Raw genomic sequence first — 55,762 nt, 5'->3', positions numbered from 1 at the left:
GCAGCGTCCAGATCCTGCACCGTGGCCCCTACGACGACGAGGGTCCGACGCTGAGCCGCCTCCATGACGAGTTCCTCCCTGCAGAGGGGCTCGAGCCGAGCGGACCGCACCACGAGATCTACCTCTCCGACGCGCGCAAGACCGAGCCCGCCAAGCTCAGGACGATCCTGCGTCAGCCGGTGAGGTGAGGCTGCGGCGGGCGACGGAGCCGTGGCCGATGGTGACCCCGGGTGTGACGGTCGCGGCAGCGCCGATCCACACGTCGTCCTCGACGACGATCGGGGCGTGCGTGAGGGAGTCGAACCGCTCCGCGACCTCGACCGGGTGACCGCCGGTGCTCAGGGTGACGTTCGGACCGATCATCACGCGGTCGCCGAGCGTGATGCCGCCGAGGTCGAGGAACGTGCAGCCCTGGTTGATGAAGACTCGCTCCCCGAACGTCGCGCCGAGGCCGTAGTCGGAGAAGAACGGCGGGTAGATCGTCACCGAGTCCGGCAGCGGCCTGCCGAAGATCTCGCTCAGCAGCGCGTTGCGGCTCTCCACGTCGCTTTGGGGGAGGACGTTGAGTCGCGAGGTCAGCTCCATCACGACCTGGACGCGTTCGGCGAAGGCGCGGGACGCAGGGGTGCGGGTCGGGAGTCGTCGCTCGTCGAACATGCGGCCGATGCTCGCACGGAGGACTGACGCGATGAGTTCTGCCGCGATGCCCGGTCTGCCCTGGACCCATGACCGACGTGAGGAGCTCCGCATGACCGCGACGTACACCTTCGACGTGTTCTCGAGCCTCGACGGCTTCGGCTCGTACGGGGAGGGTGGTGACTGGGGCGGCTACTGGGGGAAGCAGGGGCCCGAGCTGCTGGAGCACCGCCTCGCCCAGTACGACGGCGACCAGCGGCTGGTCCTCGGCGCGAACACCTACCGCGAGTTCGTCCAGCTCCTCGCGATGAGCGAAGCCCAGCCCGAGGTGCTCGACCCGTGGGTCACCCGGATGAGGCACCTGCCGACGACCGTCGTCTCGAGCACCCTCGACGGGCCGCTCGACTGGCCCGACGCCTCGGTCGCGGGCGGCGACGCCGTCGACGTCGTACGCCGGCTCAAGGAGGAGTCCGACCTCCCGATCCGCTCCCACGGGAGCCTGTCGATGAACCGTGCGCTCATGGCCGCAGGTCTCGTCGACCGCGTGCAGGTCACGGTCTTCCCGGTCCTGACCGGCAAGACGGGGGCGCAGTCGATCTTCGCCGGTGCCGACGACTTCGACCTCGAGCTGCTCGAGAGCCGCACGCTCGACGGCCGCACCCAGGAGCTCGTCTACAAGCCGACCCTGCACCGCGCGGGACCGTAAATCGCTGTGCCAACGAACGCCGCCGTGTCACGATGCGAGAGGCTGACCTCCCTGGTGATCTCGGCGGCCGCATGAAAGTCGCCACGCCATGCACCCGCGGGTCTGAAAGCCTGCGAGGGTTTCTGGACAGGGGGATCCAGTGCTCCGCATCCATTTCACCGAGCTCGACCTTGCCCGCACCCGGCTCGCCGCCGCCCCCGACCCGATGTGGGAGATCGCGTCGAGCCTTCACCGCTTCCAGACCCGCGAAGGGCGCTGGGCACACGGCCGCTGGCACGACCAGGCCGTCCACACGTTGCGCCACAGTGCACTCGGCCGTGCCGTCCGGGGCATCCTGCTGCCGTTGTTCCCTCGGGCTCTCTACTTCCCGGACTTCCTGACCCCGTACGAGGCGCAGGACGGGCTCGAAGCCGGCCTGGAGGCGATCCTGGCCGTGCCGGAGGGACGCGCGGCCCAAGAGATCGGCAGGCTCGAGCCGCGACGCCACGGCGGGCGGCTGCGTGGGTTGGCCCGCCACAAGGAGCGTCACGCGCTGACCAAGGCACTCCGCGCGTACCACGACACGGTGATCTCCCCGGTCGCAGAGCAGATGCACGACCAGCTCGCGAGCGAGCGGGCGGTGCGGACGCGGCACCTGCTCGACGGAGGGGTCGACGGGATGCTGGCAGGGCTCGGTCCCGGGTTCCGATGGAGCTCACGCGTGCTCAGCGTCCTCGACCACGCCGACGACCGCGACCTCCATCTCGACGGTCGCGGCCTGCGCCTCGTGCCGTCGTACTTCTGCTGGCAGCAGCCGGTGACGTACGCGGACCCCACCCTCGCTCAGGTGCTGGTGTACCCGTTCGACCGCACGGTCGCCGACCACGCGGCGGCCGTCTCGCCAGGGGCGCTGGAGGCTCTGCTCGGGGGCAGCCGTGCCACCGTCCTCGCAGAGTGTGCGGTGGGTGCCACAACCACCGAGCTCGCCCGGAGGGTCGGGGTGTCGGCCGGAACGGTCAGCTATCACACCCGCACGTTGCGTGAGGCGGGACTGATCAGCAGCCGGCGCGACCGCGAGAGCGTGCTCCACACCCTGACACAGCTCGGTGCGGACATGCTGCGCGTCGCGCGTTGACACCGGCGGGCGTCACGCCCTCCGGCGGGCCGCGATCATGAACGCCGACATCAGCCCGCCGAAGAGCCCGAACGCGGTGGCGAGCGAGGCGCCGGCGGCCACCGCGCCGAAGCCGGCCATCGCCGCCGGCATCAGGCAGTCGTCGCCGAGTCGCTGGATCGATCCGAGGCGCCCGAGGAACTCCGGGGCCACGGTGCGGACGAAGACGGCGGAGAGGAGTGCCGACGCCGCACCGGCGGTGACGCCGATGGTCAGGCACGCGGCCGCCGCTGCAGGGATCCCGGGAGCCCCGAGCGCAGCGATCGCGAGCCCCTGGAGGACGAGCAGTGTGAAGCCCAGCGCTGCAGGACGACGAGGACGCCAGCGGATGAGGACTGCACCGCCGCCGAGTGCTCCGGCGCCGACCAGTGCCTGGAGCAGGCCGAGGGTCCCCGCGCCCCAGTCGGTGTCGCGGACGCGCAACGGCAGACCGAGGGCCAGTGCCGGTCCTACCGCGAGGTTGAGCCCGGACAGCGTGACCACGAGGATCCGCGTCGCGGGGAAGGCTCTCAGGTGGCCGAACCCCTCGGCGATCGCTCGTCCCATCGGAGCCGGTCCACGCCGGGGCAGAGGGAAGCGCACCCGCAGGGCGAGAGCCAGGTATGCCAGCACGCCGAGATACGTCAGAGCGTTGAGCGCCGCGCTGGCCGCCAGCCCTGCGACGGCGACGAGCCCGCCGCCGACCGCAGCCCCTGCCATGGTCCCGAGACGGGTGGCGGTCTGGCTCGCCCCCGCGTACGGGGACAGGTCGTCCTCGCGGACGAGCTGTCGGCCGAGGGTGACGGCAGCGGGTTCGAAGAGCGCGTCGCAGAGCCCGAAGGCGATCGCCGCCCCCGCGAGCAGGGCCACGGACTCGCCCGCCGTGACGGCGATCGCGAGGGTGACGAGGAGGACCAGGACGCGGGCCACGGTCGTGCCCGCCAGCACCCGGCGTACAGGGAACCGGTCGGCGACCGCCCCGCCGACGAGGAGGACGGCGGCACGCGGCAGCGTCCCGGCCGCGACGACCAGGCCGGCGACGGCGGGGCTGGCCAGCTGCACGGCCGTCCATGCCAGGGCGATGGTCCACGCGGCGTCGCCGGCATCGGAGACGCCTTTCACCACGAGCCAGCCGTGGACCATGCGGTCCCGGCTGAAACGCGGCGCCGTCACCGTCTCGGTCATGGCGCGCTGGGGAACCCGTGGACGAAGACGAAGACCGGCTCGCGCTCCTGGCCGTCGTCGAGGTCGAGGTCGTCGCGCCACTGCCGCCAGGTCCGTACGAGGGCTTGGTGGAGCGCGTCCAGCTCCTCGGCCGTGGCCGAGGCGACCAACCCGCTGTTGAACGCGGCGCGCCGCCACTCCTCGCCGGCACCCTCGGACGCCCGCTTCCACGAGGCGAGCTTGGCGAGCTGGTGCTCGATGTTCAGCCGCTCAGCGGCCTTCGCCTCCGCGCGGGCGGCAGGGCTGTCGTTGAAGTCGTCCACCGACCACGAGATCGAGCTCTGGACCAGCCGCCACCAGCTCGTACGCCCGTCGGTGGCCAGCTCGGGAGCCTGGGCCACGACGTCGACCCGCTCCAGCATCCGGAGGTGGTGGCTGATGCTCCCGACCTGCTGGTCGAGGGCGTCCGCGAGGGTGCCGACCTGGCAGGGCCCGTGGAGGTAGAGGTACTCGATCATGCGGCGCCGGGTCGGGTGCATCACGGCACGGAGCGTCTCGATGCTGGTCATGCGAGGGACGCTAAGAGCGTGCGCGGCAATCCACAAGGTTTCTTGTATATCTCCACGGCCGCCCCGCGGCCCTATCGTGGCGGTGTGAGGGAGTCCGTCGCGAACCGTCCCGTCCTGGTCGTCGGCCTCGACCCCTTCCGCGTGCCGGGGCCGTGGGACCCGACACCGGTGGCCGAGGCGATCGAGGCCGGTATGGCGGAGCTCGCTGAGCGCGGATACGACGCGGAGAGCTGCCTGGTCGCGCTCGACGGCAGTGAGGACATCGAGGCGCACGTGCGCCGGTCGCTCGTCGCGCGGGCGTGGGCCTGCGTCGTCATCGGGGGCGGCATCCGCAGGGACGAGGACCGGCTGGGGCTCTTCGAGTGGGTCGTCAACCTGGTCAGACGGCTCGCCCCCGGGGCCGCGATCGCCTTCAACAGAACCCCACGAGACCTGGCCGAAGCCGTCGCGAGAGGCCTGCAAGGAGGAGCCGATGGGTGAGCAGGAGCCCGTCCTGGCGGAGCCCGCCGACGCGACGGCCGTACGCGCGCTGGTGCGGGACGCGTACGCGCCGTACGTCCCGCGGATGGGCGGGGAGCCCGGGCCGATGAACGCCGACTACGCGCGTGCCATCGCGGACGGGGACGTCCACGTCGTCCGCTCGGGCGACGAGATCGTGGCGGTCGTGGTCCTCCGGGGTGGGGGCGACCACCTCCTGGTCGAGAACCTCGCGGTCGCCCCGGGGCAGCAGGGCCTCGGGCTGGGCAGTGAGCTCCTGGCCTGGGCCGAGTCGCAGGCGGCGGTTCGCGGCTACGACGAGGTGCGCCTCTACACGCACGAGACGATGGTCGAGAACCTCGCGTTCTACCGACGGTACGGCTTCGAGGTCACGTGCGGTGCCGACGACGACCCGTACCGGCGCGTGCACATGCGGAAGGTGTCCCGCCCGACCTGATCGACCTCTCGCCAACCGCCGCCGACCGGCTTATTTTGACGGGAAACGTGATCTGGACCACACCCAGTCCAGGTCCTCGATCAAGGAGACACGCGTGAACAGATCCACCCGTCTGCTCGTGACGCTCGGCGCCACGACTCTCCTGGCCCTCGGTCTGGTCAACCCGGTCGCCACCGCGACCGCGACGCCCAGGCCGGCGACAACCTCAGCCCAAGGTGACCTGGTCGAGATCCCCGCCAAGGCGGCGGTTCTCCAGGCCGTCGAGCCGAGCGAGTGCGCCAGCACCCTGCTCAACGACTACGTCGACAGCCTGATCGCCGACATGACGAACGAGCAGCTGAACTTCCTGCTCGCGCACTTCGACACGCTGCTGGACGTGCCGACCTACGACGCGCTGTTCTTCGGGACCACCGGCGACCCCGACTACGCGCTCGAGTCGCACGCCCGCCAGCTCCAGAACACCTTCCGCGACCTCCAGCGGTTCTGGGACATCGAGTCCGACGACATCCAGCTCATGGCCATGCACGGCGACGTCCTGCTCGACGCCGACCGCATCGCCGCCACGCTGACCGCGATGGTCGCGGCGGGAGAGATCGACCCGATGACGCCCGCCGAGATCCAGCTCGAGGCGCAGACCGTCGCCGACTTCATGCAGACACAGGGCGACTTCTCCGACAACCCGCTCTGGACGCTCAACGCGTACGCGTTCAGCGGCGAGGACGAGACCGATCCGGTGCTTTCGGCGCTGCCCGACAAGCTGGTGTTCGGCGACGGGATCCTCGCGGCGTACGACTCCTTCGGGCTCGGTGACGTCGGGCCGCGCGTGATCATGGCGCACGAGTTCGCCCACCACCTCCAGTTCGAGCTCGGCGTCTTCGACACCGGTCCCTCGGACCCGGCCGCGGCGACCCGCCGTACGGAGCTGATGGCCGACGCCATGGCCTCGTACTACGGCGTCCACAAGAAGGGCCTCGCGCTCAACAAGAAGCGTGTCACCGAGACCCTGCTGAGCTTCTACACCGTCGGAGACTGCAGCTTCGCCAGCCCGGGCCACCACGGGACGCCGCTGCAGCGCGAGCGCGCCGCCGACTGGGGGGCCGACCTCGCGGCGGCCGCCCAGCCGAAGAGCTACGTGCTCCCGGCTGAGACCTTCGTGACGCTCTTCGAGGAGGCGCTGCCGGGGATCATCTCGGGCTGACGGGCTCCGGCACCGGTCCTGGCGCGCGGTCGAGGCTGCGCGCCAGGACCGGGATCACCACCGCCGCGGCGACGAGATGCAGGACGACGAGCGTCACGGCCGTGGCGAGGTCGGCCGAGGCCAGCAGGGGAGGGACCAACGAGACCGCCGTCAGCGTCACGGTCGTCTGGACGAAGCGTCGGGCGGGACGGGCGCTCCACCGGTGCAGCGCGGTCGCGAGGACGACGCCGACGCACGAGAAGTACCCCGTCACCACGGAGATGCCGCCCAAGGGGATCGGCTCGCCGTCGGCTACCTCGAAGTCGACCCCGAGGGCACGAGCGAGCGCCCCGACGAGCGTCGTGACCACGACCGCGAGGAGCGCGGCGAGGACGCCGCGGACCAGCACCCGCTTCACGAGGCCCCTCCGTCGCCCGTCGCCGGAAGCGACTCAGGCAGTCCGAAGCGCGCGAACTGGTCGGCGTGGAACGTGGTGATCTCGGTGATCGCGCCGCCGGTGATACGGAGGACGTCGAGAGTGAGCGGTAGGTAGGCGCCCTCCGACTCCCGCCAGTGGTAGAAGGCGATCGCCGGCTGTCGGTTCGCCGCGGTGGGGACCGCGCGCAGGCCGGTCATCTCCGCGAAGCCGTCCTCCCGCCAGTCGGCGACCACGTTGTCGCGACCGATCTGCAGGCCGGGTGTCGGGGGCATCGAGCAGCGGACGTCGTCGCGCAGCAGCGTGGTGAGCGCCTCGATGTCCACCGCGACGCTCGCCTCGGTGAAGCGGCGTACGAGGTCGCGCGTCGCCACGTCCTCCTCGTCGCCCGTCCAGTCCTGACGCTCGCTCGGCAGGTGTGCGCGCAGTCCGGCACGGGCGCGCTGGAGCGCGCTGTTGACGGAGTTGACCGAGTCGCCGAGGAACTCCGCCACGTCCTTCGCCGGCCATCCGAGCACGTCCCGCAGGACCAGCACCGCGCGAGGGCGGGGAGCGAGGTGCTGCACGGCGACGAGGTAGGCCAGCTCGATCGTCTCGCGGGAGACGGTGGCGGCCTCGGGCTCGTCGGCGGCATCGGCGGACAGCTCGTCGAGCATCCGGTCGGGGTACGGCTGCAACCAGAGCACCTCTCCGCCGCTCGCCGGCTCCGGGCGACGCTTCGCCAGCAGGTCGAGGCAGGCGTTGGTGGCGATCCGGTAGAGCCACGCGCGGAACGTCGACCGCCCCTCGAAGGTCTCGCGGCGCCGCCACGCCCGCAGGAAGGTCTCCTGCACGGTGTCCTCGGCGTCCTGGAACGACCCGAGCATCCGGTAGCAGTGCACGTGCAGCTCGCGGCGGTGGCGTTCCGCGAGGCCGGCGAAGCCCTCTTCGTCGAGCGTGCCCAGGTCGCTCACGTCGACCTCCTCTGCCCACGTGTTCGTCGTCATGAGCCATCCTTCCGTCACTCGTGTCCTGTCGTACGTGTGACGGAGCGAGGGGCGATGACTCATCACTCGGGATGTCGGGCAATCAGTGATCACCCGGCGAGCGCTCGGTGCTAGCGTCCGTGGACCACCGCCGATGAATGGCGGCGCCGACGAAGGGACCCCCGTGACCGACCCCGTACCGCTCGACCTCGCCGGCTCGCCGCGCGACAACCTGTACGCGTTCGGCAAGACCTGGGGCACGTTCGGAGAGAACCCGCTGATCTCGACGTTCCACGGGACGATGTACGCCTCGATCGGGACGTCGCGGCTGCAGCCGTTGTTCGGGTACGCCGGCACGGGGATCACGAAGGTCCGGTTCGTCGGCGAGGGCTCCGACGAACGCCTCCAGATGCGCGGCAAGGAGACGGGGTTCTTCTACGACCTCCGTACGGGCGACGTCATCGAGACGTGGGACAACCCGTTCACGGGAGAGACCGTGGAGGTCTTCCCGTTCCTCAACGACAAGATCGGTGGCGAGCTCACCCTCCAGATGCCGCGGCTGTTCGTCGGCGACGCCGAGGAGCACGGCATCGCGATGAACGAGAACGTCGAGGCGGCGGCCGACGGGTCCTTGCCGTTCCTGCTGCCGTGGGCGGTGTACGGGGACGAGGTGCTCCTGGAGTGGGACTACGCCCACGAGTACCCCAACCCCGTCACGCCGCTGGGCTGGCCGAAGTCGTCGACCGGTCACACGATCAACCCGTCGGAGCACTTCGTCATCTACACCTCCAAGCGCGAGCTCGAAGACCGCGATCTCGCCTCGGCGCACTTCCGCGCCGGCTTCTCGCGGGTCTCGCCGTTCTGGCCGTGGATGCGGATGGGTGGCTCGGGCCTCGAGGGCGGCGTCATGACCGGCCGCCTCCACAGCCGCAAGACGATCCGCGGGCTCGACGACGTGCCTCCGAAGATCCGCGCGTACACCGAGAAGCACCACCCCGAGTACTTTGAGGCGCCGGAGGGCTGGGACGTCTCCGGGCCGATCTTGTCGTCGTGGGAGGCGTACGCGCGCGCCGTCCCGCAGGAAGCGTGACAGGCAAAGCCGCGACAGCTGAGCCGCTCATGTTCGGACAATGCGGACATGAGCAGTGCGTGGATAGGCGTCATCGGTGCGCTTGCTGGTGTGCTCGCCGGATGGGGAGGCAACATGATCGCCCAGCGGCAGGCGTACGCGCGTGAGTCGGCCGAGCGACTAACCGACGTCCGACGTCGCGCGTACCTCCAATGGGTGGCGTCCGTGCACCGCCTCTACGACGCGATGGCAGCCGCACAGCGCGCGCTCCGCGCGGGAGAGGCTGACGCGGACGAGGTCGCGCGCACGGTCCGCAACCTGCCGACGGGCGAGACCCAAGTGTGTCTGGAGGAGCTGCGCTTCGTCGCCGGGGACTCGGTCGCCGCCAGCGGGGCAGCCCTATGGAACCACCTGCGCCGTCAGAAGGTCGCGCTCGGGCAGGACGTCTCGGCCGCGGGGTGGCGTACGTGGCGCGAGCGCTACTGGGAGCTGCGTCGTGCCTTCGTCGACGCTGCACGCGTGGAGACAGGTCTCGAACCCCTCGACTGGGATGCGGCCAGCAACGCGGGCGGCACCCGGTTCTGATCAGAGAGGGCCGACGATGGTGGCGGACGACTGGCCGAGGCTCGCGGTGTTCGTCATCGCCCTGCGCGACCCCCTGCCGCTCCCTCACGGGGCGACCTTCACCCGTGAGCTCGACGAGCGGATCGGTGTCCTCCGACCGACCGCCCTCCAGGTAGAGGACGATCCTCGGTCGGAGCGGGTCCCGGCCGGGACCGAAGCCCACCAGATTGTCTCACTGAAGATCTGGCAGCTACGCCAGGAGGGGACGGACGAGGACCGCGAGCTGATCAGGCGTGCGTTTGCCGTCCTCGAACATCTCACCGGCGAGCCGGCCGCGGTTCACTCGCCTGCCGGCCCACCCGCCGAGGAGGACTACCGCACGGTCGTCGAGGCGGTGACCTTCGTCGAGTCACCGGACGATGTCGCTGAGGAGCGCGCTCTCGACGACGTGCTCACCCGGTGTCTGCGCACGCTCTTCGACGTGGTCCGGGCCTACCGGCTGGTGGGTCAGACGCCGATCTCCGAGCTCACGTACGAGCGTGTCGTGCCGGTCGTGCCGTACCGCTGGCGAAAGCTCGCGCCGCCGGAGTTCCTCGGCTCGACGGGACTCGTCCTGCTCGACCACACCAATGTCACCACCCCCGCCCCGGACCCGTTGACCCCGGAGTCCCTGGAGGCGTGCCTTCAACAGCTGGAGCGCCTGCTGATCGGGAGCCCGTTCACGCTCTACGCCGAGCGCAGGCTCGAGTCCGCAATCGCCCACGAGCGCGACGGGATGTACGCCGAAAGCGTCATCCAGTCGGCGATCGCCGCCGAGGTGTTGCTAGACGGCGTGCTGGGCATGCTGGTGTGGGAGGAGCAGCGCCGCGAGGGCATCAGCGACGTCGCCACCGCCGCGCAGATCCTCTCCACGCCCCTCGCGAAGCGGATCCGGTCCGCGTACCACCCGCGGCTGGGAGGTACCTGGTCGCTCGCGGACGACGGGCCCCTCCGCAGGTGGTACGTGGACGTGGCGGGCCTGCGCAACCGCGTCGTCCACCGCGGTTACCGGCCGACGCGGTCGGAGTCTGCCGTGTCGAGAGGCACGCTCGTTACCCTCGAACAGTTCGTCTGCGACCGGTTGGCGGAGCGTTGCGCGGACTATCCCCGTACGGCGCTGGCGATTCTGGGCGCTGACGGGCTTCGCAGGCGAGAGCGGTGGAACAGCGACCGGTTCGACGTGATCGGTGCATTGCCTGACGAGCTTCGCGCGTACGTGGAGTGGCGGTCGGAGGTCGACGCGGAGGTGACCCTCCGCCGGACGGCGTGAGTCCGCTACCGCTGCACGGCTTCCTGACCGAGGCGGCCGTGCGTCCGGAGTGTCTCCAGCGCGGCGAGGGTGACGATGCCGCGCCACTCCACGCTCTGTCCCGGTGACCAGTGCAGGAAGTCGAAGTCCCAGCCGCCGTCCTCGCGCTGCTCGGCCGCCAGGGCGTCGAGCCCGGCCTCGATCAGGTCGTCGGAGAACAGCGCACGACTGGGCGCGTCGGGCGTCGGTGAGAGCTGGAGGGCGGTGATCTTCTCACCGTCGACCCCGCCAGGGACCGGGATGCTGCCGTCCGCGCGGAGGAGCGCTCGGAACCGGTCGAGGGCTTTGCCCACGCGTCTCGGCTCCGGCACGGCGTCGAGGAAGGTGAGGGCGAAGAAGGCCTCGTACCCGGTGAGCTCGCGGGTCTCGATCTGCTGCCAGCACCACTGCGTCGCCGGGGCGAGCCACGAGTGGTCGGTGCCGAGGCGCCACAGGTGCGCGGTGATGCGGTAGGTGAGGAAGCCGGAGTCGTTCGGCTCCATCCACGGGGCTCGGGGGTACGCCGACGCCGAAGGGAGGACGTGCGGCACGCTCCCGTCGGGCAGCGACACCGACTGGAGCCAGTCGGCGGTCTCCGTGACGAGCGGATCGCCGCTCGCGCCGATCTGCGCGAGCACGTCCAGCGCGGACATCGCGGCGGAGACCTGGCTGTCGGGACCTCGTAGGTCGGGTTCGAGGGCATGGCCCCACCCGCCGTCGGCATTGCGGTACGCGCGCAGCGCCCGCAGGACCGGCTCCGGGGGAGCGCCGTCGAGGATCGTGGAGGCGAGGTGCCGTTCCAGCAGGCGTGCGTCGTCGTACAGGAAGCGGCGTGCGGCGTCGAGGTCGATGGACATGCGGCACACGTTAGGCGGCGGTCAACCGCGCGTCTTCCAGGAATCGGACGGGCGCCAGGCCGGTGAGTCGGCGTACGTCGTCGGACATGTGCGACTGGCTCGCGTAGCCGGCCGCAGCGGCGCGCTCCGCAAGCGGCAGCGGGGTCGGGCGTGAGGACAGGGCGATGAGGCGCCGCAGGCGTGCGACGCGCGCGAGCACCTTCGGCCCGTGGCCGATCGCGGCGACCGTACGGCGGTGCAGCTGGCGCTCGCTGACCCCAAGATCGGCGGCCACCGCAGCGACCGGCGCGGAAGACCGGGCGAACCTGTGCGCCGCAGCAGCAACGAGATCGTCGCGTGCCGCCTGCCGCTGCGCGACGGACCGCATCAACAGACCGAGGCGGTCGGCCGGGTCCGCGGCAGCGAGCGCGTCGCTGAGGGCGGCGGCCCTGGTCGGCCACACGGACGACACCGGCACCCGCGCGTCGAGCACCTCCGAGGCGGGGATGCCGAGCACCGCTCCCGCGGCGCCCGGGCGGAGTCGGATGCCGCTGACGGGCTCGTCCGTACGCGTCGGTGCGAACACCACCGGACCGGTGTCCGCACCTACGACGAGAAGCTCGCCGTCGCGCCAGATGAGATCGAGGCAGCCGTCCGGGACGACCCGCTGCTCGCGTCCGTCCGAGGGGTGACTCTCCCAGAGGCATGCGACGAGCGGTGCCACGCCCGTCGGTGGTGCGAACTCGCGATACCGGCCCACCCCTGCACCGTACGACGCGGCACTGACGCGGGGTCTGACCTCCGCCGACGCTGTTCACGAGGCGGGCTCAGGAAGGCAGGGTGACCACGATGTTCCCGCCGACGTCACCGAACGTCATACGAATGGTGGTGCCGGAGCAACCTTCCGTATGACGTCCCGAGAGGGTCAGACATCCGCCGGGTTCTGGCGTGGCGCGCTCAGTCGGGATCGTCGGTGTCGTCGAATACGTCTGGCCAGTCATCGGTTGGGCGGGGGAACGCGCTCTCGCCGGACGCGAGCCGGCCGCGTCTCAGTGCGCCCGCGCGTTGACCTCGTACGAGGTGTTGATCGACTCGAAGAAGTTGACGAGCTGGAGGGTGTCGTTCGCGGTCGCCATCCACTTCGCCGGGTTCGACGCCCGGTAGTGGGGCTCGAAGCCGAGCTCCTCCAGCCGCCGGTCCGCGAGGTACCGGACGTACTGGTTGAGGTAGTCGGCGTTCAGCCCGAGGATGCCGCCCGGGAGCAGGTCGCGGTTGTACGCCTCCTCCATCGCCACGGCGTCGAGGATCATCTGCCGGATCTCGTCGGCGAACTCCGGCGTCGCGACGTCGGGGTTCTCGTCGAGCACGGTGAGGATCAGGTTGATGCCGAACTTCAGGTGCAGGCTCTCGTCGCGGACGATCCAGTCGATCAGCGAGCCGAAGTTGCGCAGCAGGTTCCGCTGCCGGAAGCTCAGCGCCACCATGAAGCCGGAGTAGAACCAGATGCCCTCGAGGATCACGTTGTACGCCACGAGGTTGCGGACGAAGTCGCGCTTGCCCTCGGTCGCGGTGATGTCGAGGGACTGCTCGGTCATCCGTCGGATGTAGCGGACCTCGAACTCCTCCTTCGCCGCCATCGACGGCACCTCGACGTGGGAGGCGTAGGCGGCCTCCCGGTCGATCGGGAAGGTCTCGAGAACGTACTCGAACGACATGCAGTGGTTGGCCTCCTCCCACATCTGCTTGGCGAGGTACAGGTGGCACTCGGCCGCGTTGACGTACGGGTAGACGCCGAAGGCGAGCGCCTTGTTGACGAGCAGCTCGTTGGGGTTGAAGTACGACATGAGGAACGTCAGCGCGTGGCGCTCCTCGTCGGTCATCCGCTCGAAGTCGGCGAGGTCCTCACCGAGCTGGACCTCGTTGGGGAACCACGTGTTGGCGACGGCCTGGTCGTACAGTTCCATCGCCCACGGGTACGTGACGGGCTTGAGCAGGAGGCCTTCCTCGATGCCGGTGCCGAGGATGCTCATGGGTGTCTCGCTTTCGTACGAAGGGTGGTTGGTCGAGTAGCCCGGAGCGCGAGCGGAGGGCGTATCGAGACCAGGTCGGGTCACTGGCAGGAGTCGCACTGGAGGCGCTCTTGGGGATCGACGGGGCAGGTGTCGGCGAGCGGGAGCGCCTCGATCGCGGGCGGCCGGGTCGCCGCGCCGAACCCGCGCCGCGCAGCGCCGGTCGCGGCCGGAGCGAGCGCCGCAGCCTTGTTCACCTTGACGGTGCTCTGCTCGGCGGTGTGCCGCGGCATCATGTGCAGGTAGTACGTGGTCTTCACGCCCATCCGCCACGCCGTGGCGTAGAGGTCCTCCATCGTCGATACCTGCCGGTCGGCGAGGTAGATGTTGCGGCTGATCGCCTGGTCGATCCATTTCTGTGCCCGTGCGGCCACGTGGAGGAACGCGTACGGGGACAGCTGGAAGGACGTCTTGTACGTCGCGACGAGGTCGGCCGGCACTCCATCGACGCGCGACAGGTCGCCCTGTGCGGCGAGCAGGTCGTGCCGCACCGCCTCCCACAGCCCGCGCTCGCGCAGGTCCTCGACGAGGTTGCGGTTGACCTCCAGGAACTTCCCCGAGCTGGTCGCGCGGCTGAAGATCTGGCTGAACTGCGGGTCGAGCCCGGGCGTCGTGCCGGCCACCAGACCGATCGAGGCCGTCGGGGCGATGGCCATCAGGGTGGAGTTGCGCATCCCGCCGGCGACCTTCGCCCGCAGGGTGTCCCAGTCGAGGCGGGTCGTGCGGTCGACCTCGACGGGGATACCGCGGTCGGCCTCGAGCAGGTCGAGCGAGTCGATCGGGACCATGCCCTGGCTCCAGCGCGAGCCGTCGAAGTTCGGGTACGCCCCGCGCTCGCGGGCGAGGTCGGCCGACGTGTCGATGGCGTGCCAGCTCACGAACTCCGTCAGCGCGTCGGCGAGCGCGTACGCGGTCTCCGACTCGTACGAGACGCCGAACCGCTCCACGACGTCGGTGAACCCCATGATCCCGAGCCCGAGCGCACGGTTGAGGGCGTTGGACGACTCCGACTCCGGCACCGACGAGACCGTGATGTCGATGAGGTTGTCGAGCTGGCGCACGGCCAGGCGTACGGACTCGGCGAGGCGCTCCCAGTCGATGCGCGCGTCCTCACGGCGGCCGGTGACGTGGCGCGCGAGGTTGATCGACGCGAGGTTGCAGACGGCCACGTTGTCGCGGTCCTGCGGCAGGGTGATCTCGGTGCACAGGTTCGAGAGGTGGATCGTGCCGGTGTTGTGGTTGAGGGCGCGGGTGTTGATCGTGTCCTTCCACGTCAGCCACGGGTGCGAGGTGGTCTGCAGCGTCACGAGGATCGCGCGCCACTGCTCCCTCGCACGGATCTTCTTGTACGTCCGCAGCTCGCCGCGCTCGGCCTTCGCGACGTACTCCGCGTACCGCCGCGAGAAGTCGGCGCCCGTGAGCTCGACGAGGTCGGCCACCTCGAGCGGGTCGAAGAGGTACCACGGCTCGTCGCGCTCGACGCGCTTCATGAACTCGTCGGAGATCCACACCGCCGTGTTGGCGGTGCGGGTGCGCCGGTAGGGGTCGCCGGAGTTCTGGCGCAGGTCGAGGAACGCCGGGAAGTCGAGGTGCCAGTTCTCCATGTAGAAGCACAGCGCCCCGAACTTCTTGCCGCCGCGGCTGATCGCCCGCAGCGTCGAGTCGATCGTGTGCATGAACGGGATCGGTCCGGTGGAGCGGGTGTTGTTCGACCGGATCGGCGAGCCCTCCGAGCGCAGCTTGGTCACCGACAGGCCGATGCCGCCGGTGCCCTTCGTGAGCCACATGACGTCACGCACCGACTTGGCGATGTGCTCGATGTCGTCGTCCATCTGCATGACGAAGCAGTTGGAGAGCTGCGCGTACGCGGTGCCGGCGTTGACGAGGGTCGATCCGGCGGCGAGGTACTCCAGCCGCGACATCTTGGCGTAGAACGCGAGCGCGGCCGCCGTCGGATCCTCCTCGTGGAGCGCGAGGCCCATCGAGACCCGCATCCAGAAGAACTGCGGCACCTCGAGCGGCGAGCCGTCGGGCTCGGTGAGCATGTAGCGGGTCCGCATCGTCTGCGCACCGATGTAGCGCAGCAGGTCGTCGCGGTCGGGGTCGAGCGCGGACCCGAGCGTCTCGAGGTCGAAGAGCTCGGTGAGGCGCGTGTCGAGCAGCCCGAGCTCCACGCCGCGTCGCACCGACGAGACGAACGCCGGACCGTGGAACGCGTACACCTCGTCGCGCGTCACGCCCTCGCCGAAGACCTTCTTGTAGAGCGACTTGATCAGCAGCCGGCATGCGATCGTGTCGAACGCCGGGTCGTCCTTGACGTTCTGCAGCGCGACGCCGATGACGGCCTCGTCGAGCTGCTCGCTGGTGATGCCGTCGAACAGCGTGATCTCCAGCTCCGCCTGCAGCTGGGTCGCTCGTGCGACGGCGTCGTCGAGGCCGGCGGCAGCCTCCTCGATCGATCGTGCGATCGCGTAGCCGTCGTACGGCTCGCGCGTACCGTCGCGTTTGATGACCTGGATCGTCATCGGTTCACCCCTCGTGAATCGCAGATGAGACGGTCTGCGACCACGGGGGAGGGGTGGGGCCGGTCCGTACGGGACGCGACCTGCCTTGAGCCCCAGACCTTCCCACGAGGTCGCGGACCCGTACGGCACGTCGGGCCGTACGGCGCTGGCAGGTCTTCGGACTCGTGGGCTCGGCCAGTCGTGCCACCTACTGCTCGTCGCTTCCCGGATCGGCCGATCCAGTGCTCATGACGAGGGTCGTTCCCACTTACCGCTGCGGGGCAGTCCCGGAGTCACACCGGGTTCCCTCTTGCGACGACCCGCCTGGATAACGGGTCGAACCAGCTGCGTGAGCCACCATATACGTAAATCACACGCTTGTCGTTCACTACATCTTGTGGTCGGCGTGTCGCAGGGCGTCAGGAGTGGCTCAGCGGCTGACGCGCTTGGTGTCGTGTGCCCACATGGCGATCTCGACGCGGTTGCGGGCGCCGAGTTTGGTCATCAGCGAGGCGACGTGGGTCTTGACCGTGCTCAGACCGACGAAGAGGTCGGTGGCGATCTCGGCGTTGGTCCGACCACGTGCCACCAGCGCGAGCACCTCCTCCTCGCGCTCGGTGAGCGGGTCTATCGGTTGGACCGGCGCTGGCGGTGACTGGTCGGCGAAGGTCGCCAGCAGGCGGCGGGTGACGTTGGGGGCGATCAGGGCATCTCCGTTCGCCGCCGCGTGGATGGCTTGCACGAGGAGCTCCGGCCCGGCGTCCTTGAGGAGGAAGCCGCGGGCTCCGGCACGCAGGGCGCCGAGGACGTACTCGTCGAGGTCGAAGGTGGTGATCACGACGACCGCCATCGGATCCGCCACGTCCGGCCCCGCCAGGCGCCGCGTCACCTCGACGCCGTCGAGCCCGGGCATCCGGATGTCGACGAGCAGGACGTCGGGTCGCAGCCGGGTCGCCAGGTCGAGCGCTGCGAGCCCGTCGGCGGCCTCCCCGACAACCTCGATGCCGGGTTGCGCGCCGAGGATCATGACCAGACCTGTCCGGACCAAGTCCTGGTCGTCCGCGACGACGACACGGATGCTCATGCCAGCGCCGCCACCGGCAGCACGGCCTCGACCACCCAGCCACCTTCGGGCGCCGGACCCGCGGAAAGCGAGCCGCCGAGGAGCTGTGCGCGTTCGGCCATGCCCAGCAGGCCGAACCCGGGCTCCGGGGCCGGTCCCGGCTCGATCTGTCCGTCGTCGCTGACACGCAGCCTGACGGCATCGCCTTCCCGGCGTACGTCGATCCCGACGCGGGTCGCGCTCCGGGCGTGCCGTACGGCGTTGGTCAGCGACTCCTGCGCGAGCCGGTAGAGCGCGGCGTCTACGGGCCGCGCCAGCCGGGTCAACCCACCGTCGAGCGAGACCTCGACGGTGGGTGTCGCGTCGGCGCGCGCTAGGGCAGGCAGGTCCGCGACACCTCGCTGCGGAGAGTAGGCGACGGCTTCGTCCTCGCGCAGCATCCGCACCATCGATCGCATCTCCGCCAGGGTGCGCGAAGCCTCAGACTCGATCGCGGCCAGGACCTCGGCAGCCTTCTCTGGATGCAGGCCGGCGACCACGCCACCGGCCTGCGCCTGCACCGCGATGGCCGACACGTGGTGGGCGACTGTGTCGTGCAGCTCGCGCGCGAGTGCCACCCGCTCCTGGTTGCGGATCTCGCGCTGTTGGCGGCGCCAGAGGTCCGCGCGGATGCGGAACACCGCCGCGAGGGCGATGACCAGCAACACGAGGACGGTCCCGCCGAAGACGTCGGCCCAGCCTGCCGAGGTGGCGTACATCCCCAGCGCGACGACGACGGTCACGAACGCCGTCCCCCAGACGATCTCGCGTCCTGACCCCCAGCGCACCAGGGAGTAGAGCAGGATCAGGACGGCCATCATGGCGTAGAGGTCGAGGTCGCCGGCGTCCGTAATCAGCTGGAGGATCGAGAGCAGCCCGGCGACGCCCCACCCGACCAGGGCGGCCAGCAGGGGGCGGTGCCGCCGCCAGAGCAGGGCCGGAATCAACACGAGGGCGAGCACCGTCACCAGGGGCCGCCAGGTCAGGTCCGACCGAACGATGCCCTCGACCAAGGCCGCGAACGCGAACACTCCCGCCAGCAGCCAGTCGAGACGACTGACGGGTGGGGCGTCTGCAGGCCGCGGCTCGTGCCAGAGGGAGCGCCAGGCAGTGACCACGGCCCCAGCCTAGGGATCGGCGCGCCTCGGCGTACCGGCCGAAAGGACGAGAGCCAGACCATGCCATCGGCCAGGGGGACTCCGGCCCCGAGACGGAGGTGCCCCGCCGCTGGGCTCCGCGAGCGTGGACCTGCCGATCCACACCACAACAAACGGAGCCCGCGATGAGCACACGTCAACCCGTCACCACCACGTGGGACGACCCGCCGATCCCGGTGAGAGCCAAGCTCGCCGCCGCGTGGACGAGCTTCATGTTCCTGTACGCGTACGTGGACATCCTTGGCTTCTTCACGCCCGGCATCGTCGAGGACATCCTCGACGGCAAGGTCTTCGAGTTCGACCTGTCTCAGACCTTCTCGACCACCGCGCTGACCCTCATGGCCGTCCCGATCTTCATGGTCGTGCTGTCGATGACGCTGCCCGCCCGGGCGAACCGCATCACGAACCTCATCGTGGCCGCGGTCTACGTCCCCGTCACGGCCTTCAACGTGGCGGGCGGGTTCTGGCTGTACTTCTACGGGCTCGGCGTCGTCCTGGAACTGCTTCTTCTCGCCTTCATCATCCGGTTGGCCTGGACCTGGCCCCGCACGGCACCGGCGACAACCATGACCGTCCGTGGAACGGTTCGCGACCCCGAGCAAGCGTGAGCCCAGGAGCAGTCTCGTCAGGGCGGGACGTACGACGGAGGCCAGGCATCAGCGTGATGCCTGGCTTTCGCGTCGGGCGCCACCAGCGGCGGACTCGAGCGCCGGCCGAGCTGGGAAGCGGAAGGGAGTTCTCGACGTCCAACGCGGCGAAGGGACGCAGGTCGGTCGTCCCGACTGAGGACCGCCAGCTAGAGCATCTGGCCCGCTGGTGGGCGGGCTGGCTGGAACACGCGGAGTCGCTCCCCACGCGAGGTGTAGCATGCGGTGCTACCGTGTGACCATGAGTGTTCAGCCCGAGATCAGCCAGCGCGATCTCCGGCTGCGTTCGAAGGAAATCATGGACTCCGTCGAGCGAGGCCAAGCCTTCACAGTCACCCGCGACGGCCACCAGATCGGTGAACTGATCCCGCTGCGACGTCGGCGTACGTTCGTTCCGCGAAGCGAGTTCCTGACCTCTGCCGGCACCGGCGCGGTCAATCCCCAGACGTTTCGCGATGATCTTGATGCCGTGATCGACGACGACGTCCACGATCCATATGGCGACTGACCGTCGAAGCGGCCTCGTCGACACGAACATCGTCATCCTGCGGGACCGGCTGTCGTCAGTCGAGCTTCCCGACGAGATCGCCATCAGCGCGGTGACGCTCGCGGAGCTGTCTGCGGGCCCGCACGCCGTCGTGGGCGACGATGCTCCGGCCCGCGCCGAGCGCGGCCGGCGAATGGCGATCCTTCAACGCGCAGAGAGCGAATTCGAACCGCTCCCCTTCGACGCGCCGGCAGCCCGGGTCCACGGCCAACTGACCGGAGCCGTCCCGGCGCTTGGGCGCACTCCGAGGCGCCGCCATGCCGACCTCCAGATCGCCGCCATCGCGGTTGCCAACGGGTTGCCGCTGTACACGACAAACCCTGATGACTTCGCCGGCTTGGAGGAATGGGTCGCAGTGGTCCCCGTGACGCGTCCACCGATCCTGTGAGTGGGGCCGCGGCGCCCCGTCTCTTGAGAACGGCGAGGTCACGAAGCAGTGCGTCACGGGCGCTCAGACGCCGGCGACGTAGGCGGTGAGGGAGTGGACGCCGTGGCGGTCGAGGTTGCCGCGGGCGCGGTCGTAGTGCTCGGTTGTGCGTGGGTCGGCGTGACGGGCCAGGATCTGCGCGTCTCGCAGCGGCACGCCGGCATCGAGGGCGTTGGTGATCGCGGCATGGCGCAGTGAGTGGGGGCTGATGTGGCGCGGGATGCCGGCGCTCTTCGCGATGCGCTGCACCATCCGGTAGGCGTCGCGTCGGTCGATCGGCTCCCGGACATCGGTCGCAGCACGAGCGGCATGGTGGCGGGCTTGTTGCCCTTGCCGACCAGGTGCAGCACCCGGTGACCGCGGAGGGTGTCGGCGTAGTCCTCGATCCGCACCGCGGCGGCTTCGGAGGCCCGCAGGGCGTTGATGCCGAGCAGGTAGGCCAGGGCACCGTGGTGGACGGTGATGGTTTGGGCGACTTGGAGGAATCGGATCAACTCGAGTCGGTCGAGACTTTGGGTGCGGGACTCGTCGCGATGGGCCTTGGGTAGCTGGGCGTACACGGCCGGGTCGGCAGGGATGGTGCCGTCGATGTGGGCGAACCTGAAGTACCCGCGTACGGCATGCATCGTCGTGTTCACCGACGAGTCCGCCAGGCCGACCTCGCCGAGCTGGCGAATGTAGAGCTCGATGTGGGCCCGCTCGATCCCGATCAGGGGGTCGAGCCCGTTGGTCTCGCACCAGGCGAACCATCGCCGGAGCTGGGCGGAGTAGAGGGTGTGGGCGCCGCCGGAGTAGCGGGCAAGGAAACGAGACTGCGGCGACTTGGGCCGGACTCATAGTCGCGGGCTGAAGGGGCAGAGTCGTCGAGCGGGCGGTCGTGCTGGACATGGTTCTCTCCCGCGGCGACCTGAAGTTGGGCCCGGTCGTGCTCGCCGCCAACGCGATGAGGCACCCGAGTTCGATGACGCTACGCCTCGATGTAGGCGCGTCCGATCGCGGCGGAATGACGCACTCATCGCGGCAGATCCGGGTAGGTGCCCTGTCGGGGCCCGGCACAATCCGGTCAAGACTCATTCGTCTCACCGTGCAGCGGCCGCGAAGCACTTGAACCCCCAACTTCGGCTGGGGCCTCAAGCGCCTTGCGAGTGAGCACCGTCAGGCGTCGGCGATCCGCGTTAGCGTGGATCGGATCGCGGCAGGACGCGGCGAGCCCGGGCTTCTACGTCGAGCCGACAGTCTTGGCCGACGTCGACAACGGTTCCGTCATCGCGCGAGGAGATCTTCGGCCCCGTCGGCGCGTTGATGGTCTTCGACACCCTCGAGGAGGCAGCTCAGCTTGCGCACGACTCGGAGTACGGGCTGGCCGCGCGACGATATGGACCAGCAACGTCAGCGCCGCCCACCGCCTTGCCGCGCCCAAGTACGCGCCGGCGCCGTCTGGATCAACGGCTGGGCCGCCACCGACCCCCGCGCTCCCGTGGAGTGGCATGAAGACCTCTGGCATCGGACGCGAACTCGGGTGGAGCGGCAATCTGGGGAACACCGAGGAGAATGTCGTCACGGTAGTTCCGTGAGCGACGGCGGCAGCAATGTGTCGGGTCTTCGTGAAATCGTGACGGTGTGCCCAACGAGTTCGCTGAGGGTCAGGTCCGTCTGGGATTCATCTATGACGGCATCGAGGACTCACCACACATTGCCGTCCAACTGGAGAGGACGCCCGGTGGTATCCGCATGTCATTGCCGTGGAACGGCGAGTACAACCCTGAACACCAACGGTGGTTCGTCCAGGCGCACTGGGGTGACGACCCTGAGCAAGTGCGCTACCGCTACGAAGTGCCACCCCAAATCGCCTTTGTCGACCCAGATGGTCCTGTGGCGCTCGTGGGATGCCGTGCGAGCGGCCACCGGAGCAATCTCGGGTTCAACGTCGGCATCGGCTACGCGTCGATCCGGTTCGCCGTTCTTGGCGCCCAGGACGCGAGCGCCTACGAACACCTCAACGGACTTCGCTCTGAGGTCGAAGGGCTCGGCACCTGGGTAGGCCTAAGAAGCCTCAGCACCGATAGAGAGCTCGACGAAGACGGCCGGCTGGCGACCGCAGTCCTACGGCTCCGTGCTCCAAACGCAGTACGGGTCGGGACGAATCCGCGCTTAGAGATCCGCCCGTCGTACAGGTTCGGACCAGGCGAGCATCCCGACGAGACCGTGATCGCCGAGAGGATGTTCGTGCAGACGACCGCACGAACGGCGACCGAGTGGGACGTTCACTTGAACCGTCACTTCGCCATCCGAGACGTCGTGCGGCTGGCGTCCTGGCAACGCCTCAACTTCGTCACCCACGAAGCTATGCGAAGCGACGACGGACTCCGCACCCTCGACGGGAAGACTCACGGGATCGAGTGGCGAACGGTCGAGACCGCCCTGACCGGACAGACAGGCGTACCGACCAAGGTCCGTCATTTCGACTTCACCTTTCACTACGACGACGTCTCCCAAGCGGGTCTCGGCCGGTGGCTCAAACTCCACATGGACGAGGCGCGCGTCCTCCAACCAATTCTCAAGCTCCTCGAGCTCGAGGGCGCCAGCCTCGAGATTCACGTTGCCCAGCTCGGGATGGGACTCGAGGCGCTCGGCTACAAGTTGGCCCTTGAGGCCGGCGTGAGCCGCCGGGCCGCCAAGGACGAGCCGCTGGCTGTCCGTCTGGCCCGCCTCCGTGACCAGGTGAAGACCTACCTTCCGTTCGACACCTCCGACTGGCCGGAGGAGATCGCCAACGCCTACAACTCGGTGAAGCACGCCAACCGAACGCTCCCGCCTACCGGAGAACTCTTGTACGCGTACCGCATCGGCATCCAACTCTTTCGAGCTTGGACGATGACTGTCCTCGGGGTCTCATCGACCAGGGCGAGAACACGGCTGGAGCAGGACCAAGTAGGTCGGCAGATCGCGCACGCCGCTGCGCAGCGTGGCGAACGTCCCCCTAAAGAAACCGAGGAATGACAGTGCAGGACCCGACGACGTTCTCGGCAACACTGGCTCAGTCGTCCGCGGCGATCGTTGCCATCGTCGGCGGATTCCTCGTCAGCAGGCTGGTGGCTCTGTCGAGCGAGCGAGAGCGGTGCGCCGACAGTTGGCCCGGAGCGGCGACGAACTGGCCCACGTCGAGGCCGCCTACCGGGAGGCGCACGACTACCGGCTCGCAAACAGCATGGACGACTTCCGAGACTGGGTTCTTGACGACATCGTTGCCGCCGCCAGCGATGTCGAGCGCGCCGTGCTGCTAGCGGACAACATCCCGAGGGGCAGCTCCGAGGATGAGATGGCGCCGTACCTGGATGAGCTCATTGAGAAGGTGCGGGGCGCGGACCACCTAGCTCGACAGTTCATCAGGCCCGAAGACGACACTTATCTGTCGATGGCGGACTTGGAAGAGCGCGGACTCACCGTGACGCGAGGAGACCGCGAGATCTTCGACAAGGTCGTGGACCGAATCGCCGAGTGTGAGCTGCCCGAACGGCAGACCGGGAATCCGTTCGGGCGCTCCGGACCGACGATCCGGCCGTCGGCTCTCGTCAGCGGCAGCGGGCACAGCACCGCCATGCGACGCCTGGACGAGTCCATCAAGGAGGAACAGGATCTCGAGGCGCGATGGACGCTCATTTCCGCCGAGGTTCGGCGCCTCACGAACGAGCTCGAGTTCATCGGGCGTCCCAGCGGGGTCAGCGCTGCCGTCTTTATTCTGGCTGCGTACTCGCTCGCCGGCATCGTGGTGCCCGTCGTCGCGCTGGTCGTACAGCCCGAGGACCTTGCAATGTGCTGGGTCTGGATCCTCTTCGGTGCGTTCGTCGTCGGGCTGTTCGCCGTTCTCGGATACATCCTCTGGTACGCACGCACCCTGGACGACCCGGTCCCGACCAACGAGGATCTGCTCGTGACCTAGGTGTGTTCCTTGAGGTTGCCGGCACGGCGTTCCCTCATCGCGGCGGATCGACGCGCTCATTTGCGCCACGAATCGCGGGATCGCCGGGCGTCACCTGGCCGGTCGCAGTATTCACGCCCCGCGTGACCGCGCGCCGATTGACTCGGACGCCCACCTGGGCGCTCATCATCACCGAAGCCGCTATGGGGTCTGACCCTGATCATCTTCGCGGCGTTGAATGCAGCCGACATTGATGGGGCCAGCGACGGACTGCTCGCCGTCGGAATGGGAACGGTAGGCGGGCTTGCAGTCGGTCTGGCGGCGGGCATGAGCAGACACCTCCTGTCGACACGTGCTGGCGTCGACAAGACTGCCTGACAACCGCTCAGCGGGCTGAGGGTGCGTTTCGATGTTCACCGATACGCGGCGGATCGACGCGTCGCGCGACCGCGGAATGCGGCATGACCGGTCGGTTCCCGGTCCCGAGGCGTCGCCCCTTTACTGTCAGCACATGGACTTCACCAGAGATGAGTTGGTCTGGATCAACAACGCTCTGAGCGAGGTCCTGACCGGAGGACCAGCCATTGAGAAGTTCCACACTCGAATCGGCGGCGACCGGGAAGAGGTGAGGGCCCTCCTAGGGCGGGTGCATGACGAGGTCTCTGCCCTCCGCCGGGCCGACCCGGAGTGGTAGTCCGCAGCGCACTCATCGGCATTGAGAGTGCGTCTCCGTGCGCATGGACCGCGGTGGTTCGAGGTGGCCGCTTTCGCGGCGCAATGACGCACCTGTGGCGTCCGTGGGGTTGAGCGGGACGCTAAGCGCGTGTACGCTGTGTACACGCCCTTCAAGCAGGAGACACCAATGGCTACCGCGAGTGTTAACTACGGCAGCGTCCGAGAGGCGCGCGATCACTTTAAAGACCTACTCGACGCCGCCGACGAGGGGCGTCCGGCTACGGTCACCCGCGACGAGCGACGAGTCGCCGCGGTCGACGCCGACCGGCTTGTGTACTTCCTGACCCGTCTCCATCCCTCTGGCGTCCAGGCTGTCGCCGATGGCGATGGCTGGAGCCTCTTCCTTCCCGGGGTGCCGGTTGCGGCGGATGGCGCCACCATCGAGGAAGCCGTCGAGGAGATGGTCGACGCCCTGCGCGACTATGCCGAGGCTTGGACCGAGCGGCTTCGGCTCGCCCCAAACCACGAGGACAACTGGGGACTGGTGCAAGTTGTCACGCTGGCGTCCGACGATCAACTGCGCAACTGGCTGCTAGCCGTCTGACGGCCCGTGCCCGAGAAGCGACCCCCGGCTACGCGGACAGATCACGAGACCTTCTGCACCACCGAGGGCTGGACCGAGCGTAAGCGCGCCACTGGCAAGCGCGGCACTCATCACGTCAACTACGAATTGCCGCTGCCGGACGGCCGGATCCTCTACACACGGATCAGCCACCCGGTCGACCGGACCGATTACGGGCCAAGTATCTGGTCGCACATCCTGCGGGACCAACTGGAAGTCACAGCTGACGAGTTCTGGGACTGCGTCAGCAACCAGGTATCACCGGACCGGGGACTGGCGCAGCCAGTCGCTGAGGCAATACCGGTTGGCGTGATCCGCACGTTGACCCAGGAAGCCCACATCCCAGAGGCCGAGGTGCGCGCCATGACGAAAGCAGAGGCTATCGCTCGAATGACCCACTTCTACACAACTGGGAAGTGACGTCGCCTGCCGCCTGCTCGCGTCGAGCAACACGATCAGCATGATCACGAACGGGAAGATCACCAACTGAGTCGGGGCAACCGTGCTACTGGTCAACGTCGCAACGAGAGTCGGATGCGGCGCATTGACGCACGCCGATGGCTGGGCCTCTCGCTGAGCCGCCGTGCGGGTCGCCGCATTCGCTGCGGCATGATCTGCCCATGGCGGTGCTCAACTATGTCTGGTTCTGGCCAAACGGTGGCCCGGTCGGGCAGCCTTGGGGCGACGGCGGGAACGAAACGGAAGACGCGTTCGCGCGCACGTCGCGCCGAGTCACAGAGCGATACAGCGAAGCGATGGGCAGCTTCGACATCCAGGCTCGGCGTTCGGCAGTTCAGATGTTCGTCAGTCCCGCGGATACGGCCTCGTCGGTCGTCGTCGATGTCCACCTCGCCCCTGTTGGTGAGGAGACCGTGCGCGCGCACGTCCCGACGCAGGTCGCCACCTTCTCCTCGCAGGATCGGGCGCGTGTTGTACTGGAGGTCGTCGATGTGTCCATGCGCGCTATCGGCGCCGCACGTGGGTGGCCCGTGCAGGCCCTGGAGCAGGCACGGCGGCACGTCCTGGACCACCACATGGGCTTCGAGATGACCGGTGCATGGAAGATGAACCGGGCTCGGCGACTACGAGCTCGTCCGGTCGCTCGAGTCGCCGATGATGGGTGGAGCGAACTCTGTTTCGAGGTGGCGCCTGCACGCGCTGAGGGTTCGCTGGGATTCACGCAGGCGCTGAAGTCTCCGTTGAACTCACTTCCCAAGTTCAAGCGCTGCGCAGCGACCGAGTTCCGGTGGGCGAGCGAATCGACTATCGAGCGCCCCGATGACTGGCAGCCGCGCTACGGGAAGGCGTGGGGACCGGTCGAGGTGTTCGAGACCAGCAATCTGCACGCGTGGCCGATCAAACTGGACCCAGTTCCGGCCCACTCGCCCCTGGAGGTCGAGCTGCGGTCTCGCTAGTCCCCGCACAGCGGCTTCGGCGGAGTGCCCGGTAGGCGGCGGAAAGACACACCGTCGCTGCACGCGCCGCTGACGGGATGGATGATGCCCCGTGCTGCCGTCGCTTCGTCACTTAGCCCGCAACTGTCGGTGACTCGATCTAGCCTGTGACGCGTGACCGACACTTTGCTCCGCTCGCTTCGTGAACGCATGCTCGACGAGTCCGAACCGCTGGCCGGGCTGCTCCGGAAGTGCCTGCTCCTCGGCGCTGAGACGGGTTCCGTGGCGTTGCGCGACTGGGCACGTAAGGAACTCAATGGCTACGGCGACGAAGACGAGGTGCCGGAGTATCGGCAAGTCTCTGGAGTGCCGATCTCGATGGACTCGATCAGCGGCAACACCTGGGCGACAGGCCAGACGATCAGCCGATTCCAGTTGCCTCGCGAGGCGTGGGAGTACGTCCCGGAGACCATGTCCTTCAGGCAGCCCGTCGAGGAACTCGAGCAAATGGCGGGAACGAAGTCTCTTTCCTTCAGTTCGCCAGGGTTGTCCATGGCACAGACGATCTGGAACGGGAAACTCGGTCCGTTCCAGAGCATCAATGGCCTTTCGTACACGATGACGGGCTCAGTCGTCGCCGGCATGGTCGGCCAGATCCGCACCCAGTTGGTCGACATCATCGCGGATCTCACGGCCGACACGCCGATGTCAGAACTACCGTCCAAGGTTCAGGTGGATACCGCCGTCAGCGAGCACATCGGCGCCAGCACGGTCTACAACACCACAATCAACTCTGCCAGCGGCCCCTTCGCGATTGGCACCGAGGCAGAGGCGAGGACCGAGGGATTGAATGTCGAGGATGTACTGCGGCTACTCGACGCCGTTCAAGAAGCAGCTTCGAGCGATGTCAAGGAAGCGGACCGGGAAGAGGTCCTGAAGGCGGTAGCTGATCTCCGGGTCGCGCTTGCGAAGGAGAAACCCGACACCGGCGATGTTGTGAAGAAGGCCGGGAAGCTGCGATCACTGGGAGTCCGGGCCGGTGGGACGGCGATACTGGCCGCGACCGAGGGAGCGGCTTCGGCACTCATCGAGATGGCGATGAACGGAGCTTTTGGCTGAGGTTGGCTCAGGACGTGTGCCGTGGCGCGCACACGCAGTCAAGGAACGTTCAGACGCTGCCGCTGCCGACAGGCGGCGGCGTGACGCATCTCAGTGTTCTGCAGATGCGTCAGGAGCCGCGTGGTCAGTGGAGCCCCCGCCTAAAGCGCTCGGCGTCATCCTCATTTCGCCTTGCGTCGCGGTCGTACGAGGCGGCGACTCGACGGAATAGAGCGGCCGTTCGAGGCGCGGTGTCCGCGAGCGCTTCTGCTTTGGCTCGGTAGTCGACGGAAAGCTGAAGTTCTTGATCTCCACCGTCTTCTAGGCCGCGGCTTGTCATGCCGCGACTGTTCACGAGGTGCAGGTAGAGCCCCGTTTCGATGTGCTCGAGCTGCACGTCTTCTAGAAGGTCCCGCACCACGACGCCCGGCCATGTGCCGTCGGAGTCCGGCGGGGTGTGTCCAAGAACCTGTCCGAACTGTTGCAGGCCGACTTCTATCCGGCCACGTTCCGCCAGGAGCTCCATTGCCCTGTCAAGCCAAGATCGAAGCACCTCGGCATCCATTGCGCCATCTACGAGCCCGGGCGGCGAATCCCATGCATTGAGCAGCCGGTAGGCATTGGTTGCCATCGATGCGTCGCATTGTTCGCCGCCAGCCTGCTCCTCGACTCCCTCTTCGTCCTCCGACGTTGGACGAGCGCGAAACACGAGGCAGACCATTCCGACGAACTCGGCTGGGTCAGCAGCCAAACTCTCGGACAGCGCAGGGATCTTCGCGTCATAGCCCAGAGCGGGAAGATACGCCCACTGAAGTCGGACAAGGTCGCCGGGCTCAAGATGGCCGCGCATGGCTTCGAGATAGGCGAAAAGCTGTTGGAAGTCGTAGGTCTGCAATCCGCGCGCTGCGGCAGATTGGGCTTGGTCTGCCAGAAGTCCGTCGAGCGCTCGCACGATGAGCTTTGCTGCCTCCGGCCGTGGCCCGTCCTCCTCTAGGTGGGAGTACATGCTTATGAGGTGCAGGACGTCGGCATGGCGGCCGGCGAGGATCAATCGATCGGCAACTTCGTCGAGCTTGTCGAAGTCGTGACCCAATCCGAGCGGCTGGAACGCCGTCCAGTAACGAGTCTCAAGTTCCTGGTCCGCAGAAGCTAACGCCCACGCTTCCGTGAGGTCCCCTCGTGCAACCAGAAGAAGCCGGGCCCTCTGCTCGATCGTGAGGTCGTCCCGTGCGAGGAGGCCCGTTATGAGGTCGAACCCTTCGAGCGCGTAGCGGGCTGAAAAGTACGACATCGCGGTCTCGGCGAGATCGTCTGCACCCTCGATCGCCAACCAAGCAATGAGTTCTTCGTCATGCGACGAGCCAACGTTCGCAAGGGCAATGGCGACGGCGCCGTACACGGTCGCATCGCGTGCCAGCTTCGTGATGGCGTCGAACCCGCCCTCGGCTTCGATCTCCTTTATCGCTTCGACGCGTTGGCGCCCAAGTTCGCGTTCAAAGCCCTCGTGGTCCTCCAATCGACGAGCGCCGATGTAAGGCGTGTGTGACTGGAATAGGCCGACTAGTCGGAGATAGGCAGACTCGGGCTGATAGCGGGTCGCTAGTGCGTCGAACTTGGCCAGCTCTTCATCAGGCAGTGACCAGGCGGCATCCACGAACTCTCGATGACGCCCGATGACGTCGACCAACCTCCGCCACACCGAGTCCCGGAAGTCAGCTGAAAGCTCAGACTCGTCGGCGAGCGCATGGAGTGCCGCCACGACACGCTCTCGATCCGCTGGCGGCATCGCTGAGGTGTGATCAAGGAGTACTGCCCACCGCTCAGCGTCTGGGCCCGCGTCCTCGATGCAGCGCTCGACTGCCGCGGTAGTCATCTTCCATATCTGGCCATACGTCACCGACTGCTGGTCTGGCTTCCAGGTCCGGAAGGTCGGCGCGCTGATCGGAAAGTGAGTCCCGCCATGGCTCTCGGGAAGCATGCTGCACTCTAGCTTCCACGCGGCGCCAGGATACCTGCGACGCAAGGTGTCGAGCACCGCGAGGCGTCGATCGGGATCGACAGACGAGTCCGGGTGCCACGGTCGATAGATCGCAGCGAGCGACGCAGCCGGGCGGTTGGACATTCGGCCGCCGGGATCGATCTCATCGAGACGTGCAAGGAGAGCGACCGCACGTCCGAAGTAGTCCGGACACCAGGACACGCACTCGAGAGCCCACAGCAGATTGGTGTGAGGAGTGCCGCCGGAGAAGAGGCCGGATTCGTCGGTGCTGTCTTGAAACATGGTCGCCAACAGGGGCTCGTCGCCCGCAGCTGCCGCGCTCACGGCATCGAGGAACGACTCTGGCCCAGCCTCAGCCAGCAGCGGCAAGATGTCGGCGAGTGAGTGCCAGGCTCGTCCTGTGGAGTCTGCCGACGCCCACTCCAGCAGCTTTCTGACTATGTAGTTGGCGAACGCTGAGCCCGATGCACCTCCAGACCAAGTGACTGTCCCGCCGTACACGCCAAGCAGTGCCAGCGATTGAGCGAGGCCGCGACGGAGATCGCCTGTATAGCGTCGGGTCTTGCCGTCGATCGATGCTCGCCAGCGCTGGTCGCGCGGCAGGTCGAGGGACGGGTCCCCCTCGGCCAATACCAACTCAACAACGGTCTCGAATCGCTGCATGTCGTCGTACGTCAGCTTTGGCCCCAGCAGTATCCAGGCATCTACGGCTGAGACGAGATGCCATGCTCCGTCGGTCAAGATCGCTAGCGGATCGGTGGGATTATTGACGATGCCTGCTATCGACTCCCTGAACGTCTCGTAGTCATCCCCGGTCAGCGCCTCGACTATCGAACGGTCGCCTGCTGCGTTGTCTCCCCACGAGCCAGCCAGGAGGATCGATCGGAAGTTCCGTGAGGGAGCTGCGTCTGCCCACGTCGGCCGGTGGAGTGCGGCCTTCACGGCGATGTTTCGACGCAAGGCGGTCAAGCTGCGACGTCCGAGTCTGCCGAGTGTGTTGGCCTTCTCGCTGTCCGCGATCCCCGCGGTCTTCAGCGCGGCTGCCACCTCGGAGGGGTCCAACGGGGGGACTATGACGTCCGCGCCTTCCTCGGCGAGGACCGGCACGCAGAGACTGTGGACTGTTCCGGTCGGAATCTCGCTCGCCAGTTCGGGCGTGCGAGGGACTAGGACGAGCGGCTGAGATGAGGCGGTCAACTGCCTCCATGCGGACAAGTCGTCGACGAATGCGAGTCGAGCGAGCATCTGTCCCTTGCCCTGCTCGTCGCGGTTCACGGCGACCGCAGCGACGAACGCGCAGACCTCTTCCATTGACGCGCCGGCGACAGTCGTGATCGACCCGGACGAAGCCAGGCGGTCCTCAAGGTCCTGCGCGGCATCTGTTCGGCCCCCGAGCACGACTTCCGGTGTCAATGCCGGATTCGTTTGGGCCGCCCAGTCGCGCCACCACGTCGAACCGGTTCGGAGGCCGTGTGGCGAAAGTCCTAGCTCCTCGGAAAGCCATGCCCACGTGACGGGCGCTGCTTCGAGCCACGTCTCAATGTCATCCAGACCCAGTGCCTTAACGTCCATCCAGACCTTGTCGCCACGCTTACCCGTCGCCCAAGATGCGCGGGCAGTCCACGGCCGCAAGATCGCTTCGACGTAGGTGCAGTCTCCGCTTGCCGTGCCATCCGGGGTGTCGGCCCGCTTGGCGTAGTCCTCGTCCGCCTTCTTGTTTGGGCTCGAGTTGACTGACAGCTCCCAGACGGACAGGCCTTCAGGAACCCACGCGGTCGCTTCCGTCGTTCGGATAGAACCATCCCAATCGCCCGCTGCAACGCCCTCGCCAGCGGGCATACCGAGTTCCAGCAGGCCCGGCGTGGTCTCGAGGACGAGGCGCCGCACCAGACGCGGAAACTCGGACTGCGATGAGCGCGCATCTGCCCAGTTCTGCAGCTTGCTGCGATCGACGTATCCAGGTCGAGTCACGGTCTGCCCGGCCGGTCAAGTTCAACTGCGGTCACATAATTATGCTAGCTAGCGTCGGAAGCTAGACCCGGGAACTCGGGCCTGATCGCTTCAACCGCTCAGTGACACCGCGGGCAACCAGGAGAAGCGGGAAGGCACGTGGTCGAGCTTGTGCGCATATGCCTCTCCGGACAACCTGCGCGGGGCACGGGTGTGAATCCCTCTGGGCGGCGTGCACCCGCGTCAAAATGGGCGGAGTGACGCGGTTCGGCTGACTGCGACAGCTTCTGCAAGCGGACCCTGTCGGGCCCGGTCTGGGGTTCAGCGGTCTCGTGCTCGCCATCAGTCGCGAGCCTGCCCTGAAGCTGGTGGTTTCGACTCGCTTCGCTCGCTCAGCCAGCGCACGTACGACGAAGGCCAGGCATCATCGTGATGCCTGGCCTTCGTGGGTGGTGCGCCATCAGGGACTCGAACCCCGAACCCGCTGATTAAGAGTCAGCTGCTCTGCCAATTGAGCTAATGGCGCGTGGTGCTTCCGAGCCGTCGCTCGAAGCAGTAGGAACTCTATCAGGGGTGCCCAACCGGTTCGCATCGAGGGGGTCGGTTTCACTTCCGACCCGCGTCCCGGCCTGCGAGGATGCCGTATCCGCCCCCGAAGGAGCCCCATGAGCGACGCTACCTCGCGCACCCTGTCCGTCCCGCTGCGGCTCGAGAGGGCGGCGATCCGCGGCTTCGCCCGCCTTCCGCGTCGTACGGTCCAACGCCTCGGCGCGAACGCCCCCGTCAACCGGGACGGCGAGCGGCTCGCGCCCGAGATCGCGGCCGCGCTGGGCGTCCTCAACCGCATCCCCGGCTCCGACTTCTCGACCAAACCGCTCGACGCCGCGCGCCGCCAGATCGAGGAGGAGGCGCTCGTCTTCGCCGACACGTTCCCGCCGTTCGCGGTCGAGGAGGACCTGCTCATCCCGGCGCCGCACGGCACGATCCCGGCAACGCGATACCGCGCGAAGGCGGGGGAGTCGCGTGGCCTCGTCGTGTACTTCCACGGCGGCGGCTGGGTCCTCGGCAGCCGCGTGAGCACGGACTCCGCCGTACGGTTCCTCGCGCTGCACGCGGGCGTCGACGTGCTGTCGGTCGACTACCGCCTCGCGCCGGAGCACCCGTTCCCCGCGGCGATCGACGACGGGCTGGCCGCCTGGGACTTCGCCGTCGCGCAGGCGCCCGCCTGGGGTCTCGACCCGGCACGGATCGTCGTCGCGGGCGACAGCGCGGGCGGCAACATCAGCGCCGTCCTCGCGCTCGAGCTGCGCGGTGCCGCCGTCGAGCCGTGCCTCCAGCTGCTGTTCTTCCCCGTCACAGACCTGTCCACGAAGCACCCCTCGTACGAGGAGTTCCGTGACGGGTTCTTCCTGACGGAGCGGCAGATGGACTGGTACCGCGAGCGCTACCTCGCCGACCCTGCCGACGCGCTGGACCCGCGGGTGTCACCGCTGCTGGCCGGGGACCTGAGCGGCGCCGCGCCCGCGTACGTGGCGGTGGCCGGGTTCGACCCGCTGCGCGACGAGGGCATCGCATACGCGCGCCGGCTCGAGGAGGCAGGAGTCCCGACCGAGCTCGCCCGCGAGGGCGACCTCATCCACGCCTTCATCAACATCACCGGCGTCAGCCCGCGCGCGTACGAGGCGACACTGCGAGCGGCGCAGGCGATCGAGAAGGCGGTCTCGGGCTGAGGTACCCCTTCAGCGCCCGTACGCCTCACGCCGGTGGGCGACGCGGAAGACCGTGACAAGGACGGTCTTGTCGCTGATCTCGTACAGGACGCGGTAGTCGCCGATCCGGATGCGCCACGCGTCGTCGAAGCCGGTGAGCTTCTTGACGCCGGCGGGCCGGGGATCGACTTCAAGCCGTGTGAGTGCGGCGAGCACTCGTCGCTGGGCCGCCGGATCGAGCCGCCGGATCTGCTTCGCGGCCGCGCCGGTGAGCTCGACCCGGTAGCGGCTCACTCGGTGAGCTCGGCGCGAAGGGCGTCGAGCGAGACGCGTTCGCCGTCGTCGTCTGCCTTCGCGGCCCGGAGCTCGGCGACGTCGCGAGCCATCTCGAACGCCTCCAGCGCCTCAAGGTCCTCCACGCTGATGACGACCGCCGTCACCTTCCCGTGCCGGGTGATCGCGACGCGCTCGTGACCGTAGGCGGCACGCCCGATCACCTCTTGGAGGCCGGCGCGCAGCTCACGAGTGGAGACTTCCCCGCTGATGGTGTCCATAGCGCCAGATTAGCAACTGTGTACACAATGGAGAAGGCGTGGCGACTAGCGGCGCTGCAGCCGCCACACGTTGTCGACCCGCGTCCCCGTACGACCGTCAGGCGAGGTCGAGGCGCTCTCGACGGCCTCGACCGTGACGTGGCTCCACTCGTCCGCCGGCAGGTCGAGCGCGGTGAGCACCTCGTCGAGCGTGGGGAACCGCGCGTCCGGCACCGGGTGCTCGTGCGCGCCCGCCCACGACGGCCAGCCGCCGTGCATGACCACGAGAAGAGTGCCGCCGGGCGCCACGGCCTGCGCGGCCCGCCTCAGGATGCCGTCCTGGTCGAGTGCGACGGGGGACTGGAGGAACTGCGCGCTCACCAGGTCGTACGTGCCGTCGGGGAAGGTCGTCCCGAGCTCGTGCCGCTCCCAGGTCGTACGGTCGGCGACGCCGGCGTCAGCGGCGTGCGCGGCGGCGCGGTCGAGTGCGGTCTGCGAGATGTCGACGCCGGTGACGGTCCAGCCCTGGGTCGCCAGCCACACCGCGTCGGCGCCCTCGCCGCAGCCGAGCTCGAGCGCGCTGCCCGGCGTGAGGTCCGCGACCTCGCGGACGAGCAGCGGGTTGGGGTTGCCGCTCCAGACCCGGTCGGAGCCGCCGTAGCGCTGCTCCCAGAACTCGGTCGGGTCGGTCGGCTGGTCCTGGTGGGTGGTCGACATGCTGCTCCTCGGGACGGGGTGGGTGCGCTGTCTCCAGGGTGCGGGGGAGGGTGCCGAAATCCCAAGTTGGGTTGCTGGTTTGGCAAGCGGTGGGGGTGGTCTCGATACGCGCCTCGCCTAGCGGCTCGGCGCTACTCGACCAGCGGAGGGGGCGGGCTGGAGCGGCCGTAGCCGGTCTCGCGGGTGACCTTCTCGAGCAACGGCTGCACGCGATAGGGGAGCGGCGTGGAGATCGCCAACGTCGACGTTGTGTGGCGGACGCCGTCGGTGTCGATGATCCGGACGACGACCTCCTGCAGCTCCGCGTGCGTCACCGCGGCGACCCGGACCCGCAGATCCTCGCGGCCGGCCTGCGTGATGATCTCGAGCACCTCGGGGATCTGCGAGATCTCCTCCACGACGTGCGCCATCCGCCGCTGGTCGAGCTCCACGTCGACGAACGCCTGCACCGGGACGCCGATCGCCTCCAGGTCGACGTCCGGACGGAACCCGCGGACGACGCCCGAGTCCTCCAGCCGCTTCAGTCGCGCCTGGACCGTGTTGCGGGCGACGCCGAGCGCGGACGCGAGCTCCACGATCCCGGCGCGCGCGTTGCGCGTCAGTCTCCCGATGATCTCGGCGTCGAGGCGGTCCAGTCGTGGCACGGACCCGATCTTGTCAGACCAGGCCGTCGACCGGCACGCCTTCGGCCCGCAGCCGCTCCACGTACGTGGCGACGTTGCGCAGCTTCACGTCCTCGTACCCGCGCACGAGGTCCGGCAGCTCGGCGATCCGCACCGCGCGCTCGTACGAGTCCGCGTCGAGGGTGCGCAGCAGCCCGCCGACGACGCTCTCGAAGTGCGCCACGAGGCGCCGCTCGAGCTTGCGCACCTTGGCGTATCCGAAGGGGTCGAGCGGCGTCCCGCGCAGGCCCTTCATCCGCGCGAGCCCCCGCAGCACGACGTGCGAGCGCGGGGCGAACCCGATCTTGGAGTCTCGTCCCATCGCCTTCAGGACCGGCGGGTGGAGCTTGTACGTCATGCGGGAGCCGCCTGGCACCTGGCGTGCGACCTCGTCGGCGAAGGCGGAGTCGGTGAGCAGCCGCGCGACCTCGTACTCGTCCTTGTACGCGGTGAGCTTGAACAGCGACCGCGCGACCGCCTGCGTCAGCCGCTCGTCGGAGGTGACCGCCCGCTCGGCGTCGCGGACGGCGGCGACCTGGGCGACGTACCGCTCGGCGGTCGCCATGCCCTGGAACTTCACCAGGTCGCTCGCGCGTCGCGCCACTAGCGCACGTACCTCGTCGGAGAAGCCGGCCGCGTCGACCGCCGGGACCTCGATCAGCGGGGCCTCGGCCGTACGCGGGGTGGCCGCCGCCGCGAAAGCGTCCGGGTCGGCGACGGCGACGCGTCCCCAGCGGAAGGCGGCGACGTTCGCATCGACCGCGACACCGTTGAGCCCGATGGCCTCCTCGATGGCGCTCGCGGGGATCGGGAGGACACCGGCCTGGTAGGCGGCGCCGACGAGGAGGAAGTTCGCCGTGGTCGTGCTGCCGAACAGCTCCTCCGCCGCCTCCAGCGCGTCCAGCGTGATCACGTCGCGCGTCACGGCCTCGAGGCGCCCGACCAGCTCGCCGGTCTCGGGATAGCCGACCGACGCGTCGTACACCATCTCGCCCGTCGGCGTCTTGCTCGTCGACGCGACCGCGACGGTCGTCGCCGGGTCACCGTACGAGAGGTTCTTCGGCGAGGTCGCCGCGAGGAGGTCGAAGGCTAGGACGCAGTCGGCGCCCTGCGGAGTGAGGCGGTTCGACGGCTCGAGCCCGCTCGACGTCGAGCGCGGGGAGAACCGCAGGTGGCCCGTGACGGGGCCTGCCTTCTGGCTCAGCCCGGTCTGGTCGAGCGTCTCCGCGTCGAAGCCCGCTCGCAGCGCTGCCGTGGCGAGCACCTGGTTGACGGTGAGGATGCCCGTGCCGCCGATGCCGGCCATGAGCACGTCGTACGTGCCGCGCAGGGAGGCGCCGAGCGGCTCGGCGACGACCGGGGGCGCCGGCGTCTCGCGGCGAGGGGCGCGTTGGGTCGGGTCGACCTCCACCGTCACGAACGACGGGCAGTCGCCGTCGAGGCACGAGTAGTCGGTGTTGCACGACGTCTGGTCGATGCGCGTCTTGCGCCCGTACTCGGTGTCGACCGGCTGCACCGACAAGCAGTTGCTCTTCACGCCGCAGTCGCCGCAGCCCTCGCACACGGCCTCGTTGATGACCACGCGGGTGTTGCGGGCGGGGAGCGTTCCCCGCTTGCGCTGGCGGCGCGCGTCGGCGGCGCAGTGCTGGTCGTAGATCAGGACCGTCACGCCCGGGGTGTTGCGCAGGATCTGCTGCGCTTCGTCGAGCCGATCGCGGTGCATGAGGAGCGTGCCCTTCGCGAGCGCGCGCTTGCGGTGCCGCTGAGGCTCGTCGGCCACGACGATGACGCGCGCGACGCCCTCGTCCTTGAGCTTGTGGGTGAGCTGCGGGACGGTGAGCGCGCCCTGGGCGTCCTGCGCACCGGTCATCGCGACGACGTCGTTGTAGAGGATCTTGTACGTGATGTTGACGCCGGCGGCGATGCAGGCCTGGATGGCGAGCTGACCGGAGTGGAAGTACGTGCCGTCGCCGATGTTCTGGAACGTGTGGCCGCTGCGCGTGAACGCGGACTGACCGATCCACTGGCTGCCCTCGCCACCCATCTGGGTGAAGCCGGTGATCGCGCTGTCCGTGCGGCCAGAGATCGACACCATGACGTGGCAGCCGATCCCGCCCGCGGCGAGCGAGCCCTCGGGTACGGCGGTGGAGCGGTTGTGGGGGCAGCCGCTGCAGAAGTACGGCGCGCGCGACGCCGAGAGCAGCGGGAGCGCGATCGTCTTCGGGCGGGGCGGCGTGATGGTGACGCGGTCGCCGAGGACGTGGCGCAGCGGCGCGAGCAACCGGCCGGACGTGACCTCGCCGTCGGCCGGGACGAGCGGGCGCCCCTCAGCGTCCTTCTTGCCGAGCACGCGCGGCGCGCCGGGCGTGCCGTACAGGATCTCGCGCACCTGCATCTCGAGGAACGACGTCTTGTCCTCGACGACCACGATCTCCTCGAGGCCCTCGGCGAAGCGTGCGACGACGCTCGGCTCGACCGGGGTGATGAGTCCGAGGCGCAGCACTCGGATGCCCGCCGCCGCAAGGGCGTCGTCGGTGACGCCGAGGTCGACGAACGCCTGGCGCAGCGCGTCGTACGTCGTGCCGGCGGCGATGAATCCCGTCGTCGCGTGCGGCGGGTCGATGTCGACGGTGTTGAGCCCGTTCGCCGTCGCGTACGCGTGCACCATCGCCGTACGGGGGCCGACGAGCTGCGCCTCGGCGCCGACGATGGCGTCGGGGTTCACGATCATCGGCGCCTGCGCGTACGACCAGGGCTTGCCGTCCCACTCGAGCTCGGGGACGACGGGGGAGAACTGCTCGTCGCTTCGGTCCACGACCCACGAGCCGTCCGCGACGTCGGCGACGATCTTGAGTCCGACCAGGCACCCGGACGCGCGCGACAGGGCGACGGCGTGCAGGCCGTACGAGACGACCTCGGCGGCGTTGCGCGGGAACAGGACGGGGATGCCGAGCGCGGCGAGCGTCCGCTCGCTCACGGCCGGGACGGTGGACGACTTCGAGGCCGGGTCGTCGCCGGCGAGGATGACGGCGCCACCGTGCGGGTCGACGCCGTACATGTTCGCATGGCGCAGCGAGTCGGTCGCCCGATCGACGCCGGGCGCCTTGCCGTACCAGTAGCCGACGACACCGTCGTGCGTCGCCTCCGCCGGGTCGAGCGGCTGCTGGCTGCCCCACACGGCGGTGGCGGCGAGCTCCTCGTTCAGCCCGGGGACGAAGCGGATGTCGTGCTTCTCGAGCACGTCCGGCATGTCGGCGAGCATGCGGTCGACGCCGCCGAGCGGGCTGCCCTGGTAGCCGGACACGAACGACGCCGTACGGCGGCCGTTGCGGCGGTCGTGCGCGTGCTGCTCCACGAGGAGACGTGCGATCGCCTGGACTCCGGTGAGGAGGACCGGGCCGGACCCGACGCGGTAGCGGTCAGCCAGGTCGTACGCGGCAGGTGCCGGCGAGGGATCGGGTGTGGCGGCGTCGACGGGGCGGATGTCCAGCTCGGTCACGACGGAGCTCCTTCGCGCTGCGGGCACGGGCGGCCTGAAAAGGTCTGTTGCGTGGCTCACATGCGGCGATGTGATGCAGTCACGGTGCCGCAAGGTGGCGAGCCGCGCAACATCCGCTCGGGCAGCGACGCACAATGCTCAGTTGAGTCCGGTCGATGGGGTGCTGAGAGGGCAGCGTGACCAGCATCACGCGGAACAGGCGAGACGGCGCTGGGGTTGCTCTTCCCATGAGTCCTCACCAGAAGGTGCCTGACGCCTCGCACCCCATCACGGTCACCCCGACGCCCGGACGCGTCCGGATCCTCGCCGGTGACCAGGTCATCGCCGACACGACCTCAGCGCTGACGCTCCAGGAGTCGACGTATCCACCGGTGCAGTACGTGCCGCTGGCCGACGTCGATCCGGACGTGCTCACGTCGACGTCCACGTCCACCCACTGCCCGTACAAGGGCGACGCGCGCTACTACTCCGTCACGACCCCGTCCGGCACGATCGACGACGCCGGCTGGACGTACCCGGAGGCGTACGAGGCGGTCGCGAGCATCCGCGACCACGTCGCCTGGTACCCGGATCGCGTCACCATCGAGGTCGACGACGCCTGACGCTCAGAGGTGGCGGCCCTCGTGGTCGAGCACCGCCATCGCGGCGTTGTGCCCGCCGATGCCGCTCACGGCGCCACCGCGTCGCGCGCCCGACCCGCAGACGAGCACGCGTGCGTGCCCGGTCTGCACGCCCCAGCGCTCCGCCGGCGTGTCCCCGAGCCGCTCGACCCACGGCCACGCCAGGTCGCCGTGGAAGATGTGGCCGCCGGGCATCGCGAGGTCGGACTCGATGTCGGCCGGCGTCTTGACCTCGACGCACGGGTCGCCGTTCGCGTCGCGCGCGAGCACGGACTCGATCGGCTCCTCGAGGTAGGTGTCGATCGCGGCCGCGAACGCGCGCCAGCCCCGCTCCTTCGCGTCGGCGTCGCGGGCGTCGTACGGCCAGTGGATCCCGAAGTACGTCAGCGTCTGGGCCTCGCTCGCCGCCAGCTCCGGCCCGAGGATCGAGCGGTCGGTGAGCGTGTGGCAGTAGAGCTCGCCGCAGGCGAGGTCCGGTGACGGGGCTTCGAATGCCTGCTGCAGCTCGGCGTACGTCTCGCCGAGGTGGAACGTTCCTGCGAACGCGACCTTCGGGTCGATCCCGGACTTGAGCCGCGGCAGCCGGTCGACGAGCAGGTTGATCTTGAGCTGGGAGCCGCGCGGCTTCTCGGGGAGGGGGTCGCCCAGCAGGCGCGCGAGCACGTACGGGGCGACGCCTGACAGCATCCACCGCGCCTCGACGGTGAGGTCGTCCGCATGCACGACGACGCCGTCGTGACCGGCATCGACCGAGGTGACCTCGACGCCCGTCCGGATCTCGGCGCCCGCCTCCTCCGCGACGCGGCGCAGCTCGTCGGTCACCGCCCCCATCCCGCCGACGGGGACGCGCCACTCGCCCGAGCCGTTGCCGATCAGGTGGTACAGGAAGCAGCGGTTCTGGAGCAGCGACGCGTCGTCCAGGCTCGCGTACGTGCCGATCAGGCCGTCGGTCGCGACGACCCCTCGTACGAGGTCGCTGGCGAAGCGGCGCTCGATCGCCTCGCCGAGCGGGCGTACGACCAGGTCGTTCCAGACGCCGTCGCCGACCTGCTCGCGGATCGACTCCGCGGTCGGCAGCGGTTGCAGGAGGGTCGGCGCCACGCTCAGCGCCAGCTCCTCGGCGTCGCGGTAGAACGCCCGCCACGCGTCGTACTCGGTCCCCGTCCCCGTCGCCTCACGGAACGACGCCGCGGTGTGCGCGCCCTCGTGGGTCTCGACGAGCAGGCCGCCGCCGTCGTACGGGGTGTACGAGGCGGTGGCGCGGGAGCGGAGCTCGAGCTTGAGGCCGAGGTCGCGGACCAGCTCGTGCGGCATGAGCGAGACAAGGTAGGAGTAGCGCGACAGCCGCGCGTCGACGCCGGGGAAGGGGCGCTCGCTCACCGCCGCGCCGCCGGTGTGGTCGAGGCGTTCGAGGAGGACGGTGCGCAGTCCGGCACGGGCGAGGAGAGCCGCAGCGACCAGGCCGTTGTGCCCTCCACCGACGATGACGACGTCGTAACTCATGCGGCCCAGGTTAAGTGGTTGGTCGAGCAGGGCGGAGCGCTAGCGGAGCCCGTATCGAGACCGACTGGCTGCTTGACGCCACTTAGGACTACTCAGCGACGCTTCGCTGCGTCGCTGAGTGAGTCGAAACGTCGCTGAGTGGTCTCGATACGCCCTCGCCTAGCGGCTCGGGCTACTCGACCAGCTGATCATCCGCTGGTCGAGTAGGGCGGAGCGCTAGCGGAGTCCCGTATCGAGACCCCGCGCCGTGTGGTCTCGATACGCCCTCGCCTAGCGGCTCGGGCTACTCGACCAGCTGATCATCCGCTGGTCGAGTAGGGCGGAGCGCTAGCGGAGTCCCGTATCGAGACCCTTCACCCTCTCGCCGGCGTGCGCGGAGTCTCTCGCCGCCGGGACGCGACCCTCTCGCCAGACGAGGCAGGTGGCGGCGGCGAGGACGGTGCCGAGCACGCTCACGGCCGTCCACCCGCCCGAGACCCAGGCCGCGGTCGTGGCGGCAGAGCCGGCCGCACCCCCGACGAAGAACGCCGTCATGAACGCCGCGTTGAGCCGGTTGCGCAGCGCAGCGTCGAGGGCGTAGATCGCGTTCTGGTTCGCGTTGAGCAGCATCTGCTGCGCCACCACGAGCACGAGGACGCCCAGCAGCAGCCACCCGAACCCCGCGGCGCCGCCCACGCCTCCGAGGGCGATCCCGCCCCACGCGGCGGCGAGCCCGACCGTCGACGCCCGCGCGACCGTACGGGCACGCCCCGCGTCGACGAGGCGTCCCGCCACCGGCGTCGCGACGACGCCCGCGATCCCCATCAGGCCGAACGCCCCGATGGCCGCCTCCGACCATCCGTACGTGGTGGCGAGCAGGAACGTCGACGCCGTCCAGAACGTGTTGTACGACGCGAGCGACAGCGCGGCGACGAACGCGCGGCGGCGCAGGACCGGCTGCGACGCGAACAGCGCGAGCGTCGATCCGATGAGCGCCGGGTACGCGATCCCGCTCGGCGTGTGCAGCGCCGGGAGGCGGCGCCACAGCGCGACGGCGACCGCCGCGACCAGGACCCCGCACACGACGTACGCCGAACGCCATCCCGCGAGTTGGGCGAGTGCGCCCGAGATCGGACGAGAAACGATGCTGCCGAGGAGGAGACCGCTCATCACGATGCCGACGACCTGACCCCGTCGTGCGGGGTCTGCGAGCGTGACCGCGAACGGCACCACCACCTGCGCTGCGACCGACGTGAGCGCGGTCAGCGTCGTGGTCACCAGGAGCACCTTCCCGCTCGGCGCCATCGACGACGCGAGGAGCAGGACCGCCGTCACGCCCAGCAGCGAGACGGCGAGCCGGCGCCGCTCCAGCAGGTCGCCGAGCGGGACGACGAAGAGCAGCCCGACCGCGTACCCGACCTGCGCCGCCGTCACGATCGTCCCCGCGCTCGCCTCGGAGATGCCCAGATCGCGGGCGAGGACGTCCAGGAGCGGCTGGGCAAGGTAGTTCGCCGAGACCGACAGACCGGTCGCGAGCGCCATGAGGAGAAGCAGCGGGCGGGTCATGCCTCCAGCCTCGTCGCGACTCGGCGATGAGTCCAACGCATCTTTGTCACGGCAACCATGACCGTGCGCGATCGATCATGAGACGATCGCCGGATGGAGCTCCAGCAACTCCGGTACGTCGTGGCGGTCGCCGAGACCCGCAGCTTCACCCGCGCCGCGCAGCAGTGCCACGTCGTGCAGTCCGCGCTCAGTCACCAGGTCGCCAAGCTCGAGCGCGAGATCGGCGCGCGGCTGTTCGACCGGACCAGCCGCCGTGTCGTCACGACCGCCGCGGGCGAGGCGTTCTTGCCGGCGGCCCGAGAAGCCCTCGATGCCGCCGAGCGTGCCCGTGCCGAGGCCGCGGCCGTCTCGGGCGTCGTGAGCGGACGGCTGCGCCTCGGCGCGATCCCGACCGTGACCGCGCTCGACCTGCCGAGTGCGCTGCGGGACTTCCGCGACGCCCATCCTCGTGTCGACGTGTCGTTGCGGACGGACGGCAGCGAGGAGCTCGTGGCGCAGATCTCCGCAGGCGCGGTGGACGTCGCGTTCCTCGGGCTGCCGACCGGCCGCACGCCTCAGGGAGTGCGCAGCCTCCTGCTCGGGAGCGGCGAGCACGTCGCGGTCGTCGCCGCGGACCATCCGGTCGCGCGGGAGCACCGTACGGACCTCGCGACCCTCGCGCCGTACCCGTTCGTCGACTTCACCGCGGGCACGCCGGGGCGTCTGCAGACTGACCAGGCCTTCGCCGCCGCGGGTCTGGAGCGGCACGTCGCGTTCGAGGTGACCACGGGTGACCTGGCGGCACGCCTGGTCGAGCAGCGGCTCGGGATCGCGCTGCTCCCCGGCGCGTACGCGGCGACGCTCGCCGGCGTCCGTACGGTCCCGATCTCCGACGCGCCGTCCCGCGAGGAGCACGTGGCGTGGAGCCGGTACCGCCCCTCGCCCGCAGCGGCGGCGTTCCTGGCGGGGCTGGGTCTGGGTCTCGATACGCCGCTCGGCTAGCGCCTCGCGGCTACTCGACCAGCCAGGGGGCTACTCGACCAGCCTTCGTGCGGTAGAAACGAACTCATGGCCGACTTCGTGGGGTCCGTGGACCAGGGCACGACCAGCACGCGCTTCATGATCTTCGACCACGACGGGACGGAGGTGGCGCGGCACCAGCTCGAGCACGAGCAGATCCTGCCCCGCAGCGGGTGGGTGGAGCACAACCCGCTGGAGATCTGGGAGCGCACCAGCGCCGTGGTCCAGACCGCGCTCGCCAAGGCCGGGCTCACCTCGGCCGACCTCGCCGCTGTCGGCATCACCAACCAGCGCGAGACGACCGTCGTGTGGGACCGCCGCACCGGCCGCCCGTACGGGCCCGCGATCGTCTGGCAGGACACCCGCACCGACCGGCTCGCCTGGCGTCTCGAGGCCGACGGGCGCGGCGACATCATCCGCGAGAAGGCCGGTCTGCCGCCGGCGACGTACTTCTCCGGCGGCAAGATCGCCTGGATCCTCGAGAACGTCCCCGGCGTGCGGGCGGCCGCCGAGCGCGGGGACGCGCTGTTCGGCACCACCGACTCGTGGCTCGTCTGGCAGCTCACCGGAGGCCGGCGCGGCGGCGTCCACGTCACCGACGTCACCAACGCCAGCCGGACGATGCTGATGAACCTCGAGACGCTCGACTGGGACGACGAGCTGCTCGACATCTTCGGCATCCCGCGGGCGATGCTCCCCGAGATCCGCCCGTCGTCGGTCGCCGACCCGTACGGGACGACGCTGGAGAACGGGCCGTTCGCCGGCGAGGTCCCGATCACGGGCGTGCTCGGCGACCAGCAGGCGGCGCTCGTCGGGCAGGTCTGCTTCGCACCGGGCGAGGCCAAGAACACGTACGGCACCGGCAACTTCCTCCTGCTCAACACCGGCACCGAGATCGTGCGGAGCAAGGCCGGTCTCCTGACCACCGTCGCGTACCAGCTCGGCGACGAAGCCCCGGTGTACGCGCTGGAGGGCTCGATCGCCGTCACCGGCTCGGCCGTCCAGTGGCTGCGCGACCAGCTCGGCATCATCTCCGGCGCCGCGCAGTCCGAGGCCCTCGCACGGCAGGTCGACGACAACGGGGGCGTCTACTTCGTGCCCGCGTTCTCCGGCCTGTTCGCCCCGTACTGGCGCTCCGACGCGCGTGGCGTGATCGTCGGGCTCTCGCGCTACAACACCAACGCGCATCTGGCCCGCGCGACGCTGGAGGCGATCTGCTTCCAGTCCCGCGACGTCGCCGAGGCGATGCGGGAGGACTCCGGCGTCGCCGTCGACGTGCTCAAGGTCGACGGCGGCGTGACCGAGAACGAGCTCTGCATGCAGATCCAGGCCGACGTCCTCGGCACCACCGTGAGCCGTCCGGTCGTCGCCGAGACGACCGCGCTCGGCGCCGCGTATGCCGCGGGTCTCGCCGTCGGGTTCTGGGAGAGCACCGACGAGCTGCGTCGCAACTGGCAGGAGTCCAAGCGCTGGGAGCCCCAGTGGGACGAGGACCGCCGCGAGGACGCGTACGCACGCTGGAAGAAGGCCGTGCAACGCACCCTCGGCTGGGTGGAGGTCGACTGACGTGCGGCCGCTCGCGCTCGACCGCGCCGCCCGCGCCGACGCCCTCGCCGCCCTCCGTGAGAGTGCGAGCGACGGGGCGGCCCCGCTCGACGTGCTCGTGATCGGCGGGGGAGTCGTCGGCGCCGGGTGTGCGCTCGACGCGGCGACCCGTGGCCTCACCACGGGTCTCGTCGAGGCTCGCGACCTTGCCTCAGGGACGTCGAGCCGCTCGTCGAAGCTGATCCACGGCGGGCTGCGCTACCTCGAGATGCTCGACTTCGCGCTCGTCGCCGAGGCGCTCGCCGAGCGGAGCCTGCTCGTCGAACGCCTCGCGCCCCACCTCGTGCGCCCGATCCCGTTCCTCTACCCGCTCACGCACCGCGGGTGGGAGCGCGCGTACGCAGGAACTGGCGTGGCGATGTACGACTCCATGGCGCTGCTGTCGGGCAAGGCGCGGGGTGTGCCGCGGCACCGCCACCTCACCCGGCGCAAGGCGCTTCGGCGCATGCCGGCGTTGCGCAAGGACGCGCTGGTCGGCGCCATCGAGTACTACGACGGCCAGGTCGACGACGCACGCCACACGATGATGCTGGCGCGCACGGCCGCCTCGTACGGAGCGCACGTCGCCACCCGGACCCGCGTCACGGGCATGCTGCGCGAGGGTGAACGCGTCACCGGCGTCGTCGTGCGTGACCTCGAGGCGGGGGAGGAGTTCGAGATCCGAGCCTCGCAGGTCGTGAACGCCACTGGCGTGTGGACCGACGAGACGCAGGCGATGGTCGGCGAGCGCGGGCAGTTCCACGTACGGGCGAGCAAGGGCGTCCACCTGGTCGTGCCGCGCGACCGCATCCAGGGCGAGAGCGGGTTGATCCTGCGGACCGAGAAGTCCGTGCTGTTCGTCATCCCCTGGAAGCGGCACTGGATCATCGGCACCACCGACACCGACTGGGCGCTGTCGATGGACCACCCTGCGGCGTCGCGTACCGACATCGACTACCTGTTGGAGCACGTCAACTCGGTCCTCGCGACGCCGCTCACCCACGCCGACGTCGAGGGCGTGTACGCGGGGCTGCGGCCGCTGCTGCGCGGCGAGTCCGAGGCGACGTCCACCCTGTCGCGCGAGCACGCCGTGTCGCACGCCGTGCCGGGGCTGGTGGTGGTCGCCGGCGGCAAGTACACCACGTACCGCGTGATGGCCCGCGACGCGATCGACGCCGCGGCCGACGCGCTCGGTGTCCGCCTCGCGCGAGCGATCCCGCCCTGCGTGACCGAGGACGTGCCGCTGCTGGGCGCCGACGGATTTGCGGGCCTGTGGAACCGGCGCGGGCTGCTCGCGCGGCGCAGCGGGCTCCACGAGGTCCGGATCGAGCACCTGCTCCGCAGGTACGGCGCCCTGGTCGAGGAGGTGCTCGCGCTGATCGAGGCCGACCCGACCCTCGCGGAGCCGGTCGGTGGTGCCGACGACTACCTGCGGGCGGAGATCGTCTACGCCGTGACGCACGAGGGTGCCCGCCACCTCGACGACGTCCTCACGCGTCGTACGCGGATCTCGATCGAGACGTTCGACCGCGGGACCGCCTCGGTGGAGGAGGTCGCGCGGCTCGTGGCGGGGCCGCTCGGGTGGGGTGCCGAGCAGGTCGCGCGCGAGGTCGAGCACTACCTGGCGCGCGTCGAGGCCGAGCGGGAGAGCCAGACCATGCCCGACGACGAGACCGCCGACGCGGCGCGGATGGGCGCGCCCGACGTCGTCCCGGTGCTCGAGGGCCCCCTGGCCGAGTAGGGCGGTGAGTGTGGTCCCACCGCGCGGCCCGCGGTGGGACCTGGTTCACCGCCGCCCGGGGACGACGACGCCCGGACCAGCCACGGTCCGTACGATCGAGCCGTGCCTCCCCGGTCTCCGCTCCCGCCGCGCGACGGCCTCAACGCCGTCTGGCTGCGGACGCCCGACCGCGGCCGCGAGCCGGTGGCGTGGACGACGATGGGGGAGTGGCTGCGATGGCGGCTCCCGGAGCGGGTCGACGTCACCGCGATGCTTGCCGCCGGGCGCATCGTCGACGCCACGGGCACCGCGCTCACCGACCACGATCCGTACCGGCCGCACACGTTCGTGTGGTTCTACCGCGACCTGCGCGACGAGGCGCCCGTCCCCGGCACGCTCCACGTGCTGCACCGCGACGAGCGGCTGGTCGTCGTGGACAAGCCGCCGTTCCTCGCGACGATCCCGCGCGGCCGGCACGTGAAGGAGAGCGTGGTCGTCCGGCTGCGCGACCAGCTCGGCCTGCCCGAGCTCTCGCCGGTGCACCGTCTCGACCGGATCACCTCAGGCGTCCTCGTCCTCACCACCGAGCGACGCTGGCGCGGGCCGTACCAGCTGCTCTTCCAGCACCGGCAGGCGCGCAAGGTCTACCGCGCGCTCGCGCCCGTCGACCCCGACCTCGCGCTCCCGACGACCGTGACCAACCACCTGGTGAAGCGGCGCGGCTCCTTCCAGGTCGAGGTCGTCCCGGACGCCCGGCCGAACGCGATCACCCGCATCGCGCTCGTGAGCCGGCACGGCGAGCACGGGATCTACCGGCTCGAGCCGCTCACGGGTCGTACGCACCAGCTCCGGGCGCACCTATACGGCCTGGGGATCCCGATCGTCGGCGACCCGGTCTACCCCGAGGTGCTCGACGTCGACCTGGACGACTTCCGGCACCCGCTCCAGCTGCTGGCCAGCGAGCTGGCGTTCACCGACCCGGTCGACGGCGCGGAGCGCCGCTTCGTCAGCGACCGGGCGCTCCCGTTGCGCGCGGAGGAGTAGCGCTCGATCACGGCACGCGCGCGGTCCACTCCGGCGTCGCGTACTTGCTGCGGGCGAGCGCCTCCGACGCCTCGCGTGTCGCCTGGTCGACGCCGACCCGCGTCAGCCCGTAGCTCTCGGCGAAGTGGTCCGCCATCGCCTCCACGATCTTCTCCCGCGACATCCCGGTCTGGCTCTTGAGCGGATCGACCCGCTTGGCCGCGCTCACGGTGCCCTTGTCCGACAGCTTCTCGCGACCGATCCGCAAGATGTCGAGCATCTTCGCCGCGTCCATGTCGTACGACATCGTCACGTGGTGCAGCACCGCACCGCCGGCGAGACGCTTCTGCGCGGCGCCACCGATCTTGCCGTGCGGGGTCGCGATGTCGTTGAGCGGCACGTACGAGGCATCGATGCCCAGGCCCTTCAGCGCCCGGAGGACCCACGCGTCGAGGAACGCGTACGACTCGGCGAAGCTCAGGCCCTCGACCAGGGACGCCGGGACGTACAGCGAGTACGTGATCGTGTTGCCCGGCTCGACGAACATCGCGCCGCCCCCCGACATCCGGCGGACGACGGTCACGTCGTGGCGTGCGGCCGCGTCGAGGTCGACCTCGTTGGACAGCGACTGGAACGACCCGATGATCACCGCGTTCGACGCCCACTCCCAGAAGCGCAGCGACGGCGGGCGTACACCCTGGGCGACCTGGGTGGCGAGGACCTCGTCGAGCGCCATCTGGTCGGCGGGGTGGAGCGGGCCCGCGTCGACGAGCTCGAACGCGTGGTCGTGCCACGAGGTCGAGCGCCCGAGCGCACGCGTCACCGCGAACCCGACCGCGCGCGGGTCGAACCCGATCATCGCCGCGCCGTCCAGCGCGGACTCGACCGCGCCGGCGTACGACGCGACGGAGGCGTCGGCGGGCATCCCGACGAGGGCGCCGGTGATCCGGCCCAGGGCTTCGTCCGGTTCGAGGAAGAAGTCACCCGACAGCCGGACGTCGGCCAGCCGCCCGTCCTCGACCTCGAGGTCGATCACGACCAGCTTGCCCCCGGGAACCTTGTACTCGCCGTGCACCGCGACCTCCTCGTCGACCGCCCGGCACCGAGACGCCGGGCCTGACAGAGGTCAACGCCTCAGGGGCGTCACGGCTTCCCGGACAGTCCCAGGTACGGCCCGAGGAGGCGCTGGAGCATCGCGCGCGCCTCGTCGTACGGCAGCGGGCTGGGCACGCCGTGCGCGTCGGCGTCCTCGGTGGGACCGCGTCCGAACGACGCCGACGCCTGCACGATCAACGAGTTCACGAGCTCGGCCATCTCGGCGGGGTACGGCTCGCCGAGGTCGCGCAGGGCGACGACGAGCGGCTCCTGGAGCTCGGCGTGGAAGCGCTCCATCGGCGCCTGCAGCACCGCCGGCTCGACGACGGCGCTCAGCGCGCGCGCCACGGCCTGCTCGGAGCTGGCGAACAGGTCGAGGTTCGCGGCGACGTACTCCCAGACGCGTTCACCGGGGGTGGCGGCGGCCTGGACGCGCTCGTGCACACGGCGCGACCAGTCTGGGAGCACGTCGGCGACGACGGCGGTGAGCAGGGCGTCGCGCGAGGGGAAGTACTGGTAGACGCTCGGCCTGGCCATCCCTGCCCGTTTGGCGACCGCGGAGAACGAGGGTGCGTGCCCCGTCTCCGCGAGCAGGGCACGCGTCGCGTCGAGGATCGCCCGTTCCTGGCGTCGCCGGTGCTCGGCGACGGTGGGCGCCTGGATCCGCGGCACGTGTCCTCCTCGTCAGTCGGTCGACGTGGCGACCGCGTTCAGCCTTCCGTCGATCATCTCGTAGACGCGGTCGCAGTGGTGAAGGACGTCGTGGTCGTGCGTGACCATGACGGCCGCGACGTCGTGCTCGTGTGCCTCGCGGGCGAGCAGCCCGACGATGTCCTGGCTGCGCTGACGGTCGAGCGCCGCGGTCGGCTCGTCGACGAGCAGCAGGTGCGGTCGGGTGACCAGCGCGCGGGCGATGCCGACACGCTGACGCTCGCCGCCGGACAGCTCGTGCGGACGACGCTTGGCCTTGTGGTCCATGCCGACCTCGGCCAGCAGCTCGGCGGGGTCCCGCGGGTCGGACACCTTGCCGAACGTCAGCGGGAGCCGCACCTGGTCGTACGACGTCAGCGCGGGCACGAGGTTGCCGCTCTGGAAGACGAAGCCGATCTGATCACGACGGATCCGTGCCAGCTCACGCGGCGAGGACGTGCCGAGGTCGTGGTCTGCGAGCCGTACGGTGCCCGACGTGGGCGTGGTCAGGGCACCGGCGACGGCCAGCAGGCTCGACTTTCCCGAGCCCGAGGGCCCGACGATCGCGACGAGCTCGCCGGGGGAGACCTCCAGGGAGACCTTGTCCAGGGCGGTGACGGTCTCCTCGCCGTCGCCGTGGACCAACGTGACGTCGGTGAGGGAGAGGATGGGGCTCATCGGTTGCCTCCGAGTGCGGTGAGGGGATCGACGCGGGTGACCCGGAGGACCGCGAAGGCGGCGCCCACGAGGCCGAGGGTGATGAGGAGGACGGTGGCCACGGCGATCGGTCCGGCCTCCAGCGAGAACGGCATCGGCGTCGACGCGAGCGCGGCGCCTCCGGCCAGCCCGATCCCGACTCCGATGCCCGCCGACACGACGAGGAGGACGAGGGACTGCAGCAGGCTGTCGCGCAGGAGGTAGCCGGTGCTGGCTCCCATCGCCCGCAGCACGGCGAGCTCCTGACGGCGCTGGATGACCAGGACGGTGAAGAACGCGCCCACCACCAGTGCCGAGATGGCGTACAGGAAGCCCTGGATCAGCTGGAGGGTCGAGGTCTCCGCGGTGTATCCGGGGGAGGCGCCGAACGACTCCTCGAGCGTGAACGAGGTCGTGCCCGCCGCCTTGTCGGCAGCCGCGACGTCGACCTCTGCGTCCGGCTTGTCCTTGACGGCGACGGCGGTGAACTCGTCGTACGTGCGCGGCGGGACGGTCTCGCCGGGACGTGCGCCCGCGCGGACCTCCTGCCAGGTCTTCAGCGGCAGGTAGGCGATGTCGACGTGGCCGTACGTGTGCTGGCCGTCGAGGATGCCGACGACGCGCAGCGGGGTCTCGGACGGCTTCAGGCGGATGACGTCGCCGATGGCGATGCCCTCCTCCGCGGCGGTCTCGCTGATGACGATGCCGTCCGGGGCGTCGGTGAGCCCGCTGCCCTCGGCAGCCTCCGGCGCGAGGAAGGAGTCGGTCTCGACGCCGAAGAGCGCGAGGTCGATCTCGACGCCTTCGTCGGAGCGGGCGTTCACGAGGGTGTTGCCGAAGGGCGCAGCCTCGTCGACACCGTCCTGCTCGCTCCACTTCTCGACGGCGTCGCGGGTCACGATGCTGCGGGAGAAGGCCGAGTCCTTCGCGACGCCTTCCTGGAAGGCGAAGGAGCTGACGGGCATCTTCTTGAGGCCGGAGACGCCGTCGTTGACCAGGCCGACCGACAGGCCGGACAGCAGGACGACGAGGACGGCGATCAGGGCGACCACGGAGCCCATGAGGGCGAATCGGCCGCGTGCGAACACGAGCTCACGGAGGGCAAGGAACATCATCGGGTCCTGACGCAGGGGGTTGTCGACACCATGTTGACAAAGATACCGACTACCTGTCGGGAAACCCAGACCTATGGCGTGGCTATCCGGACTGGACCGTCCCCTCGTGGGCCGCGAGGATCGCGCGGGTGGCTGCGGCAAGACGGTCTGCGTCCGCCGGATTCAGCGTCTTCAGACTGAGCGCGACGCGCTTGTGCCGGTCGATCGCGCTGAGCGGCGCCTGGGGCGGCTCCTCGATGAAGCGGTGGATGGGAGCCACGGCGCGTCCGACGGGGCGTGCTGCCAGGGTCGCGAGCGCCCGGAGCATCACGCGCACCGCCGGGCGCAGCGGTGCGAGGTCCCCGCTCTTGGTGAACCCCGGGTGGTAGAGGACGTACGGGACGGGGTTGTGCGGCTGTGCGGCGAACATCACGCCGAGGAGGTCGTTCGCACGTGCGGCCTGCAGCTGCGCGGCGACCATCCCGTAGTCGGCCTCGAGCTGGAGGTCGTCCCAGTGCAGGCGACCCTTCGTCGTCCCGACCCCGGCGACGTTGACGATGACGGGACTGTGGCTGCGACGAAGCAGGGGACTGAGACCGTAGCTGAGCAGGTAGCGACTGAGGTAGTACACCGCGAACACCTGCTCGAGACCGTCCGCGGTGACCGTCCTCCGGGGGGCCTGCCGGTTGGCGAAGAGGGCGAGAGCGTCGACGACGTCGTGGTGGGCCGCGATCCGCTGGATGACAGCACGGGTCTCACCGAGGCTGGACAGGTCCACCCGCTGGAACTCGATGACCCCTGGAAGGTCGAGCCGGGTGCTCTCGTGCAGCAGGCGCTCGCCCTTCTCCGCGTTGCTCCCCAAGACGATCACGGTCTCTCCGAGGGCAGCCCTCCCGAGAGCGACAGCACGACCCATCCCGTCCGTCCCTCCGCTCACGACGACGGTGCGCGGCGTCTGCTCGCCCTTCAGCGGTACGGCTGGTCGGCTCATGTTCCTCCTCGTCTCGACGCTGGTTGGCACTAGCATCGAGAACCTTCGACGGGTGCGGAAGGAGGCAGTTGAATGTCTGGTACGCACACGGAGGTGCCCACCCTCGTCGGCACGACCTTGCCGGAGCCGGTGCCCTCGGACGAGTACGAACGGTGTCCGGTGACCGACGTCGTCCGCCGGGTCGGTGACAAGTGGACCCTCCTGGTGCTCGTCCTCCTCGGTCAGCGCGCGCACCGCTACAACGCGCTCCACCGAGAGATCGAGGGCATCAGCCAGCGGATGCTGACGCGCACGCTGCGCACGCTGGAGGGCGACGGCCTGGTCAGGCGAGAGGTGTTCCCCACCGTGCCGCCGAGCGTCGAGTACAGCCTCACGCCGTTGGGGAGGTCACTGTTCGAGCCGCTCTCGGCCTTGGCCGACTGGGCGGTCGAGAACGCGGCGGCGATCGCCGCCGCGCGGCATCGCCCCGAGGTGCAAACGAAGGACGCCAGGCCTCGGACGATGTCCTGACCTGGCGTCATCAGGGTGGATGACGGGACTTGAACCCGCGGCCACCGGCACCACAAGCCGGTGCTCTACCAACTGAGCTACACCCACCGCGCGCGACACGGCATCACCGTGTGCGGCGTGCACGAGTGTAGCGGGTCAGCCCTGGGGGTCCGAAACGTGGGGTGCCTCTGCAGGGCCCTCCTTGGCGTCGCCTCCGCGCAGCGCGCCGGAGTGCTCCGCCGCGAGCGCCTTGGCGGTCTCACTGTCCGGGCCGGGCTCGGGCACGAAGACCGCAGCACGGTAGTAGCGCAGCTCCTCGATGCTCTCGAGGATGTCGGCGAGCGCGCGGTGGTTGCCGGTCTTGGCGGGCGCGTTGAAGTAGACGCGGGGGTACCAGCGGCGGGAGAGCTCCTTGATCGACGAGACGTCGACGACGCGGTAGTGGAGGTATCCCTCGAGCTCGGGCATGTCGCGCAGCAGGAACGCGCGGTCCGTGCCGACGGAGTTGCCGGCGAGAGGCGCCTTGCCGGCGTCCGGCACGTGCTGCTTGATGTAGTCCAGGACGACCTGCTCGGCGTCGGCCAGCGGGAGGCCGGCGTCGAGCTCCTCGAGGAGGCCGGAGCTGGTGTGCATCTGGGTGACGACCTCGTTCATCTGGTCGAGCGCCTCGCGGGGCGGTTTGATCACCACGTCGATGCCTTCGGCGACCGGGTTGAGCTCGAAGTCGGTCACGATCGCCGCCACCTCGATCAACGCGTCGTTCTCGAGGTCGAGCCCTGTCATCTCACAGTCGATCCATACAAGCCTGTCCATCACGACCAACCACCCTATCCGTTGACACCGGCCGGTAACCTGGTCGCGGTCGTACGGGAACGCGGGCACCGGCTCGCACGTTCTCCCGATGACACGTGTCCGTATGCGAAGGATGGATGACCCAGGTGGCCACCAAGGATGACAAGCGCGCCCGTCGCGAGCGCGCCGAGCAGATGCGCAAGGAACGCGAGCGCCAGGACAAGCGCCGCCGCAACCTCATCACCGCGGCCATCGTCGTCGTGGTCGTCGCGGTGATCGCCGGTGCCGGCTTCGCGGTGAAGGCCGCGGTCGACAACTCGGCGGACGCTCCGACGCGTACGCCCTCCGGTCTCACCGACGAGGGTGGCGTGAATCTCACGGCGACCGACCTCGGCGGCACGGCTGCCGAGGACCCGGTGAAGGTCACCGTCTTCGAGGACTTCGCCTGCCCGCACTGCAAGACGTTCGAGGAGACCACCGGCCAGGTCCTCGACCAGCAGGTTGCCTCCGGCGCGATCGACGTCGAGTACCGCCCGGTCGCGTTCCTGAGCGACTTCTCCAACGATGCCATGGGCGCCGCGATGTGCGTGTTCGAGGAGGACGGTGCCAAGACGTTCCGCGACTACGCCAAGCTGCTCTTCGCGAACCAGCCTCAGGGCAGCTCGCTGAGCGAGAAGGAGTTCCGCGACCTGGCCGAGGAGGCCGGCGCGAGCGAGGCCGCGCTCGACTGCATCACCGGTCGCCCGTTCCGTGACTGGACCGAGGAGCAGACCGAGAAGGCCTTCGACCAGCCCGACTCCGATGGGTCCAAGCTCTCCGGCACCCCGACCGTGTGGGTCGACGGCAAGACCGTGAACGGCCCCGAGGACGCCGAGGGCAACCCCAGCGTCCCCGGCACCGAGGACATCCTCAAGGCCATCGAGGCGGCCAAGGCCAGCTGACCGCAGGCCTTCGACGACCGGCGAGACCCCGTACGCGTGATGCGTACGGGGTCTCGCGTCTCTACGGTGGAGTTCCCACCACCGACGACGGGAGCGACACCATGGCGACACGTACCGCGACGACGCAGTGGACCGGAGGCCTCCAGGACGGGTCGGGGCGCGTCACCCTCGACAGCTCGGGCACGGGGACGTTCGACGTCTCGTTCCCGCGCCGCATCGCCGACGAGGCCGAGGGGAGCACGAGCCCTGAGGAGCTGATCGCTGCCGCGCACGCGTCCTGCTACGCGATGGCCCTGTCGGGCGGGATCGCCAACGCCGGCGGCACCCCGCAGTCGGCGTCGGTGCGCGCCGACGTCACCGTCCGCCCCGACCGCGACAACGGAGGTCTGCTGATCTCGAAGATCGTCCTCACCGTGCGGGCCAAGGTCGACGGGCTGACGTCCGAGCAGTTCTCCGACGTGGCCGAGGAGACCAAGAAGGCTTGTCCGGTCAGCAAGGCGTTGGCGTCGGTCCCGGAGATCGTCCTCGACGCCACGCTGGAGAGCTGAGCGCGCCCGGAGGGACTCGAACCCCCGACCCGCGGATTAGAAGGCCGCCGCTCTATCCAGCTGAGCTACGGGCGCCCACAGGCAACCCTAGCGGCGCGTGACCGGTCGGTGTACGCCGCTAGGGTTCTCGTGTGTCCCAACCGTGGGCGGCATCCGCGCCGCAGCCCCCGTCGGCGCCGGTCCCACCCGGGCCGCTGCCGCGGCTGCGCGACCCCATGTGGCAGCGGGGCCACACCGTGCTGGTGGTGCTCCTCTTCATCACCGCTGCCATCGGCGTCGTCGGCGTCTGCTTCTTCGCGATCACCAGCGGCGACGCCGCCGGCAGCGGCCTGAGCCTCCTGTACGCGGTGCTGCCGCTGCCGGCGATGCTCGGCTGCTTCTTCTGGCTCGACCGCTACGAGCCCGAGCCGTGGCACTACAAGCTCGCCGCGGTCGTGTGGGGCGGTGTCGTCTCCGTCGCGATCGCCCTGGTCGCCCAGATCCTCATCTCGGAGACGTTCGACCTCTCCGACGAGGCGCTCGCGACGTTCATCGCCCCGGTCACGGAGGAGCCGGCCAAGTGCCTGTTCCTCGTGCTCACGTTCCTGAGGATGCGCCGGGTCATCGACGGGCTCGTCGACGGCCTGGTCCTCGCGGGCCTGGTCGGGCTGGGCTTCGCCTTCGTCGAGAACGTCGTCTACTACGCCG

The 55,762-nt window shown here is 69.4% G+C and carries 55 protein-coding genes, 3 tRNA genes, 2 pseudogenes and 1 riboswitch (2 of these 61 running past the window's edge); of the genes and pseudogenes, 30 read left to right on the top strand and 30 right to left on the bottom strand.

Translation table 11 applies throughout. The annotated features are described in order from the left end of the window. Positions 1–188: the end of a GyrI-like domain-containing protein gene (locus NYZ95_RS05500; protein WP_262849530.1), read on the top strand. Its footprint begins 424 nt before the window's first position; 188 of the gene's 612 nt are visible here — the last part of the coding sequence; its start codon lies beyond the left edge, outside the window; the stop codon is at positions 186–188. Here NYZ95_RS05500 and NYZ95_RS05495 read toward each other — a convergent pair. Next, positions 157–657, bottom strand: coding sequence for a DapH/DapD/GlmU-related protein (locus NYZ95_RS05495; protein ID WP_262849527.1), 501 nt, complete (start codon positions 655–657; stop codon positions 157–159). The genes NYZ95_RS05500 and NYZ95_RS05495 overlap by 32 nt on opposite strands. Positions 658–748: 91 nt before the next feature. Between NYZ95_RS05495 and NYZ95_RS05490 the strand changes: the two genes are divergently transcribed. Continuing rightward, on the top strand, positions 749–1,342 hold the full coding sequence (locus NYZ95_RS05490; RefSeq protein WP_262849525.1) for a dihydrofolate reductase family protein: 594 nt from the start codon (positions 749–751) through the stop codon (positions 1,340–1,342). A gap of 139 nt (positions 1,343–1,481) precedes the next feature. After that, a complete protein-coding gene (locus NYZ95_RS20320; protein WP_262849523.1) occupies positions 1,482–2,456 on the top strand; it encodes a helix-turn-helix domain-containing protein in 975 nt (324 codons plus the stop codon). Between the two features lie 12 nt (positions 2,457–2,468). Here the strand turns inward: NYZ95_RS20320 and NYZ95_RS05480 are convergent, their stop codons facing one another. Together NYZ95_RS05480 and NYZ95_RS05475 are read right to left on the bottom strand one after the other, a co-directional pair. Continuing rightward, positions 2,469–3,659 carry an MFS transporter gene (locus tag NYZ95_RS05480; RefSeq protein WP_262849521.1) on the bottom strand — a complete coding sequence of 397 codons (1,191 nt, stop codon included), beginning with the start codon at positions 3,657–3,659 and terminating at the stop codon, positions 2,469–2,471. Beyond that, complete coding sequence (locus NYZ95_RS05475; RefSeq protein ID WP_262849517.1) at positions 3,656–4,207, bottom strand: ArsR/SmtB family transcription factor; 552 nt, start codon at positions 4,205–4,207, stop codon at positions 3,656–3,658. Before NYZ95_RS05475 ends, NYZ95_RS05480 begins: the two co-directional genes overlap by 4 nt. Positions 4,208–4,291: 84 nt before the next feature. Between NYZ95_RS05475 and NYZ95_RS05470 the strand changes: the two genes are divergently transcribed. The 3 genes from NYZ95_RS05470 to NYZ95_RS05460 all read left to right on the top strand — a co-directional run bounded on the left by NYZ95_RS05470 (position 4,292) and on the right by NYZ95_RS05460 (position 6,339). Next, positions 4,292–4,687 carry a hypothetical protein gene (locus NYZ95_RS05470; protein ID WP_262849516.1) on the top strand — a complete coding sequence of 132 codons (396 nt, stop codon included), beginning with the start codon at positions 4,292–4,294 and terminating at the stop codon, positions 4,685–4,687. After that, complete coding sequence (locus tag NYZ95_RS05465) at positions 4,680–5,141, top strand: GNAT family N-acetyltransferase (protein ID WP_262849513.1); 462 nt, start codon at positions 4,680–4,682, stop codon at positions 5,139–5,141. The genes NYZ95_RS05470 and NYZ95_RS05465 overlap by 8 nt, the downstream gene beginning before the upstream one ends. A 94-nt stretch (positions 5,142–5,235) precedes the next feature. Then, positions 5,236–6,339: a neutral zinc metallopeptidase gene (locus NYZ95_RS05460; RefSeq protein WP_262849511.1), complete on the top strand. Its 1,104-nt coding sequence runs from the start codon at positions 5,236–5,238 to the stop codon at positions 6,337–6,339. Here NYZ95_RS05460 and NYZ95_RS05455 read toward each other — a convergent pair. Together NYZ95_RS05455 and NYZ95_RS05450 are read right to left on the bottom strand one after the other, a co-directional pair. Continuing rightward, on the bottom strand, positions 6,326–6,736 hold the full coding sequence (locus tag NYZ95_RS05455) for a DUF6069 family protein (RefSeq protein WP_262849509.1): 411 nt from the start codon (positions 6,734–6,736) through the stop codon (positions 6,326–6,328). The two genes, NYZ95_RS05460 and NYZ95_RS05455, sit on opposite strands and share 14 nt — an antisense overlap. Beyond that, positions 6,733–7,740 (bottom strand): RNA polymerase subunit sigma-70, encoded by a 1,008-nt coding sequence (locus NYZ95_RS05450; RefSeq protein WP_262849507.1) that lies wholly within the window; start codon positions 7,738–7,740, stop codon positions 6,733–6,735. Before NYZ95_RS05450 ends, NYZ95_RS05455 begins: the two co-directional genes overlap by 4 nt. A gap of 163 nt (positions 7,741–7,903) precedes the next feature. Between NYZ95_RS05450 and NYZ95_RS05445 the strand changes: the two genes are divergently transcribed. The 3 genes from NYZ95_RS05445 to NYZ95_RS05435 are packed head-to-tail and all read left to right on the top strand — an operon-like array spanning position 7,904 to position 10,661. Further along, entirely contained in the window at positions 7,904–8,809 is a 906-nt protein-coding gene (locus NYZ95_RS05445; RefSeq protein WP_262849505.1) for a DUF1838 family protein, read from the top strand. A 48-nt stretch (positions 8,810–8,857) separates the two neighbouring features. Continuing rightward, complete coding sequence (locus NYZ95_RS05440) at positions 8,858–9,373, top strand: hypothetical protein (RefSeq protein ID WP_262849502.1); 516 nt, start codon at positions 8,858–8,860, stop codon at positions 9,371–9,373. 16 nt (positions 9,374–9,389) lie between these two features. Further along, positions 9,390–10,661 carry a hypothetical protein gene (locus NYZ95_RS05435; protein WP_262849500.1) on the top strand — a complete coding sequence of 424 codons (1,272 nt, stop codon included), beginning with the start codon at positions 9,390–9,392 and terminating at the stop codon, positions 10,659–10,661. A gap of 5 nt (positions 10,662–10,666) precedes the next feature. Here the strand turns inward: NYZ95_RS05435 and NYZ95_RS05430 are convergent, their stop codons facing one another. From NYZ95_RS05430 to NYZ95_RS05405, 6 genes are all read right to left on the bottom strand, one after another. Then, complete coding sequence (locus NYZ95_RS05430; protein WP_262849497.1) at positions 10,667–11,536, bottom strand: prenyltransferase/squalene oxidase repeat-containing protein; 870 nt, start codon at positions 11,534–11,536, stop codon at positions 10,667–10,669. 10 nt (positions 11,537–11,546) lie between these two features. Then, complete coding sequence (locus NYZ95_RS20315; protein WP_262849495.1) at positions 11,547–12,275, bottom strand: AraC family transcriptional regulator; 729 nt, start codon at positions 12,273–12,275, stop codon at positions 11,547–11,549. 289 nt (positions 12,276–12,564) lie between these two features. Next, positions 12,565–13,545: a ribonucleotide-diphosphate reductase subunit beta gene (locus NYZ95_RS05420; RefSeq protein WP_262849493.1), complete on the bottom strand. Its 981-nt coding sequence runs from the start codon at positions 13,543–13,545 to the stop codon at positions 12,565–12,567. Between the two features lie 80 nt (positions 13,546–13,625). After that, complete coding sequence (locus NYZ95_RS05415; protein ID WP_262849491.1) at positions 13,626–16,109, bottom strand: ribonucleoside-diphosphate reductase subunit alpha; 2,484 nt, start codon at positions 16,107–16,109, stop codon at positions 13,626–13,628. 130 nt (positions 16,110–16,239) lie between these two features. Beyond that, positions 16,240–16,449, bottom strand: a riboswitch (cobalamin riboswitch). Positions 16,450–16,518: 69 nt separating this feature from the next. Further along, a complete protein-coding gene (locus tag NYZ95_RS05410) occupies positions 16,519–17,172 on the bottom strand; it encodes a response regulator (protein WP_262849489.1) in 654 nt (217 codons plus the stop codon). Further along, positions 17,169–18,308 carry a sensor histidine kinase gene (locus NYZ95_RS05405; RefSeq protein ID WP_262849487.1) on the bottom strand — a complete coding sequence of 380 codons (1,140 nt, stop codon included), beginning with the start codon at positions 18,306–18,308 and terminating at the stop codon, positions 17,169–17,171. The genes NYZ95_RS05410 and NYZ95_RS05405 overlap by 4 nt, the downstream gene beginning before the upstream one ends. A 164-nt stretch (positions 18,309–18,472) precedes the next feature. On the opposite strand from NYZ95_RS05405, the gene NYZ95_RS05400 reads away from it, so the two are divergent. The 3 genes from NYZ95_RS05400 (at position 18,473) to NYZ95_RS05390 (ending at position 19,929) form a co-directional block, all read left to right on the top strand. Beyond that, a complete protein-coding gene (locus NYZ95_RS05400) occupies positions 18,473–18,955 on the top strand; it encodes a DUF6326 family protein (protein ID WP_262849484.1) in 483 nt (160 codons plus the stop codon). 280 nt (positions 18,956–19,235) lie between these two features. Next, a complete protein-coding gene (locus NYZ95_RS05395; RefSeq protein WP_262849482.1) occupies positions 19,236–19,502 on the top strand; it encodes a type II toxin-antitoxin system Phd/YefM family antitoxin in 267 nt (88 codons plus the stop codon). Further along, positions 19,492–19,929, top strand: coding sequence for a type II toxin-antitoxin system VapC family toxin (locus NYZ95_RS05390; RefSeq protein WP_262849480.1), 438 nt, complete (start codon positions 19,492–19,494; stop codon positions 19,927–19,929). The genes NYZ95_RS05395 and NYZ95_RS05390 overlap by 11 nt, the downstream gene beginning before the upstream one ends. A 63-nt stretch (positions 19,930–19,992) precedes the next feature. Here the strand turns inward: NYZ95_RS05390 and NYZ95_RS20540 are convergent, their stop codons facing one another. Then, positions 19,993–20,244: a tyrosine-type recombinase/integrase gene (locus NYZ95_RS20540; RefSeq protein ID WP_372500454.1), complete on the bottom strand. Its 252-nt coding sequence runs from the start codon at positions 20,242–20,244 to the stop codon at positions 19,993–19,995. A 329-nt stretch (positions 20,245–20,573) separates the two neighbouring features. Next, a pseudogene (locus NYZ95_RS20535) lies at positions 20,574–20,726 on the bottom strand (tyrosine-type recombinase/integrase); the annotation flags it as partial. Positions 20,727–21,243: 517 nt separating this feature from the next. On the opposite strand from NYZ95_RS20535, the pseudogene NYZ95_RS20530 reads away from it, so the two are divergent. The 8 genes and pseudogenes from NYZ95_RS20530 to NYZ95_RS05350 all read left to right on the top strand — a co-directional run. Next, positions 21,244–21,459 (top strand): annotated as a pseudogene (locus tag NYZ95_RS20530) (aldehyde dehydrogenase family protein); the annotation flags it as partial. A 129-nt stretch (positions 21,460–21,588) separates the two neighbouring features. Further along, positions 21,589–22,968, top strand: coding sequence for an ApeA N-terminal domain 1-containing protein (locus NYZ95_RS05380; RefSeq protein WP_262849475.1), 1,380 nt, complete (start codon positions 21,589–21,591; stop codon positions 22,966–22,968). A 118-nt stretch (positions 22,969–23,086) separates the two neighbouring features. Further along, on the top strand, positions 23,087–23,908 hold the full coding sequence (locus NYZ95_RS05375; protein WP_262849472.1) for a hypothetical protein: 822 nt from the start codon (positions 23,087–23,089) through the stop codon (positions 23,906–23,908). A 388-nt stretch (positions 23,909–24,296) separates the two neighbouring features. After that, on the top strand, positions 24,297–24,581 hold the full coding sequence (locus tag NYZ95_RS05370) for a hypothetical protein (protein WP_262849470.1): 285 nt from the start codon (positions 24,297–24,299) through the stop codon (positions 24,579–24,581). A gap of 129 nt (positions 24,582–24,710) precedes the next feature. Next, positions 24,711–25,166, top strand: coding sequence for a RelB antitoxin-like protein (locus NYZ95_RS05365; RefSeq protein WP_262849468.1), 456 nt, complete (start codon positions 24,711–24,713; stop codon positions 25,164–25,166). 6 nt (positions 25,167–25,172) lie between these two features. After that, a complete protein-coding gene (locus NYZ95_RS05360) occupies positions 25,173–25,604 on the top strand; it encodes a hypothetical protein (RefSeq protein ID WP_262849466.1) in 432 nt (143 codons plus the stop codon). Positions 25,605–25,804: 200 nt separating this feature from the next. Beyond that, positions 25,805–26,599: a hypothetical protein gene (locus NYZ95_RS05355; protein ID WP_262849464.1), complete on the top strand. Its 795-nt coding sequence runs from the start codon at positions 25,805–25,807 to the stop codon at positions 26,597–26,599. A gap of 153 nt (positions 26,600–26,752) precedes the next feature. Further along, positions 26,753–27,697 (top strand): AbiTii domain-containing protein, encoded by a 945-nt coding sequence (locus NYZ95_RS05350; RefSeq protein WP_262849461.1) that lies wholly within the window; start codon positions 26,753–26,755, stop codon positions 27,695–27,697. A 124-nt stretch (positions 27,698–27,821) separates the two neighbouring features. Here NYZ95_RS05350 and NYZ95_RS05345 read toward each other — a convergent pair whose 3' ends face one another. Both NYZ95_RS05345 and NYZ95_RS05340 read right to left on the bottom strand, forming a co-directional pair. Further along, the gene (locus tag NYZ95_RS05345) at positions 27,822–31,562 is read right to left on the bottom strand and encodes a hypothetical protein (RefSeq protein WP_262849459.1); all 3,741 of its coding nucleotides are present in this window, start codon (positions 31,560–31,562) and stop codon (positions 27,822–27,824) included. A gap of 513 nt (positions 31,563–32,075) precedes the next feature. Beyond that, positions 32,076–32,151 (bottom strand) — tRNA-Lys (locus NYZ95_RS05340). Positions 32,152–32,290: 139 nt separating this feature from the next. On the opposite strand from NYZ95_RS05340, the gene NYZ95_RS05335 reads away from it, so the two are divergent. Then, a complete protein-coding gene (locus NYZ95_RS05335) occupies positions 32,291–33,355 on the top strand; it encodes an alpha/beta hydrolase (RefSeq protein ID WP_262849456.1) in 1,065 nt (354 codons plus the stop codon). A 9-nt stretch (positions 33,356–33,364) separates the two neighbouring features. Here the strand turns inward: NYZ95_RS05335 and NYZ95_RS05330 are convergent, their stop codons facing one another. The 5 genes from NYZ95_RS05330 to NYZ95_RS05310 all read right to left on the bottom strand — a co-directional run bounded on the left by NYZ95_RS05330 (position 33,365) and on the right by NYZ95_RS05310 (position 38,745). Continuing rightward, positions 33,365–33,628, bottom strand: coding sequence for a type II toxin-antitoxin system RelE family toxin (locus NYZ95_RS05330; protein WP_262849454.1), 264 nt, complete (start codon positions 33,626–33,628; stop codon positions 33,365–33,367). Beyond that, positions 33,625–33,888 carry a type II toxin-antitoxin system Phd/YefM family antitoxin gene (locus NYZ95_RS05325; protein WP_262849452.1) on the bottom strand — a complete coding sequence of 88 codons (264 nt, stop codon included), beginning with the start codon at positions 33,886–33,888 and terminating at the stop codon, positions 33,625–33,627. The genes NYZ95_RS05330 and NYZ95_RS05325 overlap by 4 nt, the downstream gene beginning before the upstream one ends. 45 nt (positions 33,889–33,933) lie before the next feature. Further along, on the bottom strand, positions 33,934–34,584 hold the full coding sequence (locus tag NYZ95_RS05320; protein WP_262849449.1) for a class I SAM-dependent methyltransferase: 651 nt from the start codon (positions 34,582–34,584) through the stop codon (positions 33,934–33,936). Between the two features lie 131 nt (positions 34,585–34,715). After that, a complete protein-coding gene (locus NYZ95_RS05315) occupies positions 34,716–35,228 on the bottom strand; it encodes an Lrp/AsnC family transcriptional regulator (RefSeq protein ID WP_262849447.1) in 513 nt (170 codons plus the stop codon). Between the two features lie 13 nt (positions 35,229–35,241). Beyond that, the gene (locus tag NYZ95_RS05310) at positions 35,242–38,745 is read right to left on the bottom strand and encodes an indolepyruvate ferredoxin oxidoreductase family protein (protein WP_262849444.1); all 3,504 of its coding nucleotides are present in this window, start codon (positions 38,743–38,745) and stop codon (positions 35,242–35,244) included. Between the two features lie 227 nt (positions 38,746–38,972). Here NYZ95_RS05310 and NYZ95_RS05305 point away from each other — a divergent pair, with 227 nt between their 5' ends. After that, a complete protein-coding gene (locus NYZ95_RS05305) occupies positions 38,973–39,347 on the top strand; it encodes a DUF427 domain-containing protein (RefSeq protein ID WP_262849442.1) in 375 nt (124 codons plus the stop codon). 3 nt (positions 39,348–39,350) lie between these two features. Here the strand turns inward: NYZ95_RS05305 and NYZ95_RS05300 are convergent, their stop codons facing one another. Both NYZ95_RS05300 and NYZ95_RS05295 read right to left on the bottom strand, forming a co-directional pair. Then, on the bottom strand, positions 39,351–40,868 hold the full coding sequence (locus tag NYZ95_RS05300) for a phytoene desaturase family protein (protein WP_262849440.1): 1,518 nt from the start codon (positions 40,866–40,868) through the stop codon (positions 39,351–39,353). 327 nt (positions 40,869–41,195) lie between these two features. Further along, a complete protein-coding gene (locus tag NYZ95_RS05295; RefSeq protein WP_262849438.1) occupies positions 41,196–42,413 on the bottom strand; it encodes an MFS transporter in 1,218 nt (405 codons plus the stop codon). Between the two features lie 93 nt (positions 42,414–42,506). Here NYZ95_RS05295 and NYZ95_RS05290 point away from each other — a divergent pair, with 93 nt between their 5' ends. The 4 genes from NYZ95_RS05290 to NYZ95_RS05275 all read left to right on the top strand — a co-directional run bounded on the left by NYZ95_RS05290 (position 42,507) and on the right by NYZ95_RS05275 (position 47,760). Then, on the top strand, positions 42,507–43,394 hold the full coding sequence (locus NYZ95_RS05290) for a LysR family transcriptional regulator (protein ID WP_262849436.1): 888 nt from the start codon (positions 42,507–42,509) through the stop codon (positions 43,392–43,394). 66 nt (positions 43,395–43,460) lie between these two features. Beyond that, the gene (gene glpK / locus NYZ95_RS05285) at positions 43,461–44,978 is read left to right on the top strand and encodes a glycerol kinase GlpK (RefSeq protein ID WP_262849433.1); all 1,518 of its coding nucleotides are present in this window, start codon (positions 43,461–43,463) and stop codon (positions 44,976–44,978) included. 1 nt (position 44,979) lies between these two features. Next, positions 44,980–46,737: a glycerol-3-phosphate dehydrogenase/oxidase gene (locus tag NYZ95_RS05280; RefSeq protein ID WP_262849431.1), complete on the top strand. Its 1,758-nt coding sequence runs from the start codon at positions 44,980–44,982 to the stop codon at positions 46,735–46,737. Positions 46,738–46,935: 198 nt separating this feature from the next. Then, positions 46,936–47,760, top strand: coding sequence for a pseudouridine synthase (locus NYZ95_RS05275; protein WP_262849962.1), 825 nt, complete (start codon positions 46,936–46,938; stop codon positions 47,758–47,760). A gap of 7 nt (positions 47,761–47,767) precedes the next feature. Here the strand turns inward: NYZ95_RS05275 and lplAB are convergent, their stop codons facing one another. From lplAB to NYZ95_RS05250, 5 genes are all read right to left on the bottom strand, one after another. Then, positions 47,768–48,814: a lipoate-protein ligase LplAB gene (gene lplAB, locus NYZ95_RS05270; RefSeq protein WP_262849429.1), complete on the bottom strand. Its 1,047-nt coding sequence runs from the start codon at positions 48,812–48,814 to the stop codon at positions 47,768–47,770. 68 nt (positions 48,815–48,882) lie between these two features. Further along, positions 48,883–49,506, bottom strand: a complete 624-nt coding sequence (locus tag NYZ95_RS05265) for a TetR/AcrR family transcriptional regulator (protein WP_262849426.1) — start codon at positions 49,504–49,506, stop codon at positions 48,883–48,885. 12 nt (positions 49,507–49,518) lie between these two features. Further along, entirely contained in the window at positions 49,519–50,202 is a 684-nt protein-coding gene (locus NYZ95_RS05260; protein WP_262849424.1) for an ABC transporter ATP-binding protein, read from the bottom strand. After that, a complete protein-coding gene (locus NYZ95_RS05255) occupies positions 50,199–51,332 on the bottom strand; it encodes an ABC transporter permease (RefSeq protein ID WP_262849423.1) in 1,134 nt (377 codons plus the stop codon). The genes NYZ95_RS05260 and NYZ95_RS05255 overlap by 4 nt, the downstream gene beginning before the upstream one ends. 85 nt (positions 51,333–51,417) lie before the next feature. Continuing rightward, positions 51,418–52,305 (bottom strand): SDR family NAD(P)-dependent oxidoreductase, encoded by an 888-nt coding sequence (locus tag NYZ95_RS05250; RefSeq protein WP_262849421.1) that lies wholly within the window; start codon positions 52,303–52,305, stop codon positions 51,418–51,420. A gap of 72 nt (positions 52,306–52,377) precedes the next feature. On the opposite strand from NYZ95_RS05250, the gene NYZ95_RS05245 reads away from it, so the two are divergent. Continuing rightward, positions 52,378–52,815 (top strand): winged helix-turn-helix transcriptional regulator, encoded by a 438-nt coding sequence (locus tag NYZ95_RS05245; protein ID WP_262849420.1) that lies wholly within the window; start codon positions 52,378–52,380, stop codon positions 52,813–52,815. Between the two features lie 14 nt (positions 52,816–52,829). On the opposite strand, the gene NYZ95_RS05240 is transcribed toward NYZ95_RS05245, so the two are convergent. Further along, positions 52,830–52,902, bottom strand: a tRNA-His gene (locus tag NYZ95_RS05240). 48 nt (positions 52,903–52,950) lie between these two features. Beyond that, positions 52,951–53,607, bottom strand: a complete 657-nt coding sequence (gene orn, locus NYZ95_RS05235; protein ID WP_262849418.1) for an oligoribonuclease — start codon at positions 53,605–53,607, stop codon at positions 52,951–52,953. 125 nt (positions 53,608–53,732) lie between these two features. Between orn and NYZ95_RS05230 the strand changes: the two genes are divergently transcribed. Beyond that, positions 53,733–54,527 (top strand): DsbA family protein, encoded by a 795-nt coding sequence (locus tag NYZ95_RS05230; RefSeq protein ID WP_262849417.1) that lies wholly within the window; start codon positions 53,733–53,735, stop codon positions 54,525–54,527. A 101-nt stretch (positions 54,528–54,628) separates the two neighbouring features. Then, the gene (locus NYZ95_RS05225; RefSeq protein ID WP_262849415.1) at positions 54,629–55,075 is read left to right on the top strand and encodes an OsmC family peroxiredoxin; all 447 of its coding nucleotides are present in this window, start codon (positions 54,629–54,631) and stop codon (positions 55,073–55,075) included. 1 nt (position 55,076) lies between these two features. Here NYZ95_RS05225 and NYZ95_RS05220 read toward each other — a convergent pair. Further along, positions 55,077–55,150 (bottom strand) — tRNA-Arg (locus NYZ95_RS05220). Between the two features lie 56 nt (positions 55,151–55,206). On the opposite strand from NYZ95_RS05220, the gene NYZ95_RS05215 reads away from it, so the two are divergent. Then, positions 55,207–55,762, top strand: partial view of a PrsW family intramembrane metalloprotease gene (locus NYZ95_RS05215; protein ID WP_262849414.1) — the 5' end (the start) only. It continues 872 nt past the right edge of the window; the window shows 556 of its 1,428 coding nt (coding positions 1–556); it begins with the start codon at positions 55,207–55,209; its stop codon lies beyond the right edge, outside the window.

It is taken from the genome of Mumia quercus (assembly GCF_025506335.1).
In the GTDB taxonomy this organism is placed as follows: Bacteria; Actinomycetota; Actinomycetes; order Propionibacteriales; family Nocardioidaceae; genus Mumia; species Mumia quercus.
Note: the sequence above shows the minus strand (reverse complement) of the source record. Positions and strands in the feature narration are given on the sequence as shown.

What these genes read in the sequence shown, in the direction of transcription:
- NYZ95_RS05225 (WP_262849415.1), top strand. Translation starts at nt 54,629, where the DNA reads ATGGCGACACGTACCGCGACGACGCAGTGGACCGGAGGCCTCCAGGAC.
- NYZ95_RS05370 (WP_262849470.1), top strand. Translation starts at nt 24,297, where the DNA reads ATGTTCACCGATACGCGGCGGATCGACGCGTCGCGCGACCGCGGAATG.
- NYZ95_RS05490 (WP_262849525.1), top strand. Translation starts at nt 749, where the DNA reads ATGACCGCGACGTACACCTTCGACGTGTTCTCGAGCCTCGACGGCTTC.
- NYZ95_RS05275 (WP_262849962.1), top strand. Translation starts at nt 46,936, where the DNA reads ATGGGGGAGTGGCTGCGATGGCGGCTCCCGGAGCGGGTCGACGTCACC.
- NYZ95_RS05450 (WP_262849507.1), bottom strand. Translation starts at nt 7,740, where the DNA reads ATGACGACGAACACGTGGGCAGAGGAGGTCGACGTGAGCGACCTGGGC.
- NYZ95_RS05255 (WP_262849423.1), bottom strand. Translation starts at nt 51,332, where the DNA reads ATGTTCCTTGCCCTCCGTGAGCTCGTGTTCGCACGCGGCCGATTCGCC.
- NYZ95_RS05395 (WP_262849482.1), top strand. Translation starts at nt 19,236, where the DNA reads ATGAGTGTTCAGCCCGAGATCAGCCAGCGCGATCTCCGGCTGCGTTCG.
- NYZ95_RS05435 (WP_262849500.1), top strand. Translation starts at nt 9,390, where the DNA reads ATGGTGGCGGACGACTGGCCGAGGCTCGCGGTGTTCGTCATCGCCCTG.
- NYZ95_RS05335 (WP_262849456.1), top strand. Translation starts at nt 32,291, where the DNA reads ATGAGCGACGCTACCTCGCGCACCCTGTCCGTCCCGCTGCGGCTCGAG.
- orn (WP_262849418.1), bottom strand. Translation starts at nt 53,607, where the DNA reads ATGGACAGGCTTGTATGGATCGACTGTGAGATGACAGGGCTCGACCTC.
- NYZ95_RS05495 (WP_262849527.1), bottom strand. Translation starts at nt 657, where the DNA reads ATGTTCGACGAGCGACGACTCCCGACCCGCACCCCTGCGTCCCGCGCC.
- NYZ95_RS05440 (WP_262849502.1), top strand. Translation starts at nt 8,858, where the DNA reads ATGAGCAGTGCGTGGATAGGCGTCATCGGTGCGCTTGCTGGTGTGCTC.
- NYZ95_RS05300 (WP_262849440.1), bottom strand. Translation starts at nt 40,868, where the DNA reads ATGAGTTACGACGTCGTCATCGTCGGTGGAGGGCACAACGGCCTGGTC.
- NYZ95_RS05390 (WP_262849480.1), top strand. Translation starts at nt 19,492, where the DNA reads ATGGCGACTGACCGTCGAAGCGGCCTCGTCGACACGAACATCGTCATC.
- glpK (WP_262849433.1), top strand. Translation starts at nt 43,461, where the DNA reads ATGGCCGACTTCGTGGGGTCCGTGGACCAGGGCACGACCAGCACGCGC.
- NYZ95_RS05305 (WP_262849442.1), top strand. Translation starts at nt 38,973, where the DNA reads ATGAGTCCTCACCAGAAGGTGCCTGACGCCTCGCACCCCATCACGGTC.
- NYZ95_RS05475 (WP_262849517.1), bottom strand. Translation starts at nt 4,207, where the DNA reads ATGACCAGCATCGAGACGCTCCGTGCCGTGATGCACCCGACCCGGCGC.
- NYZ95_RS05250 (WP_262849421.1), bottom strand. Translation starts at nt 52,305, where the DNA reads ATGAGCCGACCAGCCGTACCGCTGAAGGGCGAGCAGACGCCGCGCACC.
- NYZ95_RS05480 (WP_262849521.1), bottom strand. Translation starts at nt 3,659, where the DNA reads ATGACCGAGACGGTGACGGCGCCGCGTTTCAGCCGGGACCGCATGGTC.
- NYZ95_RS05430 (WP_262849497.1), bottom strand. Translation starts at nt 11,536, where the DNA reads ATGTCCATCGACCTCGACGCCGCACGCCGCTTCCTGTACGACGACGCA.
- NYZ95_RS05355 (WP_262849464.1), top strand. Translation starts at nt 25,805, where the DNA reads ATGGCGGTGCTCAACTATGTCTGGTTCTGGCCAAACGGTGGCCCGGTC.
- NYZ95_RS05410 (WP_262849489.1), bottom strand. Translation starts at nt 17,172, where the DNA reads ATGAGCATCCGTGTCGTCGTCGCGGACGACCAGGACTTGGTCCGGACA.
- NYZ95_RS05320 (WP_262849449.1), bottom strand. Translation starts at nt 34,584, where the DNA reads ATGTCGACCACCCACCAGGACCAGCCGACCGACCCGACCGAGTTCTGG.
- NYZ95_RS05325 (WP_262849452.1), bottom strand. Translation starts at nt 33,888, where the DNA reads ATGGACACCATCAGCGGGGAAGTCTCCACTCGTGAGCTGCGCGCCGGC.
- NYZ95_RS05290 (WP_262849436.1), top strand. Translation starts at nt 42,507, where the DNA reads ATGGAGCTCCAGCAACTCCGGTACGTCGTGGCGGTCGCCGAGACCCGC.
- NYZ95_RS05295 (WP_262849438.1), bottom strand. Translation starts at nt 42,413, where the DNA reads ATGACCCGCCCGCTGCTTCTCCTCATGGCGCTCGCGACCGGTCTGTCG.
- NYZ95_RS05415 (WP_262849491.1), bottom strand. Translation starts at nt 16,109, where the DNA reads ATGACGATCCAGGTCATCAAACGCGACGGTACGCGCGAGCCGTACGAC.
- NYZ95_RS05420 (WP_262849493.1), bottom strand. Translation starts at nt 13,545, where the DNA reads ATGAGCATCCTCGGCACCGGCATCGAGGAAGGCCTCCTGCTCAAGCCC.
- NYZ95_RS05465 (WP_262849513.1), top strand. Translation starts at nt 4,680, where the DNA reads ATGGGTGAGCAGGAGCCCGTCCTGGCGGAGCCCGCCGACGCGACGGCC.
- NYZ95_RS05260 (WP_262849424.1), bottom strand. Translation starts at nt 50,202, where the DNA reads ATGAGCCCCATCCTCTCCCTCACCGACGTCACGTTGGTCCACGGCGAC.
- NYZ95_RS05400 (WP_262849484.1), top strand. Translation starts at nt 18,473, where the DNA reads ATGAGCACACGTCAACCCGTCACCACCACGTGGGACGACCCGCCGATC.
- NYZ95_RS05245 (WP_262849420.1), top strand. Translation starts at nt 52,378, where the DNA reads ATGTCTGGTACGCACACGGAGGTGCCCACCCTCGTCGGCACGACCTTG.